Consider the following 57,671-nt stretch of genomic DNA (forward strand, 5'->3'; position numbering starts at 1 on the left):
GACCAGTTCGTCCAGTCGCTGGCGGAACAGGTCATTACTCTTTTGCGTGCACGGCTTTGGCCCCATCTAACCCTCGCTAAATTTGCAGGAAATTGTAGCAATTTTACCAAAAACTGGTGAATTTAATCGCCTTAATTCATCAATTCATCACACAGAATCAGAATGTTATGGATTGTTCAGACTGAACTACTTAAGGTCTTGTATTGAATATTTACAAGGCCCGTCCTTGGCACATGAATTTTTATTTCTTTGTTATGGGCAACCAAGTATCGATTGTGCTAAGTTTAGTGTTGTTATTTTTCTTTCCAGAGGGCATAGATAAGCAAGGCCCATGCAGTAAGGAATGAAATACCGCCAAATGGCGTGATAATGCCAAGACCACGTATTCCGGTCAGGCTTAATATATAGAGACTTAAGCTGAACAAAATAATACCAACTATCATCAACCAGCCAGATATTGGGATCAGGCGAGAGTTGGGAAAATGCAGCAATAATAAACCAATGATGAGGATTCCAAAGGCATGATAAAAATGGTACTGTACGCCTGTGTGATATACCGCGAGCATATCTGTTGATAATATTCGTTTCAGGCCATGTGCGCCGAAAGCGCCTAATGCAATGCATAAGAACGCATTCAGTGCACCCAGAATCAGAAAAGTTTTTGGCATTGACAAGTCTTTATTCTGTAAAATAAATATAATTAACGTTGGGTTTGTGTGCTTTGATCAATAACTCTTGATTTTGCTGACATTAGCTTCACACATTCCATGCGCGAATTTTACCTGAATTTTATCGCCGGAATTAATTTGTTTGCTGTCATGGATCACTGTGTCTTGCAAGTAAGTGATGCTATACCCACGCTCAAGCACGGATTGTGGATTCAGATACGATAGCTGTGCTTGCAAATGTTGTAGCTTAATAGCCAACCTTTCCAAATAGCGAGAAAATGTGTAGCGAAAACGTGTAGCAAGCTCTTTCTGTTGCTGTTCTAATAGAGCGAAAGCGGAACCTGCAATGGTTTGTCGTTGATTGAATTCTAATAATTTCCAGCACTTCCTATCGATTTGATAAGCCCAAGCCTTGATGAGGCGCTCCTGTATATGGTGCAGGTGGAGGCGTTGCTGTTTGATTCGATCACCTGGATAAATTAACCGATGCGTTAGAATATCCACTTGTTGCATAGCGTATTCAATATGCTGCAAGGTGGTACGATACATGCGCTGATGCAGCATGCTCAGGCGATGGCTTAACTCTTTGCGATCCTGACTGGCTAGTTCAGCAGCGCCAGTCGGCGTGGGTGCACGGATGTCGGCGACAAAATCTGCAATCGTGAAATCTGTCTCATGACCGATGCCACTAATGATGGGGATAGAGCTGGCGGCAATGGCAAGCGCAACAGTTTCTTCATTAAATGCCCATAAATCTTCAACGTTGCCTCCGCCCCGGCAAAGTATCAGTACATCACATTCCGCTCGTTGGCAAGCAATTTTAATTGCATCAGCGATGCTGCCCGCTGCCGTTTTTCCTTGCACCAAGGTAGGATAGATGATGATAGGCAGTGATGGCATGCGACGCTGCAGTGTCGAGAGTATGTCTCGCAATGCTGCAGTATCTGGAGAGGTAATGATGCCGATTTGTTTAGGGAGTGGAGGAAGTGGTTTTTTGTTCGTGGGACTGAATAATCCAGCTTTTTCCAATTTGGATTTAAGCTTCTCAAATGCATCAAATAATTCGCCTAAACCAGCGCGCCGCATGGTTTCAACATTTAACTGAAAGTCGCCGCGTGGCTCATATAATGTAACGAGTGCGAGCACTTCGACTTGCATACCATCTTTAGGTTGCCAATCGATATACTGATTCTTATGACCGAATAAAACGCAACGAACTTGTGCATTGGCATCTTTGAGGGAAAAATACCAGTGACCTGATTGATAGCACTTCAAGTTTGAAATTTCACCCTTTATCCATAGTAAAGGTATGTTTTGTTCCAAAAATTGTTTAGTATTACGGTTCAATTCGCTGACAGTGAGTATTTTAAGAAAGTCTCTGAATATGGAAAGCAGGCTCATTTGGTAATATCCACATGCTTATTAAAAATGCAAATATACCGTTAGAATAAGCACAAATGGTAGATAAGTATTTAATTAATTGTTTAATAGATATTTTTTTCGGTTAAAAAATAGTCAAGTTAGAAAAGCTGTTTGAATTTGCTCACTTACTCACCTATTCCTTAATATACTCACAAGCTTATCCACAGAAACTGTGGATAGTTGCTGTGTTGCTGAAAATGCACTATTCCGATACATTGCATATCAAATTGACTACTTGGTTATAAGTAAGCAAATTAGGTAATATCATCAATTACAAGAATAATACTTGGACCTATAGTGAATGAGGAGACTATCTCGTGTTATCTTTGATTCAAGCAGCCGGCTGGCCGATTTGGCCGATTATTATTGCTTCCGTTGTTGCCGTTAGTATTATCGTTGAGCGAATGTGGACACTGCGTTTAAGCGTTATTTCTCCAAAGGAGTTGTTACCCAAGGTATTAAACGAGTATAAAAGAAGTGGCGTAAACCCCGAGATGATTGTACGTTTACAGAGGCATTCGCCCCTCGGCGCAGTTCTTGCCGCTGGACTCAAAAATGTAAAAAGCACACGCGAAGTCATGAAGGAATCCATTGAAGAATCTGGTCGTGTAATTGCTCATGATTTGAATCGTTATCTGACAACTCTGGGAACTATTGCTGCACTGAGTCCTCTCATGGGTTTGTTTGGTACTCTGGTTGGTATGATTGAAATCTTTGGATCAAACTCCCCTGCTGGCAGTAATCCGGCACAGCTTGCGTATGGAATTTCTGTGGCTCTGTATAATGCTGCATTTGGCATATTGGTAGCAATCCCCAGTATGATCTTCTACCGCTATTTTCGTGCAAAAGTTGATGATTTTGTCATCGAAATGGAGTTGCAGGCCCTGAAATTAGTTGAAATTGTGCATGGAGAGCGGGAAAGCTGAATTTTTTCAATGGATATTGCTTAAGTTGCTTTCTTTATGTGTGCGAACTCAATCAAAACTAATCAATTCTAGATTTAGAAGCTTATTTCTTAAATATTTCTGCTTATGTGAGTATAGATTTTATGAGTAGCCGGCGTTCTTTAGTTACTGGTGGTGGTGGTTTTATTGGATCACATTTAGTTAAGCTGTTGCAGGAAAATGATGAGATAGTCAGAGTGTTAGAGTTACCTGATGTGCCGTTGCCTGCAACTGTAGAGGTAGTGCGTGGTTCAATTTGTGATGCGGATGTGGTTCGTAAAGCGCTCAAGGGGGTTCAAAGAGTCTATCATTTAGCAGCCAATCCAAACTTATGGACACTCAGAAAAAGTGACTTTAATCTCGTTAACTTTGAAGGAACACAAACAATCTTTGCTGAGGTAGCAAAGCATGATATTGAAGTAGTGGTGTATACTTCGACTGAATCTATTCTAACCGGAAAGGCGCGAAGGAATTGGCAAGTAAATGCATCGGTAGAACGTACGCTTAGCGAGATGCCGGGTCCGTATTGCCGTTCAAAATTTCTTGCCGAGCAAGCAGCGTTTAAGGCCGCAGAAAAAGGATTGCCTGTCGTTATTGTGGCACCCACGTTACCGGTGGGTCCTGGAGACCGTTTGATAACACCGCCGACAAGAATGATTCTTGATTTCTTGAATTCCAAGACTCCAGCTTACCTGGATTGCGGTTTTAATATGGTGGATGTACGGGATGTAGCAAAGGGACACATCCTTGCAGCCGAGCATGGTCGTGTGGGTGAGCGATATATTTTAGGCAATGAGAATTTGACCTTGGGTGAGCTGTTGCATTGGATTGAAGAAATCACGGGTTTGTCTATGCCAAAGCAACGTATACCATATTGGCTTGCTTTGGTGGCAGGTGCAATTTCCGAATTTATAGCTGACTATGTGACTCACCGTCCGCCGAGAGCTCTCCTTACAGGTGTGCGGCTGGCACGCTATCCAATGTTTTTTGATAGCGAAAAAGCAGTACGTGAGCTTGGTTTTCCGCAGAATTCAGTGCGCCAGGCGCTGGTTGATGAAATTGAATGGCTGTTAAGTAATGGATTGATTATGCGGAGTTTGCCTTTTCCTCACAGACGGCGCATGCTTTATAGAAGCCTAAAGGCTGGGTTTACAAATAAGTGACTGAGAATATTAGAGATATAAATTTTTTATTTAATAACAAGCATTTGTTTCTTATTGTATTGTTTATCTGTTTTGCAATTCTGCAAGGCTGTGCAACAACCCCAAAAAATAATGATCAGGATTTAGACCCTGTTGATCCCCATGAGAAGGTTAACCGCGCTGCTTATGATTTTACTGACCGGGTGGATCGGGCGATATTTGAGCCCATTGCGAATGTCTACATAGATTATGTGCCTAATGCAGCGCAGCGATCTATTGGAAATTTCTACGATAATCTATCGTATCCCAATGTGGTTCTGAATTCTTTCTTACAAGGCAAGGTGAAACAGGGTCTTCAGGATACGCTGCGTTTTGCTGTAAACTCATCGATTGGTTTATTCGGGCTTTTCGATATGGCAACCCATATGGGCTTAGAAAAGCATGATGAAGATTTCGGTCAGACATTGGGCGTATGGGGAATAAATCCAGGTTCTTACTTGTTTATCCCACTTCTGGGGCCCAGCAGTCAACGTGACGTCACGAATATTCCGGTTGGTCTATTGACCAATGTACTTTTTTACGCAGGCATAGCGGTGGGCACATCATTTGCTGCTCCATTAACGATTCTGGGCGCTATCGACAAACGAGCTCGTTTAATAGGTCCTATGCGCATTCGGGATGAAGCCGCATTAGATCCTTACTTGTTTGTACGCGAAGCTTCTATGCAGCAGCGTGAATTTCTGGTACATGATGGTAAATTACCTCTGGATCTTTATTATGAGCCTTTTCAAGATAATCCCTTTGAAAAGGATTCAGAAAAATCTAAAATAAAGCCGAAACAGAAAATAAATTCTGATTAAAATCAGATCATCAGACACTTTGATTCAGTTGTAATGACTGATAGAAAAATCTTTATAAAAATAAAGTAGAGCTAGACAAGGCTGGTATATATACTTATACCTATTAGAAATTTGACAGCTATCGATATAGCGCTTAGGAATATATGGACGGATCTCAGAGAATATTTGATATATTACAGCAACCGAGTAGTCTGGCTTTTAAAGGTAAAATACCTTTGTCGTACACAACTTCGGATTTGAATCAGGAAGAAATTAGTGTAAGTGAGCTGGAAGAGAAATTCACGCAAGCTCGCGATGCCATGTTGTCTTTGCAGAATAAAGACGGGCACTGGTGCTTTCCGCTAGAAGCGGATTGCACAATTCCTGCAGAATATATCTTGATGATGCATTTCATGGATGAAATCGACGTCATCCTGGAAAATAAAATTGCTCGTTTTATCCGTGAGAAGCAGGACCTTAACCATGGCGGTTGGCCGCTTTATTATGGCGGTGCGTTTGATATTAGCTGCACCATTAAATCATATTATGCTTTGAAGCTGGTGGGTGATTCTCCCGATGCGGCGCATATGGTACGCGCCCGGAAAGCCATTCTGGCCCATGGTGGTGCGGCCAAAGCCAATGTCTTTACTCGCTTACTGCTGGCAATGTATGAGCAGATCCCCTGGCGGGGTGTGCCTGTTGTGCCGGCGGAGTTGGTGTTGCTGCCGCGCTGGTTTCCTTTTCATCTTAGCAAGGTTTCTTACTGGTCACGTACCGTAATGGTACCTTTGTCCATTTTATGCACGCTGAAGGCGCGCGCCGCTAATCCACGCCAGGTCAATATCCGCGAATTATTCGTTATTCCGCCGGAAGAAGAAACAAACTATTTTCCGAAAGCAGATACACTGCTCAAACGCCTTTTTATGCTGGTAGAGCGGCTGCTGTCACGTGTAGAACCCTATCTTCCCCAATCGCTACGTCAATGCGCCATTCGCCGTGCAGAAAGCTGGACGCTCGAGCGTCTGAATGGTGAATGTGGCATTGGTGCCATTTTTCCGGCCATGGTCAATGCGCATGAAGCATTAACATTACTGGGTTATGCGTATGATCACCCCAACCGGGTACAGTGCCGGAACGCATTGCGCGGGTTATTGGTTGATGAGGGAGAACGCGCTTGGTGCCAGCCTTGTACCTCACCGATCTGGGATACAGTGTTGACCAGTCTGGCGTTACAGGAAGATCCGGCGACTGACCAGAAACCGGTACAGCAAGCACTGGACTGGCTGGTGCAGCAGCAGATCCTGGATGAACCAGGTGATTGGCGTGGCAGTCGCCCGGACCTGCCGGGTGGCGGCTGGGCTTTTCAATATGCTAATCCGCATTATCCGGATCTCGATGACACCGCTGCGGTGGCTTGGGCACTGAATCAGGGTAGCCCGGAGCGGCATCAGAAATCTCTTGAACGGGCGGCTAACTGGCTGGCGGGTATGCAATCGCGTAATGGCGGTTTTGCTGCGTTTGATATCGATAATGTCTACCACTATCTGAACGAAATCCCGTTTGCCGATCATGGTGCGCTGATCGATCCTCCTACGAGCGACGTGACTGCGCGTTGTGTTGGTTTGCTCGGAAAATACGGAAAGCACCAGCAAGAAGTTTGGCGAGGTATCAATTTTTTACTGCAAGAACAGGAAAAAAACGGTTCCTGGTTCGGGCGCTGGGGTACTAATTATATATATGGCACCTGGTCTGTTTTGGAAGCCTTCCACTTGGCCAAGTTCGATATGCAGCACAATTCAGTGCGTCGAGCCGTGAAGTGGTTAAAATCTGTGCAAAGAGCTGATGGTGGTTGGGGAGAAACCAACGATTCCTATTTGGATACCCAGCTCGCAGGGCAGTTTCCCGAGACCAGCACGGCATTTCAAACGGCCTGGGCGCTGCTGGGTTTGATGGCGGCCGGCGAAGTTGATAGCGAATCAGTACGCAAAGGTATCAATTACTTGCTGTGTAATCAATCGAGTGATCATTTATGGGAAGAGCCTTGGTTTACAGCCCCTGGTTTTCCGCGCGTTTTCTATCTGCGCTATCATGGCTATTCAAAATTCTTCCCGCTATGGGCGCTGGCGCGTTATCGCACGCTGATTAGGGTATAAATTACGTGACTATAACTGGTTTGGTGACTGCGTTGCGGGCTGAAGCCAGTTGCGTATCACCGGCGGCGTATATTCCATTCAACCAGGTAACGCGGATTGAAGATCATACGGTTTTGTGGTTGAGTGGTATGGGCGCGCAGGCAGCACGAACAGCAGCAGAAGGGCTGCAACAGCATGGTGCGGCAGCATTGGTGAGCTTTGGCGTCGCTGGTGCATTGAATTCCAATCTGAAGCCCGGTGATCTGATACTACCGGATGCTATCCATACCGGTGAGCAGTTGCCTGTAGATATGGCTTGGCGCAACCGTTTGCAAAATTCACTTCCAGCTGATATCAATGTGGTCAACAGCCTATTGGCTCACAGCGCAGTGCCATTGACAAGTGAAAAAGCAAAATTCGACCTGGCACAAGCCACGGGAGCCTGGGCGGTGGATATGGAAAGCGGTGCGGTTGCGGCAGTGGCAGCAGCAGCGGGTATCCCATTCATCGCGGTGCGCGCCATCATTGATCCGGTTCAATTCTCGCCACCACAAGCACTGCTGGATGCCATCTATCCGGATGGCAGGGTGAATCCAGTGCGTTTGGTGATACTATTACTGAAACGCTCAGTACATTTGAGTACGTTACTGCATATGGCAGCAGGCATGCGTGCTGCGCGCAGAACGTTATCACGGGTGATTCAATCGGTTGGTACCGGATTGAGTAGTCAAGCAACTAATCCGGGTCACTAAGGGCGATTTCTTATTGGGGCTGTAATTGCAACGCAGCCAACCGTGCATATAAAGGACTCGATTGCAGCAGCTCGGTATGCGTGCCCAGTGCCTCCAGTCGCCCATGATCAAGCACGGCGATCCAATCGGCCGATTGCACGGTAGCCAGACGATGGGCAATAACCAAAGTGGTGCGGTTGCGCATCAGTTGTTGCAGCGCTTGTTGCACCCAATATTCACTTTGCGCATCTAATGCGCTGGTAGCTTCATCCAGCAATAGAATTGGTGCATCGGCTAATAAAGCACGTGCGATAGCCAGTCGTTGTTTTTGACCACCGGATAAACCCATGCCTGAATCGCCTAACGGTGTTTGATAGCCTTGCGGCAGCTTGCAGATGAATTCATGCGCATACGCTGCATTGGCCGCAGTTTCCATTTCCGCATCGCTGGCATCGGGGCGCGCGTAGCGCAGATTGTCGCTGATGGTGCCGTGAAATAGCACCGGGTTTTGCGATACCAGCGCAAAGCACCGGCGCAAGGCGAAAATATCCAGATTCCGGATATCGATGCCTTCCAGCTTGATATAACCGGATTGGCTGTCAAAGAAGCGTAACAGTAAATCAAACAATGTCGATTTGCCTGCACCGGAAGGGCCTACTAGCGCTAGCGTCTCACCTGCTCGAATGTTGAGTGTCAGTTCGTTGATGGCTAATGTATCGGGGCGAGAGGGATAGGCGAAGCACAATTGCTCAATGGCGATATTTCCAAATACTTTCGGAAATGGATGGAGATTCTCAGGCGATTGAATCAGATTAGGTGCCTGCAGTAATTCCATTGTTCGTTCGGCAGCACCGGCGGCGCGCTGTAATTCGCCGATGACCTCCGAAATAGAGGCAACCGCCGAACCGACGATCACGCTGTAAAAAACAAAAGCTGCCAGCTCACCTGCACTGATGCGGCCTTCAATCACATCCATGCCGCCCACCCAGAGCATCAACCCTACTGCACCCAGCACTAGCAGGATGACGATGGTGATCAGTAAAGCGCGTTGCGTGGTGCGTTGTTTGGCAACCGTAAAGGCTTCTTCCACCTGATCGTGAAATTGATGCTGGTCGATGGATTGGTGGTTGTAGGCCTGCACGGTTTTAATCTGCCCGAGCACTTCACCAACATAAGCGCCCACTGCAGCAATTTTGTCCTGGCTCTGGCGCGACAAATGCCGCACCCGGCGGCCGTATACCAGAATGGGGATCACCACCAGCGGTACGCAGATTATTACCAATGCAGTCAGCTTCGCATTCGTGATGAACAACCAAATGATACCACCCAGCATCATGATGAAATTGCGTAGTGCAAAAGAAATGGACGATCCAATCATGGTTTGTAGTAACGTCATATCGGCAGTCAGGCGCGACTGGATTTCGAGGCTGCGATTTTCCTCGAAAAACCCTGGATGCAGATGGATCAGATGATTGAACACCTTGCGGCGAATATCTGCAATTACCCGCTCGCCCAGCCAAGTGACCCAGTAATAGCGAGTAAAGGTGCCCACAGCCAAGGCGATCACTAACAGCAAGAAGATCACGACATATTGGCTCAAGAGATCCTTTGACTGAGTCGCAAATCCCTGGTCAATCAACAACCGAATGCCCTGTCCGATCGACAATGTAATTGCTGCAGTAAAGAATAAAGCCATTAAGCTGTAGATGACTTGGCGCCGGTAAGGGGCGATAAATTGCAATGCCATTTTGATGGCTTGCCAGCGGGTTTGGATATTTTGGAGATGCTTGGTCATGAATCTCGTTAATCAAAATAAAAAAGACAGTCTCATACTTTCCTGATTGAGTAGATTAAAGGGTCGAGCATGATTGATCAATCCGGGCTTTGCAAACTGCCTCTTGCTGCTTCCACACAGTACGGGGAATGATAGCTAAATCAAGCGTAACTCCAGATATTCAGCCACACAAAAACCGCGCGGTTAATGGGTGATTCTTTAATCCGTTTGCTTAAGTTTACAAGGTGATGGTCGATAACGGGGTGGGTAAGATGTTATTTTGAAAATAGTTCTTACTATGGGGATCAAATTACCGAGCCAGTAGCTTTGATGATAAAGAGTGAGCTGCCTGTGTAGTCTGGATTGAATAAGGAGAAATGATGGTCGCTCATCAATATGGAATCACTGATTTTGAATACATTGCTGCAGGTGCTGCAATTCTTGCCAGCGGAGGGGGTGGCAGCTACGAAGACGCGGTCAGCATACTGAGCGAGATTGCTAAGAGCGGTTGGCGTGGTACAGTCACAGTACAGGATTATGATGGTGTTACCGATTGTTGTGTGTTGGCTATCATGGGTTCACCAGATGCCGCTAATCAAATGACGCTGGCTGAGATCGAATACGCTATCGCTAATACCCTTAATACATTTAAAAGCTCGGTCGATGTTATGCCCGGCTGCATCATTCCGGTCGAGATCGGCCCGATCAATTCCATCGTTCCGTTGATCGCAGCAATGATGGAGAGGCGTTTGTGGGTGATGAATGGTGATGGTGCCGGACGCGCTGTCCCAGAGCTGCCGCAAACGACCTATGCCGGAAATGTCAATTTGCCTGCAACGCTTTGTGTTTTGGCGAACAGTGCAGAAAATGATGCCCTGCTCCAGTCTGCGGTTTTGAATGCGCCGACAGCTGCCGTGACAGAAACCTTGGCGGGAGGCATCGTTTCCGCATTCGGCAGCTATTCCGGTATTGCGCTTTGGCCTTCCAATGTGGCCAATGGACATGCGCTACAGGGCAGCTATATTTCCGGAACGTTGACTCAGGCATGGCAGATCGGTCAGTACCTGATAACTGCGCCTGCTCTACCATCAACGGCCGATGTGGTCGCAAAGATCAACACCGTTACCCGACGACAAACGATCGCGATTATTACTAATTTCTATATTACTGCTGTGACGCAATCGACGTCCAGTACCTCGCTTGATGTTGGTTTAATCCGCTTAGACAATGCGCCAAGTCAAGCAGACGGCACTGAGTCCTATTACCTCTACAACCTAAACGAAAACCTTATCATGTATTCGAGCGTAAGTAACGCGCCGCTGATTGTTGCGCCAGATTCAATCTGTTATTACTCGGAAAGCACTGGGCGCGGCTTTTCGAATGCGATTTGCGATCTCGCGGTGTATTTCGATTTCAGCAATGCAACGAGCACAGGCAAAGTCATCAGTATCATCAAAGTCGCGGCTGCGCCGCAGCTTTGCGAAGCAGCCGGCGTGATCGAATCTTTTGCCGGCTTGTTACGCGGCATTGGTTACGCCGGTAAGCTGCCTCGTAGTTGACTCGGTCATGATCGATGAGGATCTCAACAAGGAACGACTGGAACTAGCCTTGGAAGCTGCCGGCCTGGATCTTTGGGAAAATGATCTGGTGAGTGGTGATGTCACCCATAAAGCGAAGAAGACTTTTGTGGAGCTTGGCTATAGCGAGCAAGAAATCAGCACTTACATTGATGATCTTTTTCTGCTCGTTCATCCTGATGATGTGCCGGTACTCAAATCCGCTGTTGCGGAGCATTTTTCCGGCATCACTGCGCAATACCGATGCGAATTCAGACTACGCTCCAAGAATGGTACATGGATCTGGTATGCCAATTACGGCCGGATCATGGAGGTTGGCGGCAGTGATCGCGGCAGGCGGTTTATTGGAGTGACATTCAATATTGATGACCGTAAACGCAGAGAAGATGAGATTGAGCAGATCAATCGCAAGCTTGCTGAACAGAATGCGCAGCTGGAAAGTATGAATACCTCCTTGCAACTGTTAGCGACAACCGACTCTCTGACCGGCCTGGCGAATCGTCGCAAATTAATGGAAGTGGGTACGAATGAATGCAAACGCGCCAAGCGTTTCCGGCACTCACTCTCGCTGCTGATTGTAGATATCGATTTCTTCAAGCAGATCAATGACACTTGGGGTCATCCCATTGGTGATCAAGTGATTTGCATGGTGGCCGATGTTTGTCTTAACAGCACACGCAAAGATCTGGATGTCGTTGCACGTATCGGCGGGGAAGAGTTCGCTATTGTTCTGCCGCAAACCGATTATGCTAATGCCTACAGCTTGGCTGAATGGCTGTGTAAAACGGTGGAAGCTCAGCGAATCAATGTCGGCAATAGTGATGAGTGGATTGCATCGACCGTCAGTATTGGTGTGGCGGCTCTGTCTGATGATGCAGCATTATTATTGCAAAGCGACTCCGCCTTGTTCGAGTTGCTAATGAACAAGGCGGATAAAGGCCTGTATAAAGCCAAGCAAAGTGGAAGAAACTGCGTGTTTGGTGCTGGAGCAGCAGCGTATTTGGGTCAATAGGTGATTGCGATGTTTCTGGTGATGCAACACACTCTAAAGTGCAGAGATTGCGCGATATCAGCGATATCATTTTATTAACCTGCCCCTGGCACTAGCATAAAAATTGATTTTATACTTTACTAAATCCTATCACGGTAGAACACTACCACCAGATTCGGTTGCCTGGCGGAAGCATCAAAGGAGAAAGTGCCCCGGGTAGCCAGAAAACGATAAGTCACGGATTGGCCATCATTGCAGCTATCTATCCTTTGTATGGTAGCTGGGAATACGTGAAAGTCATCAACATAACGTCCGAATATATTGTGTTGATGAGCCGATTGAAAGGAGGTCGAGTTTCTGGTGAGGCTATAAGCAATGGTTCCCGGAAAACTTGGATGGCTGACACTGAATTGAAAGAGCGCATTTGCAGTTGCAACTGTAAATCCTGCTTCTGGGCAGACTACTGTGACTGTTCTTAGCACATTAGGCGAGGCTGTGCTAAGGGTATCGATCTCAATGGTACTGGATGTCTGGGAAAAGTCGAGTGCCACTTCAGGTGTTGCTTTGGCCTGATTACTCATCAAAAAAAATGAACTGATAAAAATCGATAATGTAAGTAAAAAGATATTGTTCATGATATTAATCTCCAGAGAAAAATTAAACTGTTTTACATTAAATTCAGTATCCCATAATAAAAGTAGTTTTTTATAAGGGTCTCAGGCAGTTAAAGAAGATTTAAATGTGACTAATACGAGTATTTCATGATAGAGATTATCATGACGATGATTAAAAAGAAATTCGGTCCTTCAGATGAAAGTAAAAAGTATGAAAAGTAATTCAAGTACGCCATTATGGGCGCGTACATCAGAACGTATAAGTAATTAAGCTCTGACATCGCACAAAGCAGCCATGAGATGGGTAAGAAGCATAAACAATATAGCAGGGAAACTTACTTAGCTGTTAAGCTATCCCATACTGAGATAGCTAGGGGTTGTGGCGTGAGTGATATAACGTCGAGGTGTGACAACAGGTTCTAAGATAGGTCAGGTATCGTATTGCAATTAAAGCAAGAGGGATATTTATGGTATATCGCTTTAGTATAGGTGCATCGCGCTATCAATTTAATGACTTGAAAGATTTACTTGCCAAGGCATCTCCAATCCGTTCTGGTGATTGTTTAGCGGGTATTGCCGCTGAGACTTACGCTGAGCGTGTGGCAGCACGTATGTGTTTAGCGGAAGTCCCATTAAATCGTTTTCTAGAGGAATTACTGATTCCTTATGAGAAGGATGAAGTCACGCGTTTGATTATTGATACCCATGATAAGCAAGCATTTACCGAGATTAGTCACCTGACTGTGGGAGATTTTCGCGACTGGCTGCTTGCAGATAGTACTGATTCAGTTAGTTTAAAGCGTGTCGCACCAGCTATTACACCAGAAATGGCAGCCGCTGTGAGTAAGCTTATGCGTAATCAGGATCTGATTTTAGTTGCTAAAAAATGCCAGGTGATTACCGCATTCAGAAATACTATTGGCTTGCCAGGTCACCTCTCTGTTCGCTTGCAGCCTAATCATCCCACTGATGATCCATATGGCATTGCTGCTTCCATTCTCGATGGTTTGTTATACGGTTCTGGAGATGCAGTCATTGGCATTAATCCCGCATCAGACAGTGTGCCAGCTCTGATGGATCTGTACTATTTGGTGGATGAGATTATCCATCGATACAATATTCCTACGCAGTCCTGCATTCTTACCCATGTAACTAACCAGATTCAGTTAATTGAAAAAAATATACCGGTGGATCTGGTATTCCAATCAATTGCAGGTACTGAAAAAGCGAACAGGCATTTTGGAATAGATCTCGCACTACTTCGCGAAGCCAGATCTGCAGCACTATCGCTTAATCGCGGCACTATCGGCAACAATGTCATGTATTTCGAGACAGGTCAGGGATCAGCGCTCTCGGCCGATGCAAATTTCGGAGTAGATCAGCAGACATGCGAAGCACGAGCCTACGCAATTGCACGTCACTTGTCTCCCTTGTTGACCAATACTGTCGTTGGCTTTATCGGCCCGGAGTATTTGTATGATGGGAAACAGCTCATTCGTGCTGGACTGGAGGATCATTTTTGTGGGAAGTTGTTGGGAGTGCCGCTGGGCTGTGATATTTGCTACACCAATCATGCTGAGATTGATCAGGATGATGTTGATACCTTAATGACTTTACTTGCTGTCGCTGGCGTCACTTTTATGATGGGCATTCCGGGTGCTGATGACATCATGCTGAATTACCAGTCTACTTCTTTCCATGATGCGCTTTATTTACGCAAAGTGATGGGTTTGGGCGTTGCTCCGGAGTTCGAACAGTGGTTGAAGCGCATGAATATAATGAATGCCAGTGGGCAGATCCAGCCAGTGGAGCCCACGCATCATTTATTACAAGGTATGTCTAATCATTTATTGACTTTGAAAACACCCCTTGAAAAAAATTGATCAACCAATCCTGAGCAAAGATCCCTGGCAGCAGTTAAAGGGATTCACCCGCGCGCGCATTGCCTTGGGAAGGGCAGGTAGCAGCCTGCCAACAAAAGAATTATTGGATTTTACCTTATCGCATGCCATGGCGAGAGATGCGGTACACCTTGCTTTGAATGCGACTGCACTTGCTCGGGATTTGGGAAGGGAAGGGTTCTCTACCCAGCTGGTGCAAAGCAAAGCACCTGACCGAATGAGTTATCTGTTACGACCTGATTATGGACGGCAGCTTATTCAGCAAAGTAGGCGGCAGCTACAGACTCTCAAGCTTGTAACTGCATCTGACTCAGTCAATTTGGTCATCGTGATCGGCGATGGGCTCTCTTCATTAGCGGTTGAGCGGCATGCCAGGCCATTACTTGCTGAAATCAAAAAGAATATCCCAGAACAATGGAAGCTAGGCCCCCTCGTGATTGCCACCCAGGCGCGTGTAGCCTTGGCTGATGAAATTGGTGAGTTACTGGGTGCCGATATTGTTTTCATGCTGATTGGTGAACGTCCGGGATTGAGATCGCCTGATAGCTTGAGCATTTATATGACCTATGCGCCCAGAGTCGATTGCAGTGATGCAGATCGCAACTGTATTTCTAATATTTGCTCAGAGGGATTATCTTATGAGGCTGCCGTAAAGAAACTGATCTGGTTGGCGAAAGAGGCCATACGTCGAAAACTTTCAGGCGTTGCGCTAAAGGATGAAAGCAGCGTGCAAGAAATCGCTGTTATTGGCCAGCATAGAAAACTGCTTTAACTGAGAAAGTAAAAATCCACGTTTGATTGATTTGTTTCCGGAGTGTCAAAGGTCACAAAATGAAAAAGATATTAGTGACAGGAGCTACTGGCCAAATAGGCTCCGAATTGACAATGGCCTTGCGCGATCAGTTCGGTGCGGATAACGTTGTGGCGGCCGGACACAGCAGGCAACCGCTCCCCAACTTGCAGCAGTCGGGACCTTATTGTCAGCTTGATGTGCGTGATAGCTCGGCATTGCGTCAACTCGTCGAAGACTATCAAATCGATACGATTTTTCACCTGGCATCGCTGTTGTCCGCTGTCGCGGAAGAAAAACCGCAGCAAGCCTGGGATATCAATATGAACGGCCTGCTCAACGTGCTGGAGACAGCGCGCCTGCATGACTGCGCAGTGTTTTTTCCCAGCTCTATCGGCGCTTTCGGTGCCGGTACTCCAGCTATCGATACACCGCAAGATACGATCCAGCGGCCTTCCACGTTATACGGCATTACCAAGGTTGCAGGGGAATTGTTGTGCGATTATTACCACCAGCGTTTTGGTGTCGATACGCGTGGTTTGCGCTATCCGGGGCTGATCTCGAATATTGCATTGCCGGGCGGCGGCACGACGGATTATGCCGTGGATATTTTTTACCAGGCCGTCAAAAACGGGCATTATGATTGTTTTCTTGGCGCCGACACGCAACTGGACATGATGTATATGCCCGATGCCATCGATGCCGCGATTCAATTAATGAAGACGGACGGCCACAAGCTACATCATCGCAATGCTTTCAATATCACGGCCATGAGTTTTACGCCGCGGCAATTAGCCGCGGAAATTCAAAAGCATCTGCCCGGATTCACGCTCGCTTACCGCATCGATCCGGTGCGGCAGACGATCGCCGATTCCTGGCCCCGGCATATGGACGACAGTGCTGCGAGAGCAGAATGGGGCTGGCAGCCGCGCTTCAATCTGTCGAAAATGGTCGGGGATATGCTGGATAAGATAGCGCTCAAATTAAGCAAAGGCTAAGGAGATAGTTATGTCGCTGACAAAAATAGAGCAGTTATTCAAGGCGAAATTAGCACTGCTGCAACAGCAGGGCATCAGCAAGGGTAATGAGAAAATCATTACCGGCAGAAAGGCTGCGATAGACGGTTTCGGCCCGCGCTATTTTCTGGACGGCTATCGCGATCAGGCATTCCTGCGCATGAATTCCAATTCCTATCTGGGATTAACCGAGCATCCTCAGCTCATTCAAGCAGAAGCCGAAGCCGTGGAAAGATTCGGCACGGGGCCCGGCGCGGTGCGCTTTATCAGCGGTACTTATCAGTCGCATGTCGAGTTGGAAAAAAAGCTGGCGCAATTTCATGGCCGCGATGCGGCCATGATCATGAGTGCGGCCTACGCGACCATGATAGGCGTTCTGCCGCAGTTTATTTCCGATGAGACACTGGTTGTCAGCGATGCCCTGAACCATAACTGCATTATCAACGCGATCCGCCTGGCGCATCCGGTCAGGAAAGAAGTCTATGCGCATGCGGATATGAAGGCGCTGGATCACATCCTTGCAGCCAATAAGGGCCAGGTCAGGCGGGTTTGCGTCGTGACGGACGGCATTTTCAGCATGCGCGGCGATCATGCGTCGCTTGATCAAATCAATAGCTGCTGCCAGCGCCATGAAGCCGGCTACGAAGAGGGCATTATCACGGTTGTCGATGACTCGCACGGGGTCGGCGCTTTCGGTCAGACCGGGCGCGGTACCGAAGAATATTGCGGTGGCAAGGCTGATATCCTGATTGCTACGCTTGGTAAGGCATTCGGTGTCAATGGCGGTTATGTGGCGGCGAGCTCTGTGGTCATTGCTTATTTGCGCGAAACCGCACCGTTGTATATCTATTCGAATCCGATCACACCGGCCGAAGCGGCGGCAGCCATAGCCGCGCTTGATATTGTCGATAGCCAAGAAGGCTTAGGTTTGCTGGAGAAATTACGCAGCCTGAGCGAGCGGCTCAGGACCGGCCTGGAGCGGTTGGATTTTGAAACCCTGTCCGGCGAGCATCCTATTGTGCCCATTCTGGTCAGAGACACGGAAAAAACCTCGGCTCTGGTATCGCACTTATTTGCGCATCAGATTTTGGCCACGGGACTCAATTATCCTGTCGTGCCGAAGGGGGGGCAGGAAATTCGATTGCAGGTATCGGCCGAGCATACCGAAAAAGATGTCGACTATTTATTGTCTGTGCTGGCGAAGTTTAATCGCTAGCCCGAATATTGCACGAGCGTCCAAAATAAAGATCGCATTTGCCAGGCGCCGATTTTGATCAGTTTCAGGCCACACAAGGTGGAACTGCTCGCAAATACCTCTGTGCGCTCAACTGCTGATTGAATCGCCAAGTCATGGCGTAATTCACTGGCAATCCCTTTTCTTTATTCAAATTAAGTTAACTGAATTATAAATGATAATAATGGAATTGCCATTTCTCTTCGTGCAATATTGGGACCCTTCCTCACAAGGCAGGGCGGTCAAATGCCCATGATTTCCCCATCATCGGACAGGTCAATACGGTGTGCAGCCGGATCATGCGGTAAGCCGGGCATAGTGACGATATCGCCGGTCAGTACCAGCAGGTACCCTGCTCCGGCGGCGATGCGCACTGACTCGACTGGCAGTGCAAATGCTCTGGGATGGCCTACGTGAGCAGGATCACTGCTGAGTGACAGATGGGTCTTGGCGATACAGATGGGAAGCCGGTCGTAACCAAGTGAGCGCACCCGCTCCAGTTCCTTTCTGGCGGTGCGACTGAATTCAAGATCACTGGCGCCGTAAATGGTCTGAGCGACGGCGGCAATTTTCTCCTCGGGAGGTGACGCCAGCTCATAAAGATAGCGCGCAGGCGGGGTCGGCTGAGCAGCGACAGTGGCGACCGCATGCGCCAGCGTTTCTGCCCCGGCGCCGCCATCGGTAAAACCGGTAAAGAGGGCGGCATTCAGCCCAAGCCTGGCGCATCCCTTCTCGATGACAGCCAGTTCTTGCTGAGTATCACCTTCAAAACAATTGATGGCAATGACCGGCTCAAAGCCGAAGGCGCGCACGCTGTGGACATGGTGCTCCATGTGCTCCAGGCCGCATTCGATTTCTGTGATAGGACCAGGGTGAGCAGGATCGCCGCCGCCATGGATTCTTAATGCCCGCGCGGTTACCACCAAGACAACTACACTAGGCCACAGGCCGGAGCTACGGCATTTTAGGTCAAAAAATTTCTCGGCGCCCAGATCAAAACCAAAGCCCGCTTCTGTCACAGCAAAGTCCGCGCAGGCGGCGGCAGCCTTGGTGGCGACCACGCTATTACAACCATGGGCGATGTTGCCAAAAGGGCCGCCATGCACAAAAGCGGGCACACCTTCGGTCGATTGCACCAGATTCGGCAGTATCGCATCCTGCAGCAGAGCCGCCATTGCGCCCGTTGCCTGCAGACTGTGTGCCGTTACCGGATTACCCGCGCGGTCGAATCCAACCAGGATGCGCCCCAGCCGGTTCTTGAGATCAGCGAGATCCTCGGAGAGACAGAGAATGGCCATCACTTCCGAAGCTGCGGTGATGTCGAAGCCGGTCTCACGCGGCACGCCATTGAGACGCCCGCCCAATCCAATCACGGTCTGACGCAGGGCGCGGTCATTCACATCCAGCACACGGCGCCAAAAGACTTGGCGGTGCTCCAGATCCAGTTCGCTGCGAAAATGAATGGCATTATCCAGCAAGGCGGCCAGCAGGTTGTGGGCTGCAGCAACAGCATGCAAATCTCCGGTGAAGTGCATATTGATGCGCGTCGAAGGCTCAAGCTGGCAGTATCCGCCGCCAGTGCCACCACCCTTGACCCCAAAAATGGGTCCCAGCGAGGGTTCGCGCAAGGCAAGTGCTGCATGCTGACCGATGCGGGCCAGACCTTGCGCCAGGCCAATAGAAACAGTGGTTTTTCCTTCACCACTGCGGGTAGGATTAATCGCCGAAACCAGCACGATTTTGCCTTTTGGCTTAGCCTCTTTGTTGGGCAGAGCGCTCAATCGAAGCTTGGCCATATGCTCGCCATAGCACATCAGTGCATTGGGTTGCAGATCAAGTGCTGCGGCGATTTCCAGTATGGGGCGCATTATCAAAACTTCAGGCGATGCGAATAAGTAAAAACATGATCAATTCTAACATCCCGACGCTCATCCAGATGAGCTTGTGCGAATTGCCGCACGGCTCGATTCACGAGAAGCATATATAAATCTTGCGATTTCACCCGAGAAATAAGGCGTTTTTTACAGATCAATTTTAGTTGCTGGCGGAATTAATCCGCCTAGTTTTTAAAGATGGCAGATCTGCTCATCTGAAATATGCGCTTTTGCTGGTAATGCGACAGAACCAAACTTGTACATAAATTCAACGGTGAGCGAACTGGTACGATATAATACTTAATTTGCTCCCAATGACTTATGTCTGAATTGCTTACTGAGTTGAGTCGCTGGCACACCTACGGTATGCTTTCTAATCTTGACACGGGTGGAATTGCGCTCCACAAAAAGTCCATCCAGTTTGGCGGTACTTTCCAGAGAGTAAATTTGGTCAATAACTACAAGTCTTGTCACCATGAGACTTCAGACTTGATGAAGATGGAAAAGCAACACGATATTCTCTTCCTCACCTTAGTCATTCAATTCGGGCACAAGAAATTTGTCCTGAATCTGCTCGATATCCCCGGCCATGGGGTTTTCTCGGAAGACACTTATCGTGCTCTCACCGCCGTCGATTCGACCCTAATGGTGATCGAGAGTGCCAAAGACGCAAAAGCCCATTAGAGATCAGTCCATGTCAACTTCGGCCAAGGAAGAACGTCGGCAACTGTTTGAACGTTATCAGCAGTGCACCTCGATGGAACAGACCGCAATCAATTTGTTGGCAGTAGTGTGGGGCGGGCTCAACAAATCGCAGATCACAACGCCATTGCGCAAAATTCTAGGTGCGGATGAGGCGATAGCCAGCAGCTACGGAATAGACCGTTTAGCTCAACGCCATTGCGCAAAATTCTAGGTGCGGATGAGGCAGCCAAAATCGAGCTGGAGCTCTTGCAGCGCAGCGGTCTGCTCGAAGTCGAAAAAACGTCGTGGGGTGGTCACCGTTTAAGGTGCAATAGACTCATTATCGAACTGGTGACGCGCGAACTCGTCGCAAGTGGCACGTTCGAACGCTATGTTGATCTGGTGCGCCTCGCCGCTCCTTTGCAAACAGGCTATCAGAAAACCGCCAAGGATGACATCCAGTTTCGCGATGATGACGAACTGATTCGGGAAGTGCGTATCGGTATTTACCGGGCGGACGAGCTTTACATCAATCGCTTGTTCGGAATGCTGGAACGGCTGAAATATTTCTACCGGAACGGTCTGCTGCAACGCTGGCCTGATCCCGTGCCAATTTACGCAATGGTTTGCGATAATCCCTTTGAGCGTGAATGGTTCGTGCGTCTTCCTGCAAAAATCAGAGAACCTGCCTTGCCGTTGATTCTGTTGCAGAGGGCTGCAGCTTGGGAGTTGGATGCAGCGGCCTTCGATCTGTTGCGCGAAGCATGTGAGGGATTATCCGTGTCTGTGCCTGAAGACTGGCAGCTATGCATGACCCTGATTTCGATTTTAAGGGGTGAGATGCAGGCCGCGCAGGCCGCGTTGTCCCGTTGCTCAGTCAGCTACCGTGAACGGGCTTATCGGGGATTGCTTTTACTGCTGGAAGGAGATCATGACAGTGCGCTGCGATATTATCGGGAAGGGCTGGGCTTGTTGCGTAAGGGGCAAGGCAAACGCAGAGTATTCTTTTCGGGGGTTGTGGGGTTTTTCTTTGTATTAGGTTTGTTTCAGCGCAACCAGGCGGGCGACCTGGAAGAGGCTCAAAAACTTCTGGAGACGATTTCTGAAAATCATTCCTTTGGCTCAGTTTTTATGTTGATGAAGCTTGTTCCTGAGTTGCAACGAAATCAGCCCGGCGCCCTGACACAATTGAACATGCGTTTTGAGCAGATCTTACGGTATGGTCATACGAATCCCTGGATTTTCTGGATCGGCTTGTGGCTGCTCCATCAATACGAGCAGGCTACAAAATTATCCCACTATTTGTCGCAAGCGAAGGCTTATCAGCAACAAGCCACCCATTGCGGTTACGGGTGGCTTGCAGCGGAGCTGGCTACACTGATCGCGCGGATCGAACCGAAGCAGACTGATATGAAAAGTGCGGTCGATGCCTTCGAGTGCGCCAAGGGTATCAGGCTTCTGGTCAATCGTAGCCAACACGAGGAGCCTTGGGAGCGCGCCCTGAACGCCATCAAGAATACCGCGGTGCGCGGTGCGGCTATAGATAAGAGAGACGAAACAGCCGAATATCGCCTAGCCTGGTTGCTGTCGCGCGAGCACGCCTATCTTAGCTTCGCGTTGGAGGCACGGGAACAGAAACGTAACGCCAATGGCAGCTGGAGTAAGGGCAAGCCATTGTCGATGAAGAAAGTGGCTGAAATGGCAGAATCGACAGCTTATTTTTCCGCGCAAGATCGCCGCGTGGCCGCGCATATTGCTCCCGATCCGTACACAGGGGGATATGCCTTGTCCAGCCGTGGCTGGCTAGCGATGGTGGGTGCGCCCAATGTGTCGTGGAAGGATAGTGGCGTCGCCGTGGAACTGGTCGCTGCTGAGCCGGAGTTGCGGGTCAGAAAAAAGCCTAAGAGCGAGCAAGTCAAAATCGAATTCTGGCCGCTGTGCGATGAGGAAGAGAGCGTGGTGCTGGCCGAAGATGGCCTGACCCGTCTCAAAATTGTCGAACTTAAGCCAAAGCACCACCGTCTTGCCGAAATTATCGGCAAGGGAATCGAAGCTCCGGTATCCGCTCAAGAGCGCATTCTGGCCAGCCTGGGTGCGGTATCCACCCTGGTGACCATCCATTCAGATATCGGTGGCGGAGAATTGGTCGCCGCCGAAACAGTCACAGCTCATGCCCGCCCCCACGTGCAACTGATTCCAGAAGGCGAAGGGCTGCGCGCCGCTATCCTGACCCGCCCCTTTGGTGAACAGGGTTCGTATTGCACCCCCGGTTCCGGCGGCTCCAGCTTGATTGCGGAAATTGGTGGCAAGCGCCTGCAAGCCCTGCGCGATCTCAAGCTAGAGCGAAAGCTGACGAATGAACTCATCTCGCTTTGCCCCAGTCTCGCCAATCAAGCGCAAGAGGTGACGGCCTTTCACTGGCTGTTGGCAGATACTGAAAGTAGCCTGGAGTTTTTGCTGGAACTGCAGGAAGCAGGTGATAAGACCCAGATCGAATGGCCGCAAGGCGAGAAACTCAAGGTGTTGGGGCAGGTTGGATTAAGTCAGTTCAGCATCAAGATCAAGCAGCAGCGTGACTGGTTCAGCGTCAGTGGCGAGCTCAAGCTGGACGATGGACAGGTGTTGAACATGCAGCGCCTGTTAGAATTGACGGAGGGTATTCGGGATAAATTCATCCGCCTGGATGAAGACCGCTTCCTGGCCCTGACGGAAGCGTTCAAGAAGCGTTTGGACGATCTGCGTGCTTATTCGGAAAAACACGGCAAGGAACAGCGACTCCATTCGTTGGCGTTGCCGATCATGGATGAAATCGCTGAAGAAGTGGGTGAGTTTGAAGGTGATTCCGCTTGGCGAGCGCAATTGGAGCGATTGCATCAGGCAGAACAAATCCAACCGAAGCTCCCGTCCACTTTACAGGCGGAGTTGCGGGATTATCAACGCGATGGCTTCGAATGGCTGTTCCGGCTGGCCGCTTGGGGTGTGGGTGCCTGCCTTGCCGATGACATGGGCTTGGGGAAGACTTTGCAAGCCTTGGCCATGATCCTGAGCCGGGCCGGTGAGGGGCCGACCCTGGTGGTTGCACCCACCTCGGTTTGCATGAACTGGCAGAGCGAGGCCCAACGTTTTGCACCGACGCTCAACGCTCAAATCCTGGGAAGCGGTGATCGGCAAAAGCTGATCGAGAGCCTGCGCCCGATGGACCTTTTAATTTGCAGTTATGCCTTGTTGCAGCAGGAATCCGTCGGTAAGCTTCTGGCCGTACCCACATGGCAAATCATCGTGCTGGATGAGGCTCAGCTCATCAAAAATCCGGCAACCAAGCGTTCCCAGCAAGCCATGGCCCTCCAAGGCCTGTTCAAGATCATCACCACCGGAACACCGGTGGAAAACCATCTGGGCGAGCTTTGGAATCTATTCCGATTTATCAATCCCGGCTTGCTCGGTTCGCTGGAAAGCTTCAACCGCCGCTTCACTGGGCCTATCGAACGCAACCAGGATCGTGAGGCGCGCCAGCGGCTAAAACGCATGATCCAGCCTTTCATCCTGCGGCGAACCAAGGCCCAGGTGCTGGACGAGCTGCCGCCGCGCACCGAGATCGAGCTGCAAGTAGAGCTGAGCGAGCAGGAGGCGATATTTTACGAGGCCTTGCGTCGCAAGCTGTTGAACGAGCTGAATGAAACTCAGGGGCCAGAGGAAGATAAACGCTTCAAGGTATTGGCTGCGATCACCAAGCTGCGCCGGGCTTGCTGCAATGTGCAGCTGGTAGCGCCGGATCTGGGTCTTTCCAGCAGCAAGCTGGCGTTGTTTGGCGAAGTTGTGGATGAACTTCTCGACAATCGCCATAAAACCCTTGTGTTCAGCCAGTTCGTCGACCATCTCAGCCTTATTCGTAGCTATCTGGGCGAAAAAGGCATCGACTATCAATACTTGGATGGGCAAACCCCGCCAGTGGAACGCAAGAAGCGGGTAGACGCCTTCCAGGCAGGACAGGGCGATGTCTTTCTCATCAGCCTGAAAGCCGGTGGCGTAGGCTTGAACTTAACGGCTGCGGACTATGTTATCCACATGGATCCCTGGTGGAATCCGGCTGTCGAGGATCAAGCTTCCGACCGCGCCCACCGCATCGGCCAGCAACGCCCCGTCACCGTATACCGTCTGGTGACGAAAAACACCATCGAGGAGCAATCGTGTCGCTGCACAAGCACAAGCGCGATCTTGCCGATAGCGTCCTGGAAGGTGGTGAAATCAGCGGCAAGATCAGCGCTCAGGAATTGCTGAACTTGATCCAACTCGGATAAGTTTGGTAGATCTGGGAAAGCAGCTGGAATTCTTGCTCCCGAGTTCTCTCAAGTGGGACCAATCTGCCGGATACGCTTCACTAATACTCTCGCAGGTGGCAACATGGAATTCGGTCACGATCATTAACTTCGCCGACAAAGAGGCATGCACCTAGTATTTTGGCTTTATTCTAAGGAAACACTAATTTATTCGGATACATCGGATCAGAATGCTGAAGACTGATAGAATCCACTGACTGATAATATGGAATAAATCGATGCAATCGAGCTTTTCTGAACTGGAATATGCGTCAAAGAAGAAACAAACGCGACGGGATCGTTTTCTGGCCGAAATTGAAGCGGCCACTCACTGGTATCCCTGTTGAGTGTTATTGCTCCATTCTGCCCGGCTAGCGGAAAACCTGTTCGTCCGCCCGTTGGTCTGGAACGCATACTCCGTATATATGTTGCGCAACAGTGTCTTGGTTTTTCAGATGAATGCGTTGAGGATGCCATATACGGTAGTCAGGCAATTCGCCGCTTTGTTGGCATTGATCTGAATCGGGAAGCCGTACCGGATGCAACAAATACTGCTCAAATTCCGCCATCTACTGGAAGAGCATCATCTGACCGAATCCATCTTCAATGCGATCAACTCGCATCTGGCTGATCGGGGGCTATTTCTTCGCGCAGGCACCATTGTTGATGCCACACTGATTGCCGCGCCGCCTTCGACCAAGAATAGACAAGGAAAGCGCGATACCGAGATGCATCAAACCAGGAAAGGCAAGCAGTGGCATTTCGGCATGAAGGTGCCTATGGGTGTAGAGCGAAGTCAGGGCTTGTTCACACCCTGATCGGAACGGCTGCCAATATTCACGACGTCACTCAGGCACAGGCGCTGCTGCATGGTGATGAAACGGATGTGTTTGGTGATGCGGGCTATCAGGGTGTTGAGAAACGTGAAGAAAATCTTGAACTGCCCGTGACCTGGCCTATTGCGATGCGTCCTTCCAGGCGTAAAACATTGCCCAAAACGATGGTTGGTGAACTGATGGAGAGACTTGAGCATGCAAAGGCCAGTATTCGTGCCAAGGTTGAGCATCCCTTTCATGTCGTAAAAAATCTATTCATGCACCGCAAGACCCGCTACAAGGGGATGACCAAGAATACAGCTCAGATGTTCTCGCTGTTTGGGTTGGCCAATTTGCTGCTGGCTCGGCGGTGGCTATGTAGCACTAATAGCCAAGTTGCGTCCTGAAAACAAAAAAGAGGGAAGTAATGCAAAAAATGACACAATTGAGGCCAGAAAATACCGGATTCTTACCTGATACCCAAAAATCGCTCGCAAAACTCTGGTTTGCGGTGAATTATTCAGCGTTTCCCTAAGGTGGGTAAATATGATCAGCGATAATGTCCATAAATGGTGTACGAAACCAGGACTATCTACGTGATTCCATAAATCCTTTAAGCACGATAGCATGATTAATATCCCCACTTTTAGCTGCATATAACAAGACTACATTCTTATGCTTGGTTAATAAGTTTGAAAGAATTGCTACAGCAGGATTTTGTGCAAGTTCTTCAACATAACGAGTGCGAAATTCAAGAAATTTTTTTGGATCATGGCCAAACCACTTACGTAATTCTGACGAAGGAGCAATCTCTTTTAACCACAAATCAATTGCTGCCTGTTCTTTAGTCAATCCTCTAGGCCACAATCTATCCACCAAGACCCTGTATTCATCTTTTGTAGCCTTTTCGTATACTCGTTTAATCTTGATGGCGCTCATCGTATTTGTAGAATATGACATGGCAGCAATTTCAGAACTATATCGGTGCTCTAATATTCACTCATTTGCTGTGGGGAAGTCTGTTTGCTCTGGAGCCAGATGCGGTAGGTCCATATGTCCGGTTCTGAAAGGGTTCGGTCAGACAATCTGGTCGTTTTGCTCGCATAGTACCCATACCTTGCCGAAAAAGATGTTTCATTTGTTTAACTTCTTCATATTTGTATTGTTATTGTTTTTCCTAGCCGCATATTTTTGTTCAAATGCCCCCGCTGGCTTTTTTGCTCTCTTGCAATGATTTACTTGATTACAAAAACGGGGGCACGGTCTATATCAGGTTAAACCTAAGCTGTTATTCCGCACTACTTGAGAACGATTAGTGCTATTTGTTTCTAGCTTAGCAACCTGATTTATGCCTTGCAGGCCCCATGCTGCATTATCAGCAGATGGCGATATAACTGCCGCTAAATAGAACGTGATTGTATAAAGGATAGCAATTGCATAAACTACAAATAACTGAGGTGCTTTTAATAACTCTTTGGTTTCCATAGATTTTACTCCTTGTAGTACATTTATTGATTATTTATGCAAGTAGTAAAGAGGAATGTCTGACTTGTAAAAATAACCATATTAAAATTAAGCTCTTCCAGGTTGACAATAAAACCCCTAATTAATCAACCAACAATACATCACTTTAAGTGATCAAGAACGAGCTAACTAAGGCTGGATACATATTAGTCATTTAATTACAATAACAACCATCATTGCTTCAAGGTATCTAATATAAATATCTTACCTTGTAAGAGATAATATAGACAGAACACATCAGATAGAAGTAGCAAAAAATGAAACATTTTGTTTCCTAACTGGATACAATTGCATTATGCAAGATCTGAATCTTTTCATCATTTTTGCACGGGTCGTGGAGGCAGGTAGTTTTGCGGAAGCGGCGCGTCGTATGGATATCTCTCGTGCAGCGGTCAGTAAAGCCGTCGCTAAACTTGAGAAAGATCTTAGTACACGATTACTTCTCCGAAGTACTCGACATCTTAGTTTGACAGAGACAGGTATCGCGCTTTTAGAACATGTGGCACGTATCCTGGCTGAAGCTGAACATGCCGAACAAGTAGTAAATAGCCTTCATGCTGAGCCGCGCGGAACACTGAAAGTAAGTGCGCCAAGCTCTTTTGGAACGCGCCATGTCGCTCCAGCACTGCCTTGTTTTCTTGCTCGTTACCCTAAAATTAAAATTGATTTGACCATTACCGATCGTCCAGGTGATTTGATCGAAGAGGGATATGATGTACAAATTCGCGTGACAAATGAGCCTGATCTCAATGTGGTGGCTCGTAAGATTGCGCCTGTGCGTCGCATATTGTGTGCAACTCCTCAGTACTTTCAACAATGGGGCGTGCCACAAACACCAGAAGATCTAGTAAAACATAACTGTCTCGATTGCGCACTCTCAGCTGAACAAGGTTACTGGCGTTTCACGGGGCCTGAAGGCAAGATCAAGGTTCCAGTATCAGGAACCTTACGTATCAATGATAATGATGCGCTTGCTCAGGCAGTTCTTTATGGATCGGGAATCGCTTTGTTACCCACCTATACTATTGGCATGGAATTACAAAAAGGACGACTCCAGGCGGTGCTTCCAGAATACCTATCGGTAGAGCGTCATATTTATGCTTGTTATCTCCCAAGTAGACATTTGCCGAAAAAGATAAGCTCTTTTATTAATTTCCTGTCAGAACACGTTGGAGATATGCCTTACTGGGACCGATCTTTAGAATAGATCTAGCTCAGCCAGAATCTGGCTTCAGCCTTTTTAGGCAACTGATTCGTTGTTTTGCAACGCGATTCTACTGCTACTAGCACAGCTCAGTTGACCGATATCTCTATCCGATTTGCAATATCATTTACCTTAGGGTGCGGTAGAGGATTGCCCGGTACTGCGAGCTTGAATCGCATGACGGCGCACAACGAGTGTTCGAGGTAAACGAAGCCGCGGGGCGTATGGTCGGTGACAATGAGTTTGCCAGTGGGGAGCAGCATATTAACGGCATCGAATCTTTCTGGAGCTTTGCCTACACCCCTTGGCAAATTTCAATGGTGTGTCTGAACTGTTGAATCAGTTCAATTTCAAGAAGGGGTAGCGCTTGCGTTGATCGCGGGACCATAATGACAAACCTGCCTGCTGAGCGACGATTTCAATATCTAGAATGACATCAGGATCATCAAAGGTCACTTTACCTGCTGCGCCTTGCGATCGCAGTTGTTCATCCACATAGTCACCGAGCAAACCTGCTTCATCCTGGCTTTTTATCGTGCCGTGGAAACCACGGCGATGCATGCGAACATGAAAGCTTTGATGCGCCAGTTGCGGTAAGAATAATTGAATGCACTGCTTGGCTTCTTCCTCAAATGCTTCGAGCGTTTGAAAGAAAAAGCCATGAGTGCAAGGGATTACCCGGCAGAATACGTGCATATAGGCCGGATCTGCTTGCAAATCCTGAAGGAAAGACTCGAGAAACGCGTCGATATTCGCTACCTTAAGGGTTAACACATTATAAAATGATGTCTTTTCAACGTGGCCATACTTCGTCAGCAAAGAAAAACCGTCCTTGAAGCAATTTTCTGCGACAGTGACCACAACATTCCAGTCTTTCATGTGATTCACCTTCGATTAAGGAGTGGATGAATGCATGTTGGCTCTATAAAAGATACTGTTGAACACGGAACTGTTTAGTCCGTTCACCATATACCGTTAATTCAAACTTTGATCATTGTAAGAGCCTCGCAGCACATCCCACGTAATCGTTAAGTAAATTGTAGTGTCGAATTTTTCAAAAGATAAAACCATTGGGAAAAACCAAATCGCTCCTGGTTTTTCCCTTACTGAACTACATTTGGTCAGAAGCAAGTTTGCCCAGGTTAATGTGTTCGAGCAGGAGTATAGGCACCCTGAGCAGCTCTTTCCCGTTTACGTGCAAGATCAGTAGCTTCTTTAAGCTCCGGAAGTATAGTTTTTAGCTTCTCGGATTTTTCTGATTGGGTTACAGGTGCTTGGATAACTTGTTGAATCTGATCACGAGCCGTATCCACATTCTTATAAATATCATGTTCACGTGCTTTTTTCACCTTCGAAACCGTAACACTTTCCGAGGCGGAAACGACGCCGGGGCAGGGTGCTGCGATTTGCTGAAAGGCATCGCGATTTTCTTTAAATTGCTGTGCAATCTGTATACGTTTAGGAATAAAAACTTCCGTTAAAAGCGGCGATAATTCACCCGCTTCATTAATATGTACAAAGCGAAGGCTAGCAGGCCAAGTAGCGCCATTGCCAAGGTTTTTGCCCGCAGAAAATTGATGGCAGCCACCACATGTCATAGTCCCAGCACGATTCATCAATTGATCAGGGGATACACCGGTGAGATCCGGCAGCGAAGCAAGACGGGCTTGTACTTGGTCAAGCAATTGAGCATCGGTATCGGCAGCAGGATTATCATCCTCATCTTGAGAAATGGACTCAAAATCATTGAATTTGGGATCATAACCAGCCCTGATTCCGTTAATGACATCTGCTGCAGATGCATTGCTGTTAATTCGATCTGGGTTAACCAGATTACATAATGACTGGCCGAGGAAAGAGTCATGGAATTCACTCTGATCTGTTTCATTGAATCCATCAGGCAAACTTGTAGTTGCGCGGAACAAGGCGGCAATTGGTGAATCGTCAACTGGTTCAGGCTTAAAGATTGCTCGACCGTCATTCTCGTCAAAGCTTACTAAGAATTCACGTAGAGACCACTTAATCTGACCAGGATCAGGTGTTTTAAATAGATTAACACGCAATTGTCCCAGCGGTAGACCATAATTTTCAGCTTTGACAACCGGTTGGACTCCAGAAATACCTTGATAGTAGAATTTTTCCAGCTCGGTTACCGTTTGAGTTGCATCGGCATCTTGAGAGCGTTGTGCCCAGAAGTCAGTGATTGGAGCGCATCCTGCCAAACCTTGACTGGGGTCTGGATTGGGAATCCTGGCTTCAAAGATCATGGTCAAACGATCTAATGGTCCACTCGATTTTTTTGCGTAAACAATCCGGTATTCACCACAATTGCTGCCATCGACAGGTGCCAGATCAAAACGATTGAATAGCCCGACTGGAATCATGCCATCAGGTGAGTCTGGATTCAATAAATCCTCTGGATTAATTATTGATTCAAGTGGCCGAGCGGTGACAGCAATCGTTTTGCCTGAAACAGGATGAGCAAATGAATTTTCCGCAAATGAATCTAGGATACTTCTCAGCATTAGAATTGAAGATGTTGACGCTCCACCTGCAGTAGCAACGATTTTATCCATTGTTTTAAGGAATGAAAATGGAATAGCTAGTTTTTCAATATCATTAAATACAACAGATTTTTGGGTAATTGGCTTTGGTTCTGGGGGTATAACGGGTCCATTCTTATCGCATCCCAGTAAGCCGAGCATAACGATAAATAAAAAAACATAAAATCCTTTATAGATAAACGACTTGTGATATATATAAGACATCATGAACCTCCATATATGTAAGAAAAGGCCCCTATCTCAAAATAGGATATTCTTATTTCTCAATAATGAAAAGCCAATAAATTTTTTTAAATTTTTGGTGAAGCTCTAGATAAGAGACAGATCAAGCACAGTTCTTTCATAAAGGAGTATCGATGATGAAAAAAATCACATCATTAAGTGTATGTTCTTTATTGAGTATTGTACTATTCCCAGCTAGTTATGTGCATGCGGTTGATTTGGGTAATTTTCCAGGCGCAACGGGAGCCTCGCAGAAAATCACACAAGCTCTACAAGCTGGCGAGGCCACAACAATGGCTATCTCGGCTACGACTTCCGCAACCGGGCTGACCAGATTATTAATACAGCAATTAGGCGTGACCCAGCTGCAAGCAGAAGCTGGAACAGGGGCATTATTCCAGTTAGCCAAATCCAGAATGTCAGCAGCAAATTTTACTGCCCTGAGTAACTTGGTTCCCGATATGTCAGGCTTGCTGGCGGCTGCACCTGCGGCAAATCCAATCGGGGGCGGCGGTATGGCAGGTACTTTCCTGCAACTCGGCTTGGTGCCCGAAATGGTGCAAAAATTCATACCTATTATTCTGCGATATGTTGAAGAAAGTGGTGAGAACGTCCTTGCAGCCGCACTTAAATCGGCTTTGATGGGTGGTATGTAATTTTTGTAGTGAAACAGGTGGGTTTCCCGACTAGCTTCACATTCTGAAGTAAAGAGTTCTTAGCGTAGTACAGGATTTTTCAAAACCCAATGATCGATCAGCTCGCACAGTTCATCAGGATGAGTAGCCGGGAGCCAGTGATCAGCGTCGATGGTTGCAAATTCCACTTGAGGCAATACCTGGAGCAGGTTTTGTGTGTGTTTTGCATCGGTAATACTGTGCCCACTCGACTGGATTATAAGGGTGGGACAATACACAGTGGCAACGGGCAAAGGACGCATGATTTCGATGAGATTGCTGAGATACTGTACTGTCGGAACAATCTTCAGGTCTTGCCAGGGTGAGCCATAGTCTGCCAGCATAGTTTTCAGCTCAGCGCGGCTCGCTTTCTGGACGCGGCGATCCAATACTTGGAGATCCAAGGTTTTTAGTTGGCGTCGATAGAGGCCGAGTCGGTTGAGCAGTTTAATCAATACTACCGCAAAACGTAGCAGCGGGGTCAATGGCCGCAGCCGGGCGAGTATGCCGGTTACTGCCTCAGCAGCGATAGGTTCGATGAGTACTAGTCCGGCGCAGCGATTGGGATAGCGCGATGCAAAGTTCAGCGCGATGTTGGCACCCAGGCAATGGCCTACCACGATCGCGTGCGATTTATGCTCATGCTGAAGCAGTGCAACGATATCCTGACTCCATTCCTCGATGCGCGCCGGACCACGCCACATCGATTCGCCATGGCCACGCAGATCTGGGCGAAGCAAACAGCGATCAGCAGTCATACGGCTATGCTGGACGAAATACCACCAGCGGGTGAAATTACTGGCTGCACCGTGCAGCAGTATGAGGGGCGTATTGCGTTCGCTTCGTACCGGCAACCACCGTCGGTAGGTGATCTGGACCCCGTCCTTGCTCTGGAAAGAGCACTTTTCATCCATCTACAGCCGCCCGGTTCTTTTCAAACGTCGCTGGACCATGCGGTGGTAGAGCGATGACAGCACCGGTCGGATGACTGGCAGACCGATCAGCCAGGCGAGCGGTTTAAGTAAGGATACGCGGGACATCAGTAAAATATAAGCATCCAGTTCTGAGACGATCTGTTCGTGTTCATCGCGAACGTGTAGCTCGCTCAAAGCCTTGTGCGGATCGATGCCGATGTCACGCAGATGAGCATCCTGCCCGGTAATATCGAACCAGCACACTTCTCCCGCCCTTTTGCCCGCCAATTTCTCGTAGTTCTCTCGATCCTTGACGCAACTGGGACAGGCACCATCATAATAGACAATGATCTTTTTCTTTTCTTCGTTCATCATCACCCTCGGTGAAAAGTTATCATTGTTAACCATGATCGATGGAGGAGCAGAAGAAACAATCTATAAATTATGCAAGACAAGGGTCACAAATGTATGTGATTATTGGGCAAACATGACAAGTAGCACATCTTTTGTTGCCATACCAGGCTTTATTGATTCTGTTTGGTTTTTAACTCTTTTAGTACGCTCTCAAAAGAGGCTGCTTGATTAAACACACCGTCATCGAACCAGCTTGCCAATCGCTGTGCAATCTCATCTCTGCCTTCGAAAATAATGCATGAATTTACTTCATTTTCGCCATGATGAGGAAAGGTAAGCGCAACATGCTTTCTGTCAATAATGAGCACATTCAATCCAATTGGTTTATTGTCGTCGATTAGCCGTAGCTTAACCAGGTCACTTACTTCATGTTGCTCATATATGTCTAGACGTTTTTTTAAAGTGTCAAAAAACTCATGTTGTTCTTGCATAGATAAGCAAGCAACTACTTTATAATTAATATCATTTAAGTAATTGTCTCTCTGTGTTTTCAAATGATTCGCTAGTTCTTCACTCCAACTATCTGGTTGCTTATCAAGCCAGATTTGCCCATACACCAATAACTGAATTTCAGTTTCTGCGTTAGTTGCGAGTGAAATGAGACAGCTATAAATTTCTTTATAGTTTGAAAGAAACCGCCCACCCAAAAGGTTAAGCAAGAATTTTTGATTTTCTTTGAGATCTTCTTTTATTTTATTGTGGTCAGTTTGGTCTGACTCAAAATGTTTTTTAAGAGCCGCAGAGAATGCTTCGTCTGTAGAAAAATGTTTTTCCACTCGACGGAAATGATGGAATAACCCTATTCCGATAACGAGTGAGAGAGCGCCAAGTACATGCAAAATTACCGAAACCTCATGTTGCATTGCATTGATTATTGCAACTTCAGGATCTACTCCATGGCCAGAGCCAGAAAGTTGATGGAACATAGGATATAATGCACCAAACAGGCTGATTAGTATGAGCACCAAGAAAGCAAAGTAATCCCAAGCCAGACTTAACCATTCGCTCAGCTGTTCTCTCAGTTTTATAATAATCCCCTTTGAGTGCGATTCTTCTGTTGGTTGGGTCATGATATCTCCTTTTATGTGGGGTCAGAAATCAAAGAACCAGAAGAGTCAGTATCGATTGAAATGATCATGAGGTTTCTTTTCTCATGCCTTTTCATGATGAAATAGGGAACTTTATGTTCCTCTGTCTCGCTTAACTAGAAAAAAACAGGTGTTTCAATCAGTACGCTCAGTGACTTCTACCAAATGATACCCAAACTGCGTTTTAACCGGACCTTGCACGACACCGACCGGTGCACTGAAAACAACCGTATCAAATTCTTTCACCATTTGGCCACGGCTAAATTCTCCTAATTCGCCGCCTTGTTTGCCGGAAGGGCACAATGAGTATTGTTGTGCCAGTTGACTGAATTCGGCGCCATTTTCAATCTCAGCCTTCAAACTGTTACATTGTTCTTCGGTTTTTACCAGAATATGACGTGCGCTGGCTCGTGCCATAGGATTCTCCTGTATTTTTAAAAAATAATTTCTGTTACGTGATACATTTAAGCACAGATTGGTATGCTTATTAAAGCATTACTCCATTTTTATGCGGTTATCCAGGTATAGCGATCTCGATGAATTTAAAAACTGTTTCAATATCCATGGGTGTCAATACAAATGCTTGAGTTATGCAATATCAATAAAGCCTATGCCGAAGGGCGGAAGGTGCTGACCAACTTAACGTACACTCTGAAAGCAGGCGAGTATGTCGCCATTATGGGGGATTCGGGGGTGGGTAAATCGACTTTGCTGAATCTGATCGCTGGCTTGGATACGCCGGATTCAGGCGAGGTCCGCATCAATGGCGTTGCCATTTCGGCATTGGATGATGATGCAGCCACGCAATTGCGGCGCGAACAATTTGGCTTCGTATTTCAGGCATTTCACGTATTGCCGCATCTGACGTTGCGTCAAAATATCGCTTTGCCGTTATTGCTGAATGAAGCGTCGCTGGATCGTGTTGAGCAGATGCTGGCTGAGGTGGGGCTGCACGATCGGGGGCATCATTTTCCGCGCCAGCTATCCGGGGGTGAATTGCAGCGCGTGGCGATTGCACGCGCGCTAGTACACCGGCCTAAGCTGGTTCTGGCGGACGAGCCCACCGGTAATCTCGATCCGGATACAGCGCGCGAGATTCTCCAGTTAATGCGCAAGGAAATCAAATCAAACGGCGCTACGGGCATTCTCGTAACACACTCGCATGCGGCAGCTGCCACGGCGGATATTGTTTTGAATTTGACCAAGGATGGCTTGCATCCTGCAAGGTCAGAGTTGAGCTAATGAATTCGATATCGTTATTTCGCTGGTTGCTGTTTGGTGAATGGCGTGCGCATATGGTGCAGCTGATTGTGGTGCTCATAGCCATTGCAGTGGGCGTTGCGATGGGGTTTTCCATCCATCTGATCAATACCGCGGCATTCAATGAATTTTCTGCCGCCAGTAAAAGTCTTTCCGGCCAATCGGATTTGCAGGTGCGAGGCCGCAAGGCTTTCTTTGGTGAATCGCTTTATCCGATGCTGGCCGGCCATGAAGGTGTCGCGTTGGCGAATCCGGTGTTGGAATTGGATGTTGTGGCACTGGGCAAGCAGCAAAACAGAAATGATCATAAGCTGAAAATCATCGGTATCGACATGTTCCGGGCAGCGGAGATTTCGCCCGATCTGCTGGGGTTGCCCGAGGAAGGGAAAACACTGGATCGGCTAGCCAGCGATACCATTTTTCTATCGCCGGCCGCCATGGAATGGTTGCAAGTTAAACAGGGCGATTCGTTGCCATTGCAGGTGGGATTACAAACCGTTACTTTGCGTGTGGCGGGTGGTTTGGTGCGGGCACGGGCCGGACAGCGCCTTGCGGCCATGGATATTGGTGCGGCGCAGTGGCGTTTTCAGCAGCTCGGATTATTGTCACGGATCGAGCTGAAACTGAAAGATGGCGTCAATCATGCCGCATTTAAGGCCAGACTGACTGAAGAATTGGGCGAATCGTATTGGGTGTCCGAAACAACAGATCAGGAAACACGAATTGCCAATATGTCGCGCGCTTATCGCGTCAACCTTAACATGCTGGCTCTGGTGGCGTTGTTTACCGGTACGTTTCTGGTATTTTCGACACAGGCGTTATCGGTTATCCGGCGGCGCCAGCAATTTGCATTATTGCGCGTCCTCGGTTTTACACGGCAACAATTGTTGCGGCAGATCATCACTGAAGGAGTGATTCTGGGTGTGATCGGCTCAATGCTGGGATTGATGTTAGGTTATGCTGTCGCAGCCATGGCAATTCAGTTTCTGGGTGGAGATTTGGGCAGCATGTTTTTTCCGGGCGTTAAGCCCAGTATTTACTTTAACCCGCTGGCTGCATTGACATTCTTTTGGGTGGGATTAAGCGTGACGATGTTAGGCAGTCTTGTGCCAGCATTCGAGGCTGTGCGCGCTAGGCCCGCGCTGGCATTGAGATCCGGCAGTGAAGAGCTAGCCATGGCGAAATTGTCTGCACCGTGGTTTGCTGTGATTTGTCTGTCTTTCGCCTTATTGTTTACCCAACTTCCACCTATTTTCGAACTGCCGATATTTGGATATCTGGCTATCGCACTGCTGCTGATTGGCGGTATTGCGTTGATGCCGCGCTTTGCGGGATGGGTTTTTTCTGCTTTATTCGTAAAACTGCATCACAGGATAGGCGCTGTTTTTACCTTGGTGCTGACGCGCCTGGCCAATGCACCTAACCAGGCTGCTATTGCACTGGGCGGTATCCTGGCCAGTTTTAGTCTGATGGTCGCAATGGCGATCATGGTGACGAGTTTTCGTATATCGGTGGATGGTTGGCTGGAGCGGGTTTTACCAGCTGATTTATATGTACGTGTGACTGCAACGGGTGATCAAGGAGGCTTTCAACCCGATGAGCAAAAGGTGATATCGGAACTACCTCATTTTGATCGGGTGGATTTTTTCCGTACGCAACCATTAACGTTGGAGGCTGATCGGCCGGAAATTACATTGATCGCTCGTCCCATTGACCAGACGGATCCGCGCAATACGTTGCCTATGACGGATGACATGATTGCGCCTGCACTGCTATCTGAAGGAATCATGCCCGTGTGGGTATCTGAAGCGATGGTGGATTTATATGGCTATCGTGTTGGAGAAAAAGTGACTTTGCCCATCGGTGCTACATCCAGTGAATTTTTGGTTGCTGGTGTGTGGCGCGATTATGGCCGCCAATTTGGTGCTGTGCAGATGCAACTGGCAGACTATCAGGCGCTGACTGGTGATTCGAGTGTCAACACATTGGCTTTGTGGTTACAGCCCGGAATAACGTTGGAGGAGGCCATCGCAAACTTGCGGCAATTGCCGTTTGGAGCCGCGCTGGAGATATCCAGATCCAGTGATATGCGCGCCTTGAGCCTGGAAATTTTTGACCGGAGTTTTGCCGTTACTTATATATTGGAAATCGTGGCGGTAGTCATCGGACTGCTGGGTGTTGCAGCGAGTTTTTCCGCCCAAACATTGGCGCGTGCCAAAGAGTTTGGCATGCTGCGGCATATCGGTGTCATGCGCTGGCAGATCCTTGCGATACTGGCTGCAGAAGGTAGCTTGTTGACGACGCTTGGGGTTATGCTGGGTTTTGGGTTGGGGTGGGGTATCAGCCTGATTCTGGTTTTTATTGTCAATCCGCAATCCTTTCACTGGACCATGCAATTGCATTTGCCGTGGGGGTGGTTGATGGTGATTGCCGCAGTTATGCTGGTTTCAGCAACACTGACGGCACTGCTCGCCGGGCGTCAGGCGGTTTCTGGTCATGTGATACGTGCTGTACGGGAGGATTGGTGATGTTGAGTGGTAAAAGTATGAGTCAGTATTATTTTTTTCCTTTTGTCAGATTAACTGTTCTTTCTTTCTGCTTGTTTACTGCAACTGCTTTTGCTGAATCCTCCGAATTTATGCCGGTTGTACCTGATTACAAGCTGACTTTTCCACGCGATTACGGCGCGCATCAGGATTTCCGGATTGAGTGGTGGTATGTTACTGGTTGGCTGGAGACGGAGGATAAAAAGCCACTCGGCTTCCAGGTAACTTTCTTTCGTTATGCAACTGGCCATAATCAGGATAACCCAAGTCGTTTTGCGGCGAAATATTTGATTATCGCGCACTTGGCACTCTCCGATCCTGCAGTGGGAAAATTAATGCATATTGAAAGGACTGCCCGTGAAGGTTTCAATCTGGCTTATGCCAAAGAGGGGAATACCGATGTGAGGCTGAATGACTGGACATTTGTGCGCGAAGAGGATGGGCACTATCAGGTGGATATGCAAGCCAATGATTTTGGTCTGCAATTATCATTAACACCGACACAAATGATAATGCTGCAAGATCAAAACGGCTTTTCCCGTAAAGGTCCCAAATCAGAGCAAGCAAGTTATTATTACAGTGAACCGCATTTAAGCGTAACCGGTACGGTTTTTCGGCATAATAAGCCTGTTACTGTCAGCGGCCGTGCCTGGCTTGATCATGAGTGGTCAACGGCATATCTGGACTCTGATGCGGATGGATGGGATTGGGTTGGTGCCAATCTGGATGATGGTTCAGCATTGATGGCTTTTCAAATACGCCACAAGAATGGCGGTAAAGTTTGGGCTTATGCCGCATTGCGCGATGCATCCGGCAATATTAGTTTTTTCAATCCGGAGCAGGTGGAGTTTACACCTACGCGTACTTGGCGCTCACCCCATACGGATGCTATTTATCCTGTCGCTATGCATATCCGGACAGGTGAAACGGAATGGCAGCTGATGCCACTGCTCGATGATCAAGAATTGGATTCACGTCAATCAGCTGGAGCGGTTTACTGGGAAGGTGCAGTAACACTTACTAGAGATAATAAACCTGCTGGACGAGGTTATCTTGAGCTAACAGGATATTTCAAGCCTTTAGCATTATGAGTATGATTTTTATATTTCGTCTTGGAGAAATGCGCAATGGCAAGCGTAAGGGATTTAATTTGAGAGTAGTTCCGCTCAAGTTCTAGGAATGCATATAACGCGTTTCTAATTCAACACTTTCATTGTTGGTAAATGTGAGTTAGAATTTGTAAAATGATCTGAATCATATTGGATTGTTACGAAATAAAAGTAATATATTCAAATCCTTGAATGGTTGGTCAATAAAAAGTTACACGATCACAAAACTTTGTGCTCGTGAAAGTAGGGGGGTCGATGTTATCGGCTTTAGTTAAGTAAGTGGTAATCTATTTAAATAAGGAGATTAGTTATGACTGAAATTAATAGAAGAGAAACAGATGCACAAGTTCTGAGATTGTTCTTCATTTCAACAGCAGTTTTTATTGTAATTGGAGCGATTGTTTACGGCATTTACGGCGGTTTCTAAACTGATCGGTTTTTATGAATGCCCGTATGCGTAGTTTAAGATTTGCTAGTTATTGATGATTATCCAGTTTTATCAAAACTTATTCTATCGCTATGAATGATTTGTAAAACGTATCAGTTAAACACATTTTACAAGTAAAAATATAAATGCCCATTTATCGGAAAATTATCTGATAAATGGGCATTTATCATGCATTAGCGCACAAAAGATTATTACTCTTAGTAAGTAAAAAACAGTTGCAATAACAATTGGGCTCAATGAGCATTCATTTTTATTTTGGTTACTTCATCCAGTTTGAACAGAAAGTGGCAAGTAACAAATGTTACTTCCAGAACTTTCAGAACTCCCCTTCTTTAATATAAGGTTGTGACCACAGAATGACTTGCATCAGGACAGATTTGCGCCAGGCGTCTTGCATGCGATCAACATCATCACGTGAGTGACCCCCTTTCTCCAGAAATGGGCGAAGTGTGGTCGTGATTGGAATGAGTAATGCAAAAATGTAGTGTATGTGAATAATCGGGACAGATTTTACGTTGTCTGTACTATTTTTTTTAGAGCTGTGATGACGCAACCCGATCTCATACTGATAGTTGAGCCAGTTCTGATCATATTCGGCATTTGCGGTATCAACAATCCATTGACCAAAGCGTTTACGCACTGCTCCCAGGTAATTCGTATCCGGCTGACCATCTGCTGGATTGGTGAAATAGTGCAGCAGAAACGGTGTCGAGCCTACAAAGCCATACCATACATCCAGGATTTGTTCTGTCTGGTCTTTCAGTATGTCGTGCGACATTTTCAAGTAACGCACATCATCATCACTAAATAAGCTGGCTTGTTTCAGTTTGTCGAAATCTTCCATGGTGAATGGAGATTTCTTAAGCTCAGCACTGCCATAGGTATATCCGGGTATATTTGTAGCTGCCATAAACATTCCTTTTTATTTTTGAGTTAGTCATCATAGGTAACAAAGTAATAGTTACACTATGTATTTATATCATGCGGTTACGCAATGAATTCTGGTCAAATTATATAAAAAAAGAGTCAATCCAATATTGGATTAAAATTTAAATCGCGGATTTTACAGGATTGATAATGAGTGCGGGGGTACTTTTTTATAGGAGCAGCAGGTAAAAAGTGGTTGTCTAATTTCTGTGTATTTTCAACAAAGTATCCAGCCAATTCTTCCAGGATTGATATTTCTCTGATAATGCATGGTTCTCATATTGAATGGTGATTTTTTTAGTCTGGTGGTTAGATTTCGATTGAAGCCTACCAGCAAGGAGCGCTGCACCTTGCAGACTTGCTTCCTTTTGCTGCAAGTGAGAAACCGGCAATGTCACACATTGAGCGATACCTTGTTGCAGACAGGGCAATTCAGATAAGCCGCCTGACAGGTAAACTTGAGTTAGCGGTACGTGGTAGTGAAAATCTTCCAGGATGCGTGCAACGCGGAAAATAATAGCCTCGAGCATGAGGAGAGCGATTTGCTGTGTGGTCAAATCTGTAACAGATCTGGAAAAATAAATACCCCAGTCGTTGCGAAAATAGGGCGCGCCTAAGCCACTTGGCTCTGCCAGGCAAAAAATGTCACTGTTTGCCAAATCTTCAACACAGCAATTTGCAACCGGGTAAGGCGCCAGTGCAGCAGCAATGGAATTGAGCGTGCCTTCAATGGCAAATTGAGCTTGATGGTTGTCATTCTGATAAACCAGTGTTTGTAGATAGCCCCCAAATGCCGGTTCACCTTTGGCAAGAGAGCGGATCACAAAGCCGCCGGTGCCCAGATTAACCAGCGCTTCGGTTTGATTATCTGTCAGGCTGGCAATCAGAGCGGCTGATTGGTCACCTATACTGGCTTGTAAGGTCAAACCGACATCCAGTGGCAGGTTCAAACCAGTTGAAGGTTTGATTTGGGGCAGAATCGATCGAGGAATATCAAAAAGTCTGCATAAAGAGTCTGACCATCGCTGCTGATGGATGTCCATGAGCAAAGTGCGCGCAGCCATCGAGGCATCGGTAAGAAAATACTGACCGCCCGTCCAGCGCCAGATCAGAAAAGTGTCCAGTGTGCCTGCCAGCCATTCATTCTTAACAAGTTTCTCACGCCACGTCGGATTCTCCTGCAACAGCACACTGAGTTTGGGGGCAAAGTAATAAGCAGTCAAACGTAAACCGGTCCGTTTTTGAATAGTATCTACCGATGTCTGCAGATGATCACAACAGCTTGCTCCCCGGGTATCCTGCCACGAAATTAAGGGTGTTATGGGCTCACCGCTGGCTTTATCCCAGATCAGGAAGGACGAGCGCTGACTGCATAGCCCTAAAGGAGGATGATCGTTGGCTTGTTCATTGGCTTGTGCAATGCATTGTTTTAACACTCGTTCGGTAATCCGGGCATAATCTTGTGCATTGCTTTCATAGCGTCCATTGCGAACATTAATAGGCGATGCAGGCTCCGCGACGATGTGATGGAGATTTCCTTGCCGATCCATTAAAGCCGCTTTGATGGAGGTTGTGCCCAGGTCGAGGGCGATCGCGGACATTAATGCATGATCCATTGCCGGCAGCAGTGCTCAACTTCCTGCTGTAACTGTGTCTTATCCCAATTCATAACACTGGCTACGCGCAGCGCGATCTGCCGGATTTGGTTTTCTGTCAGCCTGGCCAGAATGAGTAAAGGCAGGCGGCGGCGTAGCAGATCATCCAGATGTACGACCATTTCAGAAATGGCGCAGTACATCAGATCAGCTTCAATTAACGGCAGGGATGGGATGATTCGCTGTGCAAGTCCGGCTTGTGTTTCAATACCGCGGAAAATCTCTGTGGTTTGTGTGCCATGCCGACGCAGTAGCCATTTTGTGCTTTCTGCATCAATACCCAGTTGCATTGCCCGGCTTTGCATGTGGGCAAACCATGCTGAAAAATCTTCTCGTGGTGTCCAGGGAAATAGTTTGCCCTCAGTTGCACACGGCTGGGAAACACCGAGTTGCGAGCACACTGTATCAACGATTTGAGCGGCATCTTGACGCGATGAGGTTATTTTCCCACCGATGGCGTAGTGCACGCCATTCGAGGTGGATTTTAATTCCCAATCACGGCTCATTGCCGAAGGTGAGTCGGAGGAAGGAAGATGCATGTTGAGTTTGAAAACCCGAATCCCGGCAAAATAACCAATAATGTCAGACTTTGTCCAGGGTGTTTTCAGATAATCGTTGGCGGCAGCGAGCAGATAGTCAATATCACTATCATCCACAGAAATTTGCTCGGTATTGCCTTTGAAGTCGGTATCGGTTGTGCATAACAGCGTCAGACCATACCAGGGAATCAGAAAAAACACCCGACCATCTGATCGAGCTGTGAGTAATAACGCTTCATCCTTCAACACGGCTGGCATAACCAGATGAACCCCTTTGGAAAGACGGCACCACTCGCTGCTCGGTGTCTCATTGGCTAACCACTGACCGGTAGTAATAACAATCTGTTTGGCGTTAATTTTCTGCTGGGTTTGGGTAAGTTGATCGCGGATTATCGCACCATCTGCCTTGCCATTGGTTTCCAGCAGTTGGATCAATTTGCAATAGTTGATGCAATTGGCGCCCGCATTCAGCGCTCCTGCGATGAGCTCCCATACCAACCTGGCATCATCGGTTTGTGCATCGGCGTAGGTAAAACCGCCTTTCAATGCGTTTTCATTAAGCAACGGAAAGTGGGCGGTGAATTGCTGCCGATTGAGATAGTGGTGGCGCATGTGCGGATCGGTATCACCGGCCAGGAAATCATACAGTGTGAGCCCTAGCTTCAGTTGCAGCCGGTTCATGCGCTGATGCGCGTAAACAGGAACACCAAAACGCAATGGCCATACCCGGTGAGGCGCTGCATGTAGCAACATTTTGCGTTCTTTGAGCGACTTGCTGACCAGCTTGAAATCATAAGTCTCCAGGTAGCGCAAACCGCCATGAATTAACTTACTGGAGGCAGATGAAGTGGCGTGAGCCCAATCATTCTGCTCAACGATGGCTACTTTCAGTCCGCGTAACGCAGCATCATACGCAGTCCAAGCACCATATATGCCGCCGCCGCAAACCAGCAGATCGAAATGCTGGTTTTGCAGCGCTGCAAAATCCCTTTTCATCGACCGCGCCTCGTCAACGCTTTATGGGGTAAATCGCTGATGAGAATGTCAACGCCCAATTGCAGGGCTTTACTGATTTCTGTATCACTATTACAGGTGTAGACAGCGATATATTTATCATGAGTACGCAGCAGGTCGACAATGGCTTGATTCACATTCTCAATAGGCAGGCAGAGACCGTATAGAAAAGAATGTGTGTTTAACAGCTCACGTGCATCTGCAATGGTCTGATGGGTTTCAAAGTTATAAACCAGCGGAGATTCCGGCTTATATTGATGTGCGTAGTCCAGGCTGGCAAGGTTGAAGGAAGAAACGATGATTCGTTGATCGGAATTTTGACCGATCAGATCGAGTGCCTGGCGCATTTTTAGTGCGTGACGGGAAACAGACTCCCAGGCACGATTTTTGATTTCGATCAATAAACGGCAGCGCTTCCGATAGGCGGTCAGAAAATCCTGCAGGGTCATGATACCCTCATTCTCGGACTCCGGGTTAATCAGTGCCTGGAGTTGATGATAATCAAAGTCGTCAATGTGCTTATTATGAAGTCCGATTTTGTCGAGAAAGCGGTCATGCCAAAGCACTGCAATTTCATCCCGACTCAACTGCACATCGGTTTCGATGCCATCAATTGCGTAGCTCAACGCTTTATCAAAGGCACTGCGGGTATTCTCCATGACTTCTGAGTGCAGGCCGCGGTGCGCAAATACCAAACAATTTTCAGGAATAAGATGGGTTTGTTCGGACATCTGTTTTATGAATGATATTGCACACTATCATTATTACGCTGCTGTTTGCAGCAATTCAATGATGGCCGGATCTTTGGCCATTTCACGTGCAGTTTTTCCTGTTTTGCTTTTGATTTTCGTATTTGCGCCTTTTGCCAATAATGCTTTTACGGCATCAATGTGATCATGTAAGGCAGCCCACATCAGCGCAGTGACCCCATCATCATTTTGCAGGTCGATTTTGGCGCCATGCGCCAGTAACAACTCTATGATGGGCGTATGTCCGTTCTGTGCCGCCAGAATGAGTGGCGTGAAGCCATTCGCCGCTTTATGGTCAACTTTGGCGCCACGTTTGAGCAATGCTTCAACGACTTCGGTATTGCCAAACAGAGCGGCAATCGTTAGTGCTGTCGCGTCATTCTTATCTTTCAAGTCGATTTTAGCGCCTTTTGCCAGTAACGCATTGACGACATCGATATGTCCATTCTGGGCGGCGATATACAGTGCCGTGGTGTCGTTGGCGGCCAGTAGATTAATGGGAGCATTTTTTTTCAACAATGTTTCGACGATTGCGGTATGTCCGTTTCTGGCAGCCATATAGAGTGCGGTGGTATTATCTGAAGCCTGCACATCTATTTGTGCATTCTTCGCCAGCAGTTTGTCGGCAATGCTTGTTCTGCCCTCCAAGGCTGCGATCATTAAAGCAGTTACGTTATCTTTGGTCTGCAAATTGACATTTGCGCCTTTTGCCAACAGAGCATCCACAATGCTTTCATACCCTTTCTGTGTCGCCGGCATGAGGGCTGTAATTCCATCTGTGGTTTGCACATCAATCTTGGCACCTTTGGCTAATAATGTGTTGACAACCTCTGCGTGACCATTCTTGGCGGCAATAATCAGTGCGGTTGCACCGCCGGCATTTTGCAGATCAATATTGGCATTATGCTCCAGTAACAGGTCAACAATATCAGCATGCCCATATTGAGATGCAATGATGAGCGCACTAAATCCCATTTCATTCTGATAATTAACGTTGATACCTTTTTCCAATAATTGCTTGATAGTCTCCGATTTTGCAGAAAAAGCAGCTTTAAGAAACTCTGTATGATCATCATCAGCAGCAAAAGTGCTGGTAAGGGGTCCTAATAATATCGCCGAGGTTACCGTCAAAACTAAGAATGTGCGCGTATAATTAATTAAATCTCTTATATAATTCATCTATTACACCTATCGGGCATTTTGTTATCAACAATTGTTGGGCTTTATCTATTGACCCATGCTGAATCAGTCATAAATTGCTAATTTTCGGGTTTTGTTGCTATGGCATCGGAAATTGAGAATCCATTGAAAAAACCTTAATTCAGAGAAAATCCTCCAAGGGTAGCATTTTAACCCAGAAATATTGATTCCAAGGCTTAATTAGCTCGAAGACATTAAAACTGATTTGAAAAAATAAGATTCAAGCGGAATTTATGAATGATTGGATAATCCCGGATTGGCCGGCACCTGGCAATGTGAAAACATTGTTTACTACCCGCAATGGCGGCGGCGTGAGTAGTAACGTCAATGGTAATTATGCTTCTTTGAACTTAGCAGCGCATGTCAATGATGAGTGGGAAGATGTGGCATACAACCGGGCTTTATTGCGCCGCTGTTTGCCGGCTGAACCGAGATGGTTGAAACAAGTGCACGGCAATTTACCTGTCTGGATTGATGACACGACAGCGGCCATTCCTGAAGGAGACGCTGCGCTCAGCCGTAAACCAGGCACAGTATGTGCTGTCATGGTTGCTGACTGTTTATCGGTATTTTTGTGTGATACTGCGGGAACGACGGTGGGTATCGTACATGCGGGTTGGCGCGGGCTAAGTGGGGGAATCATTGAACAATCGGTTGCTGCCATGCAAGTGGACCCTGGCAAACTAATGGCATGGCTGGGACCGGCGATTGGTCCGGACCACTTTGAAGTTGGTACTGATGTCTACGACGCATTCGTCCAGCATGATGCGCAAGCAGCACAAGCTTTCGCGCCAAAGGATCATCATCAGAAGAAATGGTTGGCTGATATTTTTCTATTGGCTCGCCAGCGACTGGCTGATATGGGCATTCCCGCCGTGTATGGCGGAGAGATTTGTACCTTTAGTGATCCTGAGCGTTTCTATTCCTATCGTCGTGATGGTGAAACCGGACGGATGGCAGCTTTAATCTGGCTCGGATGAATGCACCGTAACTTGTTAAGCTATTGCCGCTTACAACAGCGTATAATCCCGCCTTTCCTTTTCAATTAACTTTATGTCGACGCTTACCTGGATTATTTCTGCCAGCTTATTTGGAGGGGGATTGAGTTTATTGCTCGCAGCAGTACTGGCACTCAATACACGGGTATCGTGGCTTTCCATGCTGGTTTCCTATGCCATCGGTGCATTGCTGGGGGCTGCTTTTCTCAATACCTTGCCTGAAGCATTTGAACTTTCAGAAAATCCAATGCAAGTGACCATCACAGTATTGATTGGGATTTTGATGTTTTTTATTCTGGAAAAGCTCGTATTGTGGCGTCACTGTCATTTAGAGGATTGTGAAGCGCATGATCCGTCACATGGTATGACAGCAACTACAAGCTATCAGCACGAACATGATCATGGACGTAGCGGAATGATGGTGATTGTAGGTGATACTTTTCATAATTTTGTCGATGGTATTTTGATTGCTGCGGCTTTCATGGTGGATGTGCAACTGGGTATTGTGACATCGACAGCTATTATCGCTCATGAAATTCCACAGGAAGCCGGAGATTTCCTTATTCTGTTGAATTCAGGCTACACACGTCGGATGGCTTTTCTGATGAATGTGTTATCCAGCTTTGCCACGCTAATTGGCGGTGTATTGGCGTACTTCATGCTGCATAAGATGAATTTTATGGTGCAGCCGCTGCTGGGGCTTGCCTCAGCCAGCATGATTTATGTCGCCATGTCAGATTTGATTCCAGGCTTGCATAAACGCCCTGAGATCCATGCAACTATTCAACAGGTGGTATTAATTTTGTTGGGAATTACTTCCATCTGGTTAGTGGGTAATATTTTTACCCATGTCTAGAAGTGCTGAAGATACGAAATTTTGCAAGGATATTTGATGATAAAACAAGTGCTTGTATTATTATTGCTGTTTTTTTGTGCTCCTGTTGTGAATGCGGAAGAAGACAATATTCTGGCTGAAGTTGAAGGGAGTGCACGTGCCTGGCTTGAGTTGATTGATAGTGGGAAATATAAGGAAGGTTGGGAGACTTCATCTCCACTATTTAAGACGAAAACACCTGAACCTGAATGGGTTAAGTCTATTACTGGTATTAGAGCACCACGTGGAGCAGTCAATGCCCGATATCTTGCAACAGCAGGCTCTACAAAAACATTATCGGGATTCCCGGAGGATGATTATGTCGTACTCCAGTTTTACACAACTTTTGCAACAAAAGGGCTGGCATTGGAAACGATAACGCTGGCGAAAGCACCTGATGAAGCATGGCGGGTTGCAGAATATGTGATCAAGTAAGCTCTTATGTATTTTATTGCATTTCGGATGAGCTCACGCCCTTAAACCCTTGGGAAATACGATAGTAAACGTGGCGTACCGGCGTACCGTAGCGTTCAATGACGCGATATTTAATGGTGTCGGGCTGGTCAAGCATTTTTTCAACCTCGATACCTTGAGTGCCTGGTCGGGTTTTTTCCAAATGGCGGCGTTTCATACCAACCTGAATGATGGGTCGATGGGTGGCTTCCTGGGAGGGGAACCAGAAATCATACATGGCACCATTATCACCAAACATATTGCGCGAACGAATGTCTAGTTGCGTATCGCCGTGGGTATAAAAATATAGTGCGCTGGCAACTGACCATTTGCTCATGCCGACAATGATGGGTTCTTTGCCCGTCTGATTTCTGACTTCTTCTGCGATCTGCTCGATTTCTGCCGCTGTTTCACGCCAGAAATAGTGTTCAGTGAATAAATGATAGGGTATGCCGGGTATTCCTAGGACGACATAGTGTAGCACAAAGGCATAAATGAACACGCAGGCTATAATCGTTGATCGCCAACCTGCCTGGATGCGTTTGACAAAGCTGCTCAGATGCTCGGTTTGACCCATCATCCAGGCCATGGTCGGTAATATTGCAAGCCAGATCGGGACTGTCCAGTGAAAGCGGGGCTCATCAAAAGTGCTGAGTATGAAACAAACGAATAGAGGGGCGCCTGCGAAAACCTGGACAAATAAATGACGTCTGCTCTCCAGTTGCTGGGTTCCAGATTGCTTGATTGAGAATAAGGCTAACGCAGCTGCAAGAAAGCCAACGGGAGTTAACAGAATGATGATATGAAAAATTAAATGATGTACTGAAAATTGATAGCTGTCCGCCAATACGCGGTTCGATTGGAATGCAAATGAGGCCCAGTCATTTGTGTAGTTCCAGATGATGACAGGCGAAAAGAGTAGTAAAGCCAATAGGGCAGCCAGATAAGGATGGGGGCGCTTCATCCAGTAGCGTGCCGCTGGATTTATGATGACAAACACCAATGCAGCGATACCTAGCAAACCCAGACTGTATTTGGATAGTAATCCCAGGCCGAAGGCGATTCCCATGCCCAGCCAGGCCCAGCGCTGCCCGGCTACCAATGCACGCTCCATATAATAAAGTGTTGCAGCCCAGGTCGCGACTAATGGTGCATCAGGAGTCATCAGCAAGCCAGAACCAAATCCTACTGGCAAAATAGCCAGTAATAATAAGGCGCGCATCGCGGTGGATTTGTCATACAGGTTCTGCGCCAGCGCGTATAAATAGCCCATGGTTATCAAGCCACAGAGCAGAGCACCGATACGCACGCCAAATTCATTATGTCCTAGAATTGCTGTGCCGAGCCAAATTAACCAGGCCACCATCGGAGGGTGATCATAAAAGCTTAAATCCATGTGCTGGGCATATTGCCAGTAATAAGCTTCGTCTGGAATGAGTTGCGCTAAGCCAAAATAGACCAAACGTAATAATAGGGCGAAAATTACAATACCAATCGCTGCTATGCGCCAGCGTATTTCCGATGACGGTAGATCTTTTTTACTGGGAAATACATAAAAGGCTGAGCCCAGATAGTTTACGGCTGCAGTGGCAACGATGGCCGGGAAAATTGCCAGTATTGGTGGTACTTGCCAGACATAGACCAGCAAAGCCAATACTCCACCGCGTAACAACAACGCGAGGGCGCCAACAGTCAGAAAGCGGCCAAATTGATGCCATTGAAGATATCCCGCATGATGTTCACGGAATGCCCATTTTGAATTAAATATATAGTTGACGCTTGCAGCGACAAAGAAACTGGCGAAGTGAGCCAGGGCAAGTCCCGCTTCACTGTTGATCATCCATTGAAAAACAAGGGCATCGATCAATACGCCAAATAAACCGACCATCGCAAAGCGGCCGGCGGTTTTAAGCGTGATTGTGCCACCGGCTAAGGTAATCAAACGCTGAATATAAGCGCGCTGATGAGCAAAAGATAATTTGGAACTGCCGTGCGTGCGATCATGAAAACGGATCGGTACTTCTGTAACACGGATCTTGCCGTGATTGGCCATGAGCAGCTCAAGCAGAACTTTATAGCCATGCGCATCGTTAGAAATATTTGCTGCTAATTTACGGCGGAATGCGAAGAAACCCGATGTAGTGTCATTCACATCACAGATGGGGCGTGCTATCCAGCCACCGATGCGTGACAATAGTTGCCGGTGCAGTGGCCAATTTTCTGTACTGCCGCCGGCGATATAGCGGCTACCGATGACTACATCATAATCGCCCTTTAAAACGGGCGTGACAATCGCTGATAAATGTTCTGGCGGATGGCTCAGATCCGCATCCATGACGACAATGACATCACTATTAGCGGCAGCGGCTCCCGCAATGATCGAAGCTGTTAAATCCGGTTTTTCATGCCGCTCAATCAAGCGAACATTGGATTGGTTTTTCCATGCGTGCACCTTATCAGGGGTTCCATCAGTGGAACCATCGTCAACGAAAATGACTTCAAAAGTGTCGGGACTGAAATTAAGTGCGAATAGGCGAGTTAGGAGTAAATCGATATTCTCAGATTCATTCAGAGTGGGCACTACGATGGAAAATTGAGTCATGTAGATCCACGGCTTAGAATTGACACTTAGCGATTGACGGCATGATTTTATTTTTGTTGTTTTTGGTATTGATTAACCGCTTTATTATGATCGGACAAGTTAGTAGAGAATTGAGATTCTCCATTACCTTTTGAGACAAAATATAGCGCATCGGTTTCAGCCGGATTAAGAGCCGCACGAATGGAAGCTAAACTTGGCAAAGCGATAGGTGTAGGCGGCAAACCTGGGCGAGTATAAGTGTTGTATGCTTGATCTGCAAGTAGATCTTTTTTGCGTAAGTTTCCATCAAATTGCTCACCCAGACCATAAATAATAGTGGGGTCTGTCTGTAATCTCATACCCTTACGAAGCCGGTTAATAAAAACACCGGCGATTTCAGCGCGATCACTTTCTATCGCGGTCTCTTTCTCAATGATGGAAGCCAGAATGAGTGCTTCATATGGCGTAGCTAAAGGCAAAGATTCTTTGCGGGATGACCAGCTGGTTTGTAAATAATTTTGCATGGCTTGATAAGCGCGCTGCAAAATATCGATATCGCTGTCACCTTTAATAAAATAGTAAGTATTAGGAAAAAACAATCCTTCAGTTGCTGTTTCGCTTGCACCGATACGCTGTAGAATTTCCTGATCACTTAAATCAACTATCGTATTTTTTATGGCTGGGTGTTCACTTAAAGTTTTTCGAAGCTGAGCAAAGGTCCAGCCTTCAATAAAGGTAATTTCATTTTGTTTTGGATCACCTTTGGTAAGATATTTTAGCAGCGCTATTTGCGAAAGATTGCCAGTAAGCTGGTAGTCACCTGCTTTAATAGCTGATTCTTGATTCAGATAACGCGCTAATATTACCAATGTCCACTTGGTAGGGATAACACCAGCATCAGCCAACTGTTGCGAAACTTGTTTTAGAGTGCTCCCAGGCCGGATGGAGAATTCATAGGGTGTGGTTGGGGGCGTGATATTAGAGTGAACATGCAGATATAACCATCCGATTAGAAGAATGGTTATTGATGTCATAATAAATAGGAGGCGTCTTAGCGTATGCATGCCCCAAAAAATAAAACTTATACTTTACGAAAAACAAGCGTTCCATTCGTTCCTCCAAAGCCGAAGGAATTGGATAATGCAACGTTGATATGCATGTCTCTTGCGGTGTTAGGAACATAATCCAAGCCGCACTGTGGATCTTGATTGACAAGGTTGATGGTGGGTGGAGCAATTTGATGATGGATTGCAAGCGTGGAAAATACCGCTTCTACACCTCCGGCAGCACCCAGCAAATGCCCTGTCATTGATTTTGTAGAACTGACCGCGAGTTTATTGGCATGATCTTCAAAACACCGCTTGACAGCAATGGTTTCTGCGATATCGCCCAATGGCGTGGAAGTGCCGTGCGCGTTAATATAATCAACGTCAGCGGTATTAATCCCTGCATTTTTAAGCGCATTGACCATGCAGCGCGCTGCCCCTTCACCGTCATCGCAAGGTGCTGTCATATGAAATGCATCGGCACTCATACCGAAACCGGCTAATTCTGCATAAATTTTTGCACCACGGCGCTTGGCGTGTTCCATTTCTTCCAGAACCAGAATTCCAGCACCTTCACCCAGTACAAAACCATCACGATCTTTATCCCAGGGACGGCTTGCCGACGCCGGATCATCATTGCTTACCGACAAGGCTTTTGCTGCAGAAAATCCACCAATAGACAGCGGAGTAACACATGATTCCGCGCCACCGCATACCATGATATCAGCGTCACCATACTCAATCATGCGCGCTGAATTACCGATACTGTGAGTAGCTGTGGTACAAGCTGTGACAATGGCTATATTAGGACCTTTGTAACCATATAGGATGGATAAATTACCTGCGATCATGTTAATGATCGTGCTGGGAATAAAAAAGGGCGATATTTTGCGCGGGCCGCCTGCATGATAGGCGCTATCGGTACTCTCAATCATCGGCAAACCGCCAATGCCTGAGCCAATATTGACACCGATTCGTTCGGAATCAAGATGCGTGACATCCTCTATGCCTGCATCTTTAACAGCCTGGATTGCTGCAGCCATGCCATAATGGATAAAAATATCCATACGACGTGCTTCTTTGGCAGATAGATATTGCTGAATATCAAAATCTTTCACTTCACCTGCAATTTGTGAAGTGAAATTTGATGCATCAAAACGAGTAATTCGAGCGATACCGGATTTTCCTGAGACAATATTCTCCCATGCATTTGATACAGTGTTACCTACTGGCGATATAATCCCTAACCCGGTAATTACTACCCTACGTTTGGACAAAAATAACTCCGATTACTTGTATTTAAGAGAACAAAATACTAATTTGTGTTGGCAGTGACGTAGTCAATTGCTTCCTGGACTGTATTTATTTTTTCCGCCTGCTCATCTGGAATTTCGCATTCGAATTCTTCTTCTAATGCCATGACCAACTCAACTGTATCGAGCGAATCTGCTCCCAGATCATTAACAAAAGATGATTCATTCTTGACTTCAGCTTCATTAACACCCAGTTGCTCAGCAACAATTTTTTTAATACGCTGCTCAATATTTTCCATCTAGATACTTCCTCTCAGGTAAGAAAAACTTTCTCATTTTAACAAATTTTCAGTGTCAAAAGAACTGAAAGATGACCCTAACTCAATAAGTTTTAATTAATTTATGATTTTCAGCTGGCTGGTTCATTATAAATAATTCCTTATTATCAATTACTTTTCTTCAATCAATCCATATACATTCCACCATTTACATGAAGCGTGGTGCCTGTTATGTAGCCTGCATTAGACGAAGCTAGAAATGCTACTGCTGATGCAACTTCTTCAGGGCGTCCTAGTCTTCCCAAGGGAACATGCTGGATTAAACTTTGTTGATGCTCGCTGGCCAGCGAGCGGGTCATATCCGTATCAATAAAACCTGGCGCAACGCAATTCACAGTAATATTGCGACTTCCTATTTCGCGTGCTAATGATTTGCTAAAGCCGAAGAGTCCTGCCTTGGCGGCTGCATAGTTTGTTTGACCCATATTTCCAATTGCACCGACAACAGAAGAGATATTGATAATACGCCCATAACGGGCTTTCATCATCGCACGAAGAACGATGCGACTTAAACGGAACACTGATTTTAGATTGGTTTCCATGATCTCATCCCATTCTTCGTCTTTCATACGCACTAACAGGTTGTCGCGCGTAATTCCGGCGTTATTCACCAGTATTTCAATGTCACCAAATTTTTCCCGGACGATTTGAATTGAGTGGTTAATTTGCTCAGTATCATTCACGTTTAAAACGATACCGGTACCTTTGATACTTGCCTGCTCCAGATATTGACTGATTGAGTCGGCACCGCTTTCAGTGGTTGCTGTGCCAATCACAATTGCGCCATGCTGGCCTAATTTTAATGCGATAGCTTGCCCAATCCCGCGACTCGCGCCGGTTACTAATGTTATTTTATTTTCCAAGATTATATCCCTCATAACCAGAGCCATGATGGTGAATAGCAAGTACTCATTGTTATTATTTTAAATTAACAGCTTGTTTGATTGTTTCACTATCGGCCAGTGACAGTTGTTGTAAATTCTGATCAATGCGTTTATTCAGCCCGGCCAATACTTTTCCCGGCCCGCACTCAATGATATGCGTGATACCCTCAGCAGCAAAAGCGCGGATGGTATCCACCCACCGCACAGGGCTTACCAATTGCTGAACTAGAATTTCCTTGATGGAGGTAACATCAGCATGTGGCTTTACATCGACATTGTGTAGGATCCGAATTTTAGGCGGTTGCAAGGTTGCACGTTCCAATTGCAACCGCATGTTGTCAGCTGCCGGTTTCATCAGTGAGCAATGCGAAGGAATACTCATCGGTAACAGGATTGCACGCTTAGCGCCTTCTGATCTGGACATTTCAATTCCCTGCAGGATGGCATTTTTGTGGCCGGCAATGACCACTTGGCCTGGTGAGTTGAAGTTGGCTGGTTCAAGAGATTCTCCATTGCCCTGATTGGTGATATCACGGCAGATGGTTTCGATGATTTTATCATCCAGACCTAGAATTGCAGCCATTCCACCGACACCTTCCGGTACGGCCTGTTGCATGGCTTGCGCACGAGAGCGCACCAGTGCTAATGCATCCGCAAAATTCATTACTTCTGCTACAACGAGCGCTGTATATTCACCCAGACTATGTCCGGCTAATAACGCTGGCTTTGATCCCCCTAAACTGGTCCATGCACGATATACGGCTACACCTGCTATGAGCATGAGAGGTTGGGTATTGATGGTGAGATTGAGGTCTTCACCAGGCCCGGAACTAACCATTGCCCAGAAATCCTGTTGAAGGATATCGGATGCTTCTTGAAAGGTTTCCTGAATGATGGGTAAGTCTGCGTACCCGTTCATCATTCCGACCGATTGTGATCCCTGACCTGGAAATACGAATGCAAATTTCATCAATCACCAGCGCAGTAACACTGCTCCCCATGTAAAACCACCACCAACACCTTCCAGTAAAATTAACTGATCAGACTGAATACGTCCGTCCCGTACGGCAATGTCGAGTGCAAGCGGAATGGAAGCGGCAGAGGTGTTGCCATGTTTATCAACGGATACCACTACCTTGTCCATCGGCAACCCCAGTTTCTTTGCCGTTGATTGAATGATTCGTATATTGGCCTGATGCGGAATCAACCAATCGATGTCCGTCGATTGCAGATTATTTTTTGTGATCGCTTCTTGCACGACTTCTTCCAATACCTTGACAGCGAATTTAAAAACGGCGTTGCCTTCCATGTGGATGTAGGGCGTGCCTTGTACTTTCCCTCCACTGATGCATGCAGGTGCAGACAGAATATTACTATGACTGCCGCTGGCATGAAGATGCGTCGATAGAATGCCGGGCTGATCACTTTGCGAAAGTACCACCGCTCCCGCGCCATCGCCAAACAATACACATGTGCTCCGGTCGTTCCAGTCAAGTATTTTCGAATAGATTTCACTGCCGACCACTAAGGCATTGCGGCATTTGCCTGAACTGACAAACATATCGGCGGTTGCCAGAGCATATACGAAGCCGCTGCAAACTGCTTGCACATCAAAAGCCGGGCAATTTTCTATCCCCAGTTTGTTTTGCAGAATACAGGCAGTGCTTGGGAAAATCATGTCCGGCGTCGTAGTGGCGACAATGATGAGATCAATATCTCCACCGGTTACACCGGCGGCCTGCATAGCATTTTGGCATGCATACAATGCCAGATCACTGGCAACCTGGTCTTCACGTGCAATATGTCGCTGTGTGATGCCCGTACGCGTGCGTATCCATTCATCGCTGGTATCCACCATGCTTTCCAGATCATGGTTGGTAAGTATCTTTTCAGGTAAATAACTACCTGTTCCAATGATTCGTGAATACATTATCTAGTCATTATTTCCGGAGAATTATGGGAAAACTCGGCTACGCGTTCACTGATGCGCCGCAACATGCCACCCCGAACTTCATCAGCTGCGCGCTTGATAGCAAAACCAAATGCATATTTATCAGCAGAGCCATGGCTTTTAATAACAATACCGCGTAAACCCAACAGACTGGCGCCGTTGTACCGGCGATGATCTACACGATGCTTGAAGGAATTAATAACCGGCGTGGCAATGATACCAGCTAATTTTGTCAGAACATTACGCTTGAATTCCTCGCGCAGGTAGGTTGCTAACATTTGCGCCAGACCTTCTGAAGTTTTTAAAGTAATATTACCTACAAAACCATCGCAAACTACTACATCAGTGGTTCCTTTGTAAATGTCGTTGCCTTCGACATTGCCATAAAAATTAAGCCCGCTATTGCGCAATAATTCAGCCGCTTGCTTAACTGTTTCATTTCCCTTGATTTCTTCTTCGCCAACATTGAGTAGTCCAACACTTGGCGATGGGTTACTTTCCACGGAAGATACTAAGGAAGCACCCATGATTCCAAATTGGAATAAGTGCTCCGCCGTGCAATCGACATTGGCGCCTAGATCCAATATATAGGTATGGCCAGTGACGGTTGGCACTATACCTGCCAGAGCAGGACGATCAACGCCTGAAATAGTTTTTAAAACAAAACGCGAAGTTGCCAACAGGGCCCCCGTATTTCCCGCGCTGATACAAGCTTGTGCTTCACCAGTTTTGACAAGATTAATAGATATGCGCATTGAAGAGTTTTTCTTCCAACGCAAAGCCAGTGCAGGTGATTCATCCATGCCTACCACTTCACTGGCTGGGTGTAACCGAATTCTGGGGCCTAATTTAGCATTTGCTGCGTGTAATTCTGCTTCAATCGCATCAGGAACGCCTACTAGAATAATATTGGCTTCGGGGTCATGACGAAGATAATCAACCGCAGATGGAACTGTGACATGAGGGCCATGGTCGCCACCCATACAATCTATTGCTACAGTAATTTCCACTTTCGGTGCTCTTCTTATGACTGAGAAAAACTATATGAGTGTAGCTGATAGCAATAGGTAGTGTAATTTTTAGTCGTTTTTAGTTTTAATGACTTTCTTGCCACGATAATATCCATTGGGGCTAATATGGTGACGTAAATGAACTTCTCCTGTACTCGGTTCAATCGCTAAAGGAGGGTTGGTCAGAAAATCATGCGCGCGGTGCATACCACGTTTTGAAGGGGATTTTTTATTTTGTTGAACTGCCATTCAAATAACTCCTTGAATCAATTTTTATTTTTAAATGCGGCCAGCGCTGCAAACGGGTTTGTCAATTGTGTTTTATCAAATAAAATATCTTCATTTGATTCTGGTTGATACATTTCGCATGCACCATCCGGATGACGCGATGAAATCGATAAACTAAGGATGATTTCTTCCTCAATTAAACTCCAAACATCCAGATCAGGTGTTGCTAAAATGGCATCGATTGTATCCTCTTCATCGACCTGATCAAGCTCTGCTTCACTTTCAACGAGTAGCAAAATAGTTTGCAGATCTACGATATGTGGTAATTTGTCAAGACAGCGCTGACAGCAAAGATGTATTTTACCTTTAATCTCCAGGTGCAAGTTAGGTTTGTTATTTTTATCAAAGTGACCACTGATTGTGTATCTCAGTTCACCTTCATTATCAAATAAAAGGTCGTGTAAACGCGCAAGCTCTAACACCGGGATTTTATCCTGATGTATACCCGCATTACGCACAAAATCGATAGAGTCTATCATA

50 protein-coding genes and 2 pseudogenes are annotated in these 57,671 nt (G+C 46.9%); 24 read left to right on the forward strand and 28 right to left on the reverse strand.

Annotation, left to right across the window (positions count from 1 at the left end; all coding sequences use genetic code 11):
* Positions 1-293: 293 nt before the first annotated feature.
* Positions 294-668 carry a DUF423 domain-containing protein gene (locus BM021_RS05090; RefSeq protein ID WP_090719553.1) on the reverse strand — a complete coding sequence of 125 codons (375 nt, stop codon included), beginning with the start codon at positions 666-668 and terminating at the stop codon, positions 294-296.
* A gap of 57 nt (positions 669-725) precedes the next feature.
* A complete protein-coding gene (gene xseA / locus BM021_RS05095; RefSeq protein ID WP_090719555.1) occupies positions 726-2,069 on the reverse strand; it encodes an exodeoxyribonuclease VII large subunit in 1,344 nt (447 codons plus the stop codon).
* A gap of 338 nt (positions 2,070-2,407) precedes the next feature.
* On the opposite strand from xseA, the gene BM021_RS05100 reads away from it, so the two are divergent.
* The 5 genes from BM021_RS05100 to BM021_RS05120 all read left to right on the forward strand — a co-directional run bounded on the left by BM021_RS05100 (position 2,408) and on the right by BM021_RS05120 (position 7,899).
* On the forward strand, positions 2,408-3,016 hold the full coding sequence (locus tag BM021_RS05100; protein ID WP_090719557.1) for a MotA/TolQ/ExbB proton channel family protein: 609 nt from the start codon (positions 2,408-2,410) through the stop codon (positions 3,014-3,016).
* A 122-nt stretch (positions 3,017-3,138) separates the two neighbouring features.
* Positions 3,139-4,197, forward strand: a complete 1,059-nt coding sequence (gene hpnA, locus BM021_RS05105; RefSeq protein ID WP_090719559.1) for a hopanoid-associated sugar epimerase — start codon at positions 3,139-3,141, stop codon at positions 4,195-4,197.
* Positions 4,194-5,036 (forward strand): MlaA family lipoprotein, encoded by an 843-nt coding sequence (locus BM021_RS05110; protein ID WP_256207782.1) that lies wholly within the window; start codon positions 4,194-4,196, stop codon positions 5,034-5,036. The genes hpnA and BM021_RS05110 overlap by 4 nt, the downstream gene beginning before the upstream one ends.
* 143 nt (positions 5,037-5,179) lie before the next feature.
* Positions 5,180-7,168 carry a squalene--hopene cyclase gene (gene shc, locus BM021_RS05115; RefSeq protein WP_090719561.1) on the forward strand — a complete coding sequence of 663 codons (1,989 nt, stop codon included), beginning with the start codon at positions 5,180-5,182 and terminating at the stop codon, positions 7,166-7,168.
* Between the two features lie 5 nt (positions 7,169-7,173).
* Positions 7,174-7,899: a phosphorylase family protein gene (locus tag BM021_RS05120; RefSeq protein WP_090719562.1), complete on the forward strand. Its 726-nt coding sequence runs from the start codon at positions 7,174-7,176 to the stop codon at positions 7,897-7,899.
* A gap of 10 nt (positions 7,900-7,909) precedes the next feature.
* Here BM021_RS05120 and BM021_RS05125 read toward each other — a convergent pair whose 3' ends face one another.
* Positions 7,910-9,673 (reverse strand): ABC transporter transmembrane domain-containing protein, encoded by a 1,764-nt coding sequence (locus tag BM021_RS05125; RefSeq protein WP_090719563.1) that lies wholly within the window; start codon positions 9,671-9,673, stop codon positions 7,910-7,912.
* Positions 9,674-10,029: 356 nt separating this feature from the next.
* Here BM021_RS05125 and BM021_RS05130 point away from each other — a divergent pair, with 356 nt between their 5' ends.
* Both BM021_RS05130 and BM021_RS05135 read left to right on the forward strand, forming a co-directional pair.
* On the forward strand, positions 10,030-11,211 hold the full coding sequence (locus BM021_RS05130; protein WP_090719565.1) for an S-methyl thiohydantoin desulfurase domain-containing protein: 1,182 nt from the start codon (positions 10,030-10,032) through the stop codon (positions 11,209-11,211).
* A 7-nt stretch (positions 11,212-11,218) separates the two neighbouring features.
* Positions 11,219-12,241, forward strand: coding sequence for a sensor domain-containing diguanylate cyclase (locus tag BM021_RS05135; protein WP_090719567.1), 1,023 nt, complete (start codon positions 11,219-11,221; stop codon positions 12,239-12,241).
* Positions 12,242-12,360: 119 nt separating this feature from the next.
* Here the strand turns inward: BM021_RS05135 and BM021_RS05140 are convergent, their stop codons facing one another.
* Positions 12,361-12,855, reverse strand: coding sequence for a hypothetical protein (locus BM021_RS05140; RefSeq protein ID WP_090719569.1), 495 nt, complete (start codon positions 12,853-12,855; stop codon positions 12,361-12,363).
* A gap of 446 nt (positions 12,856-13,301) precedes the next feature.
* On the opposite strand from BM021_RS05140, the gene BM021_RS05145 reads away from it, so the two are divergent.
* Genes BM021_RS05145 through BM021_RS05160 form a run of 4 tightly spaced genes read left to right on the forward strand, consistent with a single transcriptional unit; the run spans position 13,302 to position 17,757 of the window.
* On the forward strand, positions 13,302-14,717 hold the full coding sequence (locus BM021_RS05145; RefSeq protein ID WP_090719571.1) for an ethanolamine ammonia-lyase subunit EutB: 1,416 nt from the start codon (positions 13,302-13,304) through the stop codon (positions 14,715-14,717).
* On the forward strand, positions 14,704-15,507 hold the full coding sequence (gene eutC / locus BM021_RS05150) for an ethanolamine ammonia-lyase subunit EutC (RefSeq protein ID WP_090719573.1): 804 nt from the start codon (positions 14,704-14,706) through the stop codon (positions 15,505-15,507). The genes BM021_RS05145 and eutC overlap by 14 nt, the downstream gene beginning before the upstream one ends.
* A gap of 26 nt (positions 15,508-15,533) precedes the next feature.
* Entirely contained in the window at positions 15,534-16,523 is a 990-nt protein-coding gene (locus tag BM021_RS05155; RefSeq protein ID WP_256207783.1) for an NAD-dependent epimerase/dehydratase family protein, read from the forward strand.
* A 10-nt stretch (positions 16,524-16,533) separates the two neighbouring features.
* A complete protein-coding gene (locus tag BM021_RS05160; protein WP_090719577.1) occupies positions 16,534-17,757 on the forward strand; it encodes an aminotransferase class I/II-fold pyridoxal phosphate-dependent enzyme in 1,224 nt (407 codons plus the stop codon).
* A gap of 260 nt (positions 17,758-18,017) precedes the next feature.
* Here BM021_RS05160 and BM021_RS05165 read toward each other — a convergent pair whose 3' ends face one another.
* Positions 18,018-19,643 carry a formate--tetrahydrofolate ligase gene (locus tag BM021_RS05165; RefSeq protein ID WP_218147816.1) on the reverse strand — a complete coding sequence of 542 codons (1,626 nt, stop codon included), beginning with the start codon at positions 19,641-19,643 and terminating at the stop codon, positions 18,018-18,020.
* A gap of 327 nt (positions 19,644-19,970) precedes the next feature.
* On the opposite strand from BM021_RS05165, the gene BM021_RS05170 reads away from it, so the two are divergent.
* From BM021_RS05170 to BM021_RS05185, 4 genes and pseudogenes are all read left to right on the forward strand, one after another.
* Positions 19,971-20,333: a GTP-binding protein gene (locus tag BM021_RS05170; protein WP_090719581.1), complete on the forward strand. Its 363-nt coding sequence runs from the start codon at positions 19,971-19,973 to the stop codon at positions 20,331-20,333.
* Positions 20,334-20,343: 10 nt separating this feature from the next.
* Complete coding sequence (locus tag BM021_RS05175) at positions 20,344-20,565, forward strand: hypothetical protein (RefSeq protein WP_090719583.1); 222 nt, start codon at positions 20,344-20,346, stop codon at positions 20,563-20,565.
* Positions 20,550-24,611, forward strand: coding sequence for a DEAD/DEAH box helicase (locus BM021_RS05180; RefSeq protein WP_090719585.1), 4,062 nt, complete (start codon positions 20,550-20,552; stop codon positions 24,609-24,611). The genes BM021_RS05175 and BM021_RS05180 overlap by 16 nt, the downstream gene beginning before the upstream one ends.
* A gap of 277 nt (positions 24,612-24,888) precedes the next feature.
* Positions 24,889-25,871, forward strand: a pseudogene (locus BM021_RS05185) (IS5 family transposase).
* Positions 25,872-26,052: 181 nt separating this feature from the next.
* Here BM021_RS05185 and BM021_RS05190 read toward each other — a convergent pair.
* On the reverse strand, positions 26,053-26,424 hold the full coding sequence (locus BM021_RS05190) for a DUF488 domain-containing protein (RefSeq protein ID WP_256207784.1): 372 nt from the start codon (positions 26,422-26,424) through the stop codon (positions 26,053-26,055).
* A gap of 309 nt (positions 26,425-26,733) precedes the next feature.
* Positions 26,734-26,949, reverse strand: a complete 216-nt coding sequence (locus BM021_RS05195) for a hypothetical protein (RefSeq protein ID WP_090719589.1) — start codon at positions 26,947-26,949, stop codon at positions 26,734-26,736.
* Between the two features lie 334 nt (positions 26,950-27,283).
* On the opposite strand from BM021_RS05195, the gene BM021_RS05200 reads away from it, so the two are divergent.
* Both BM021_RS05200 and BM021_RS16565 read left to right on the forward strand, forming a co-directional pair.
* Positions 27,284-28,195: a LysR family transcriptional regulator gene (locus BM021_RS05200; RefSeq protein ID WP_090719591.1), complete on the forward strand. Its 912-nt coding sequence runs from the start codon at positions 27,284-27,286 to the stop codon at positions 28,193-28,195.
* Positions 28,183-28,523, forward strand: a pseudogene (locus BM021_RS16565) (hypothetical protein); the annotation flags it as partial. The gene BM021_RS05200 and the pseudogene BM021_RS16565, both read left to right, overlap by 13 nt.
* An 8-nt stretch (positions 28,524-28,531) precedes the next feature.
* On the opposite strand, the gene BM021_RS05205 reads toward BM021_RS16565, so the two are convergent.
* Together BM021_RS05205 and BM021_RS05210 are read right to left on the reverse strand one after the other, a co-directional pair.
* Positions 28,532-29,071, reverse strand: coding sequence for a THUMP domain-containing protein (locus BM021_RS05205; protein ID WP_090719593.1), 540 nt, complete (start codon positions 29,069-29,071; stop codon positions 28,532-28,534).
* A gap of 263 nt (positions 29,072-29,334) precedes the next feature.
* The gene (locus BM021_RS05210) at positions 29,335-30,963 is read right to left on the reverse strand and encodes a hypothetical protein (RefSeq protein WP_143074297.1); all 1,629 of its coding nucleotides are present in this window, start codon (positions 30,961-30,963) and stop codon (positions 29,335-29,337) included.
* 149 nt (positions 30,964-31,112) lie between these two features.
* Between BM021_RS05210 and BM021_RS05215 the strand changes: the two genes are divergently transcribed.
* A complete protein-coding gene (locus tag BM021_RS05215; protein ID WP_218147817.1) occupies positions 31,113-31,634 on the forward strand; it encodes a DUF2780 domain-containing protein in 522 nt (173 codons plus the stop codon).
* A gap of 59 nt (positions 31,635-31,693) precedes the next feature.
* Here the strand turns inward: BM021_RS05215 and BM021_RS05220 are convergent, their stop codons facing one another.
* The 4 genes from BM021_RS05220 to BM021_RS05235 form a co-directional block, all read right to left on the reverse strand.
* The gene (locus BM021_RS05220; protein ID WP_090719600.1) at positions 31,694-32,566 is read right to left on the reverse strand and encodes an alpha/beta fold hydrolase; all 873 of its coding nucleotides are present in this window, start codon (positions 32,564-32,566) and stop codon (positions 31,694-31,696) included.
* The gene (locus tag BM021_RS05225) at positions 32,567-32,941 is read right to left on the reverse strand and encodes a thiol-disulfide oxidoreductase DCC family protein (protein WP_218147818.1); all 375 of its coding nucleotides are present in this window, start codon (positions 32,939-32,941) and stop codon (positions 32,567-32,569) included. It lies immediately after the preceding gene.
* A 149-nt stretch (positions 32,942-33,090) separates the two neighbouring features.
* Positions 33,091-34,050 (reverse strand): hypothetical protein, encoded by a 960-nt coding sequence (locus BM021_RS05230; protein ID WP_090719603.1) that lies wholly within the window; start codon positions 34,048-34,050, stop codon positions 33,091-33,093.
* A 153-nt stretch (positions 34,051-34,203) separates the two neighbouring features.
* Positions 34,204-34,485 (reverse strand): peptidylprolyl isomerase, encoded by a 282-nt coding sequence (locus tag BM021_RS05235; protein ID WP_090719605.1) that lies wholly within the window; start codon positions 34,483-34,485, stop codon positions 34,204-34,206.
* Positions 34,486-34,647: 162 nt separating this feature from the next.
* Here BM021_RS05235 and BM021_RS05240 point away from each other — a divergent pair, with 162 nt between their 5' ends.
* Genes BM021_RS05240 through BM021_RS05250 form a run of 3 tightly spaced genes read left to right on the forward strand, consistent with a single transcriptional unit; the run spans position 34,648 to position 38,965 of the window.
* Positions 34,648-35,310 carry an ABC transporter ATP-binding protein gene (locus BM021_RS05240; protein ID WP_090719607.1) on the forward strand — a complete coding sequence of 221 codons (663 nt, stop codon included), beginning with the start codon at positions 34,648-34,650 and terminating at the stop codon, positions 35,308-35,310.
* Positions 35,310-37,856 carry an FtsX-like permease family protein gene (locus BM021_RS05245; RefSeq protein ID WP_090719609.1) on the forward strand — a complete coding sequence of 849 codons (2,547 nt, stop codon included), beginning with the start codon at positions 35,310-35,312 and terminating at the stop codon, positions 37,854-37,856. The genes BM021_RS05240 and BM021_RS05245 overlap by 1 nt, the downstream gene beginning before the upstream one ends.
* Positions 37,856-38,965: a lipocalin-like domain-containing protein gene (locus BM021_RS05250; protein WP_256207785.1), complete on the forward strand. Its 1,110-nt coding sequence runs from the start codon at positions 37,856-37,858 to the stop codon at positions 38,963-38,965. Before BM021_RS05245 ends, BM021_RS05250 begins: the two co-directional genes overlap by 1 nt.
* Positions 38,966-39,747: 782 nt before the next feature.
* On the opposite strand, the gene BM021_RS05255 is transcribed toward BM021_RS05250, so the two are convergent.
* The 5 genes from BM021_RS05255 to BM021_RS05275 form a co-directional block, all read right to left on the reverse strand.
* Complete coding sequence (locus tag BM021_RS05255; protein ID WP_090719611.1) at positions 39,748-40,341, reverse strand: protoglobin domain-containing protein; 594 nt, start codon at positions 40,339-40,341, stop codon at positions 39,748-39,750.
* A 217-nt stretch (positions 40,342-40,558) separates the two neighbouring features.
* Positions 40,559-41,974: an FGGY family carbohydrate kinase gene (locus BM021_RS05260; protein ID WP_090719613.1), complete on the reverse strand. Its 1,416-nt coding sequence runs from the start codon at positions 41,972-41,974 to the stop codon at positions 40,559-40,561.
* Complete coding sequence (locus BM021_RS05265) at positions 41,959-43,548, reverse strand: glycerol-3-phosphate dehydrogenase/oxidase (protein ID WP_090719615.1); 1,590 nt, start codon at positions 43,546-43,548, stop codon at positions 41,959-41,961. Before BM021_RS05265 ends, BM021_RS05260 begins: the two co-directional genes overlap by 16 nt.
* Positions 43,545-44,297, reverse strand: coding sequence for a glycerophosphodiester phosphodiesterase (locus tag BM021_RS05270; protein WP_090719617.1), 753 nt, complete (start codon positions 44,295-44,297; stop codon positions 43,545-43,547). Before BM021_RS05270 ends, BM021_RS05265 begins: the two co-directional genes overlap by 4 nt.
* 33 nt (positions 44,298-44,330) lie before the next feature.
* Complete coding sequence (locus BM021_RS05275) at positions 44,331-45,494, reverse strand: ankyrin repeat domain-containing protein (protein ID WP_090719619.1); 1,164 nt, start codon at positions 45,492-45,494, stop codon at positions 44,331-44,333.
* 254 nt (positions 45,495-45,748) lie between these two features.
* On the opposite strand from BM021_RS05275, the gene pgeF reads away from it, so the two are divergent.
* From pgeF to BM021_RS05290, 3 genes are all read left to right on the forward strand, one after another.
* A complete protein-coding gene (gene pgeF, locus BM021_RS05280) occupies positions 45,749-46,495 on the forward strand; it encodes a peptidoglycan editing factor PgeF (protein WP_090719621.1) in 747 nt (248 codons plus the stop codon).
* Positions 46,496-46,568: 73 nt separating this feature from the next.
* The gene (locus BM021_RS05285; RefSeq protein WP_090719622.1) at positions 46,569-47,369 is read left to right on the forward strand and encodes a ZIP family metal transporter; all 801 of its coding nucleotides are present in this window, start codon (positions 46,569-46,571) and stop codon (positions 47,367-47,369) included.
* A gap of 36 nt (positions 47,370-47,405) precedes the next feature.
* A complete protein-coding gene (locus BM021_RS05290; protein WP_090719624.1) occupies positions 47,406-47,822 on the forward strand; it encodes a DUF4019 domain-containing protein in 417 nt (138 codons plus the stop codon).
* Between the two features lie 13 nt (positions 47,823-47,835).
* Here BM021_RS05290 and BM021_RS05295 read toward each other — a convergent pair whose 3' ends face one another.
* From BM021_RS05295 to BM021_RS05340, 10 genes are all read right to left on the reverse strand, one after another.
* The gene (locus BM021_RS05295; protein ID WP_090719626.1) at positions 47,836-50,442 is read right to left on the reverse strand and encodes a glycosyltransferase family 39 protein; all 2,607 of its coding nucleotides are present in this window, start codon (positions 50,440-50,442) and stop codon (positions 47,836-47,838) included.
* Positions 50,443-50,489: 47 nt separating this feature from the next.
* Entirely contained in the window at positions 50,490-51,485 is a 996-nt protein-coding gene (gene mltG, locus BM021_RS05300; RefSeq protein ID WP_090719628.1) for an endolytic transglycosylase MltG, read from the reverse strand.
* Positions 51,486-51,502: 17 nt separating this feature from the next.
* A complete protein-coding gene (fabF, locus tag BM021_RS05305; RefSeq protein ID WP_090719630.1) occupies positions 51,503-52,744 on the reverse strand; it encodes a beta-ketoacyl-ACP synthase II in 1,242 nt (413 codons plus the stop codon).
* 38 nt (positions 52,745-52,782) lie between these two features.
* Positions 52,783-53,019 (reverse strand): acyl carrier protein, encoded by a 237-nt coding sequence (gene acpP / locus BM021_RS05310; RefSeq protein ID WP_013967091.1) that lies wholly within the window; start codon positions 53,017-53,019, stop codon positions 52,783-52,785.
* 164 nt (positions 53,020-53,183) lie between these two features.
* Positions 53,184-53,936, reverse strand: a complete 753-nt coding sequence (gene fabG, locus BM021_RS05315) for a 3-oxoacyl-ACP reductase FabG (RefSeq protein WP_371116151.1) — start codon at positions 53,934-53,936, stop codon at positions 53,184-53,186.
* Positions 53,937-53,976: 40 nt separating this feature from the next.
* On the reverse strand, positions 53,977-54,912 hold the full coding sequence (gene fabD / locus BM021_RS05320; RefSeq protein ID WP_090719631.1) for an ACP S-malonyltransferase: 936 nt from the start codon (positions 54,910-54,912) through the stop codon (positions 53,977-53,979).
* Positions 54,913-54,915: 3 nt separating this feature from the next.
* Complete coding sequence (locus tag BM021_RS05325) at positions 54,916-55,872, reverse strand: beta-ketoacyl-ACP synthase III (protein WP_090719633.1); 957 nt, start codon at positions 55,870-55,872, stop codon at positions 54,916-54,918.
* A complete protein-coding gene (plsX, locus tag BM021_RS05330; RefSeq protein WP_090719635.1) occupies positions 55,872-56,903 on the reverse strand; it encodes a phosphate acyltransferase PlsX in 1,032 nt (343 codons plus the stop codon). Before plsX ends, BM021_RS05325 begins: the two co-directional genes overlap by 1 nt.
* Before the next feature lie 69 nt (positions 56,904-56,972).
* Positions 56,973-57,152, reverse strand: coding sequence for a 50S ribosomal protein L32 (gene rpmF / locus BM021_RS05335; protein ID WP_090719637.1), 180 nt, complete (start codon positions 57,150-57,152; stop codon positions 56,973-56,975).
* 17 nt (positions 57,153-57,169) lie between these two features.
* The gene (locus BM021_RS05340) at positions 57,170-57,670 is read right to left on the reverse strand and encodes a YceD family protein (RefSeq protein WP_256207787.1); all 501 of its coding nucleotides are present in this window, start codon (positions 57,668-57,670) and stop codon (positions 57,170-57,172) included.
* Position 57,671: the final 1 nt, after the last annotated feature.

It is taken from the genome of Nitrosomonas sp. Nm166 (genome assembly GCF_900112825.1).
Taxonomy (GTDB): domain Bacteria; phylum Pseudomonadota; class Gammaproteobacteria; order Burkholderiales; family Nitrosomonadaceae; genus Nitrosomonas.

Bases quoted from the DNA above. Each gene is read 5' to 3' on its own strand.
- BM021_RS05145 (WP_090719571.1), top strand. From the start codon at position 13,302: ATGGTATATCGCTTTAGTATAGGTGCATCGCGCTATCAATTTAATGAC.
- BM021_RS05225 (WP_218147818.1), bottom strand. From the start codon at position 32,941: ATGATGAACGAAGAAAAGAAAAAGATCATTGTCTATTATGATGGTGCC.
- BM021_RS05235 (WP_090719605.1), bottom strand. From the start codon at position 34,485: ATGGCACGAGCCAGCGCACGTCATATTCTGGTAAAAACCGAAGAACAA.
- BM021_RS05240 (WP_090719607.1), top strand. From the start codon at position 34,648: ATGCTTGAGTTATGCAATATCAATAAAGCCTATGCCGAAGGGCGGAAG.
- shc (WP_090719561.1), top strand. From the start codon at position 5,180: ATGGACGGATCTCAGAGAATATTTGATATATTACAGCAACCGAGTAGT.
- BM021_RS05215 (WP_218147817.1), top strand. From the start codon at position 31,113: ATGATGAAAAAAATCACATCATTAAGTGTATGTTCTTTATTGAGTATT.
- BM021_RS05230 (WP_090719603.1), bottom strand. From the start codon at position 34,050: ATGACCCAACCAACAGAAGAATCGCACTCAAAGGGGATTATTATAAAA.
- BM021_RS05250 (WP_256207785.1), top strand. From the start codon at position 37,856: ATGTTGAGTGGTAAAAGTATGAGTCAGTATTATTTTTTTCCTTTTGTC.
- BM021_RS05270 (WP_090719617.1), bottom strand. From the start codon at position 44,297: ATGTCCGAACAAACCCATCTTATTCCTGAAAATTGTTTGGTATTTGCG.
- BM021_RS05285 (WP_090719622.1), top strand. From the start codon at position 46,569: ATGTCGACGCTTACCTGGATTATTTCTGCCAGCTTATTTGGAGGGGGA.
- fabG (WP_371116151.1), bottom strand. From the start codon at position 53,936: ATGAGGGATATAATCTTGGAAAATAAAATAACATTAGTAACCGGCGCG.
- BM021_RS05325 (WP_090719633.1), bottom strand. From the start codon at position 55,872: ATGTATTCACGAATCATTGGAACAGGTAGTTATTTACCTGAAAAGATA.
- BM021_RS05255 (WP_090719611.1), bottom strand. From the start codon at position 40,341: ATGGCAGCTACAAATATACCCGGATATACCTATGGCAGTGCTGAGCTT.
- BM021_RS05205 (WP_090719593.1), bottom strand. From the start codon at position 29,071: ATGAAAGACTGGAATGTTGTGGTCACTGTCGCAGAAAATTGCTTCAAG.
- acpP (WP_013967091.1), bottom strand. From the start codon at position 53,019: ATGGAAAATATTGAGCAGCGTATTAAAAAAATTGTTGCTGAGCAACTG.
- mltG (WP_090719628.1), bottom strand. From the start codon at position 51,485: ATGCATACGCTAAGACGCCTCCTATTTATTATGACATCAATAACCATT.
- BM021_RS05220 (WP_090719600.1), bottom strand. From the start codon at position 32,566: ATGGATGAAAAGTGCTCTTTCCAGAGCAAGGACGGGGTCCAGATCACC.
- BM021_RS05090 (WP_090719553.1), bottom strand. From the start codon at position 668: ATGCCAAAAACTTTTCTGATTCTGGGTGCACTGAATGCGTTCTTATGC.
- BM021_RS05190 (WP_256207784.1), bottom strand. From the start codon at position 26,424: ATGTCATATTCTACAAATACGATGAGCGCCATCAAGATTAAACGAGTA.
- hpnA (WP_090719559.1), top strand. From the start codon at position 3,139: ATGAGTAGCCGGCGTTCTTTAGTTACTGGTGGTGGTGGTTTTATTGGA.
- BM021_RS05125 (WP_090719563.1), bottom strand. From the start codon at position 9,673: ATGACCAAGCATCTCCAAAATATCCAAACCCGCTGGCAAGCCATCAAA.
- BM021_RS05210 (WP_143074297.1), bottom strand. From the start codon at position 30,963: ATGATGTCTTATATATATCACAAGTCGTTTATCTATAAAGGATTTTAT.
- BM021_RS05290 (WP_090719624.1), top strand. From the start codon at position 47,406: ATGATAAAACAAGTGCTTGTATTATTATTGCTGTTTTTTTGTGCTCCT.
- BM021_RS05245 (WP_090719609.1), top strand. From the start codon at position 35,310: ATGAATTCGATATCGTTATTTCGCTGGTTGCTGTTTGGTGAATGGCGT.
- BM021_RS05260 (WP_090719613.1), bottom strand. From the start codon at position 41,974: ATGGATCATGCATTAATGTCCGCGATCGCCCTCGACCTGGGCACAACC.
- BM021_RS05165 (WP_218147816.1), bottom strand. From the start codon at position 19,643: ATGCGCCCCATACTGGAAATCGCCGCAGCACTTGATCTGCAACCCAAT.
- pgeF (WP_090719621.1), top strand. From the start codon at position 45,749: ATGAATGATTGGATAATCCCGGATTGGCCGGCACCTGGCAATGTGAAA.
- BM021_RS05130 (WP_090719565.1), top strand. From the start codon at position 10,030: ATGATGGTCGCTCATCAATATGGAATCACTGATTTTGAATACATTGCT.
- BM021_RS05265 (WP_090719615.1), bottom strand. From the start codon at position 43,548: ATGAAAAGGGATTTTGCAGCGCTGCAAAACCAGCATTTCGATCTGCTG.
- BM021_RS05135 (WP_090719567.1), top strand. From the start codon at position 11,219: ATGATCGATGAGGATCTCAACAAGGAACGACTGGAACTAGCCTTGGAA.
- BM021_RS05295 (WP_090719626.1), bottom strand. From the start codon at position 50,442: ATGACTCAATTTTCCATCGTAGTGCCCACTCTGAATGAATCTGAGAAT.
- BM021_RS05200 (WP_090719591.1), top strand. From the start codon at position 27,284: ATGCAAGATCTGAATCTTTTCATCATTTTTGCACGGGTCGTGGAGGCA.
- BM021_RS05340 (WP_256207787.1), bottom strand. From the start codon at position 57,670: ATGATAGACTCTATCGATTTTGTGCGTAATGCGGGTATACATCAGGAT.
- BM021_RS05160 (WP_090719577.1), top strand. From the start codon at position 16,534: ATGTCGCTGACAAAAATAGAGCAGTTATTCAAGGCGAAATTAGCACTG.
- BM021_RS05175 (WP_090719583.1), top strand. From the start codon at position 20,344: ATGTCAACTTCGGCCAAGGAAGAACGTCGGCAACTGTTTGAACGTTAT.
- BM021_RS05140 (WP_090719569.1), bottom strand. From the start codon at position 12,855: ATGAACAATATCTTTTTACTTACATTATCGATTTTTATCAGTTCATTT.
- fabD (WP_090719631.1), bottom strand. From the start codon at position 54,912: ATGAAATTTGCATTCGTATTTCCAGGTCAGGGATCACAATCGGTCGGA.
- BM021_RS05195 (WP_090719589.1), bottom strand. From the start codon at position 26,949: ATGGAAACCAAAGAGTTATTAAAAGCACCTCAGTTATTTGTAGTTTAT.
- xseA (WP_090719555.1), bottom strand. From the start codon at position 2,069: ATGAGCCTGCTTTCCATATTCAGAGACTTTCTTAAAATACTCACTGTC.
- rpmF (WP_090719637.1), bottom strand. From the start codon at position 57,152: ATGGCAGTTCAACAAAATAAAAAATCCCCTTCAAAACGTGGTATGCAC.
- BM021_RS05275 (WP_090719619.1), bottom strand. From the start codon at position 45,494: ATGAATTATATAAGAGATTTAATTAATTATACGCGCACATTCTTAGTT.
- BM021_RS05170 (WP_090719581.1), top strand. From the start codon at position 19,971: ATGTCTGAATTGCTTACTGAGTTGAGTCGCTGGCACACCTACGGTATG.